We start from the raw sequence: 57,671 nt of genomic DNA, 5'->3' as shown, positions 1-57,671 counted from the left end.
CGTGCTCGGCCTCGGCCTTGCGGGCGGCGGTGAACATGCGGCCCGCGAAGCCCGTGTTGTCCACGCCGAGGAAGATCCGCCCGGCCTGCTCGTAGAACGTGGGCAGGAAGTGCGGAACGGACCCGGCCAACCGGTCGGCCAGTTTCCGGCAGGCGTCCAGCGCGGCTTTCGGCTTGGTCTTCGCACGCTGCGCGGCGCGTTCCAGCTCCGGGACGAGGTCCAGCGCGCGGTGTCCGTCCTGCGGATGGTGCACCAGCACCCACTCCGGAAAGCCCAGCGCCTGCCGCGCGCCCAGGCCGACGACCTCCGGCTGCCGGTACGGCTGCATCCCGAGGAATCCGGCGGCCAGGTCCTCGGCCGCTCCCAGGGGCCCGGGGACCAGCCGCACCACCGTGCGGTCGGCGAGCCCCGGATGCCGGTAGGCACGGGCGGTGAGCTCCACCGCCCGAGCCCCGGCGCCCTCGGTGCCGGGCGGCAGCACGGCACCCGCGGCCAGCAACTCCTCCGGGTCAAGGGCCGCTCGGGCGGTGGTGGCCGCCTGCGTCGTGGAGTGGTTGCTCATGCGTTCCCGCCTTCCTCGATGATCCGGCCGGCGTACAGTGCCGCGGCCATCCGCATGCCCTCCGACCAGGCCACGGGTCCCACCTCACGCAGCCGCAGGGTCCGGCCGTCGCCGTCGCTCCAGCTGAGCGCGCCGGTCTCGGTCTCGTCGTCCCAGTACGGCTCCCCGATCCACACCTCCGCTTCGGCGGCCCGCCCACCGTCCCGTACCGGGCAGGTGGCGTAGCCGCCGGAGACGCGGTAGCCGAGGGAGGCGGCTCGTGCGGCCAGGCCGAACCGTGAGGGGTACGCCCCTCCGGCGTACTCCCGGACCTCGGTGCGCAATTCGGCGAGGTCGTCGGGCTTGGTCCACGTCGCCCGGTGGATCTGCTCGACCTTCTGCACCACACCCAGCTCGGAGGCGAACTCCCGCAGGTCGTCGAGGTCGGGCAGCAGCACGGGGTGCGGCAGCAGCACGGTCGGCGGCGCCATCCGCACGGTCTCGCCGTCCAGGTTCACCACCCGCAGCTCACCGGAGTCGGTGACGTCCCGCAGGAAACCCGGCTCGTCCGGGTCCTCTCCCACGACCACCAGGTCGCGCAGTGCCGACTGCCACGCCTCGTCGGGCCACACCCGCGCCAGCAGTCCGGTCGGCACCGGCAGCGACGACACCATCCAGTTGTCCACCTGGACCAGGCAGCCGGCGGAGTGGCGGTCCAGCCACTCCGCCAACCGCCGCAGCCGGTCCACCTCCGGGTGGCCCTTCAGCGCCCTGGGCAGCGACTTCAACTGCCGCCCCGCGGACCGCCCCGAAGTGGGCCGTGCCGCCACCCGGCCTCCCACCAGGGCGACTTCATAGCCCTCACCCGCTGCCAGCCAACCCACCGCAGTCCCCACCCTTCATGGCCCTTCATGGCCCTTCATGGCCCTTGACGGCCCTTCATGGCCCTCACGTACGTACGCAGTGCGTGCCGCGCACAGGCACACGTGCGTCCGGAGTTCCGGCATTGCCGTTTCCGATGCACCGACGCTATCGGCCACCCCTGACAACCGCCCGTGGGGTCGGCCCGCCGGACTCTCCCGGCCGAGGCGCTCGGCACCGAACCCGGTCGCCCCGGCGGGGAACTCCACCACCGCCGGCGAGAAGCAGCACCGGACCGAGTCGTTCCGACGGCACGCTCCGCCGGGAGAGCAGAACGGGCACCGCGAGTGTCGACGAGGGTGGTCAGGGGGAATCCGGTGTCCGGCAGTGAATCAGGCGTCAGAACACCCCGGGAGGCCGGGGGTCGACACGGCCCGCACACCCCGGACGACCACGCGTCGGACCGGGCCGTCCGGCCGCTGCGGGCGAGCACCCGGGGCGCGCGCCGTCAGGACGTGAGGACTGTCGGCGTCACCGCCGGGCTGACGGCTCCGGCAGGGTCACGCGCGTCGGCCGGTCCACGGTCAGCGCTCGCCCACGAAGTCGAGATCGTCCTTTCGCTCCCCGACGGAGATCTCCGCCGGCTGTGGCCTGCGCCAGGTGGGCAGCACGGGATGGGCCACGGACCGCCACCAGCGGTCCGTCGGCAGCTTCCCGGCGGGCTCGAACGGCTCGCCGGGCTGCGGCAGCGCGACGGCCTGCCCCGCCTCCTCGGCGACGTCCTTCATCCACTCCCCCGGCTCCGCCCAGGCGTGCGGCGCGAGGTTGAAGGTGCCCCAGTGGATCGGGAGGAGCACACCGCCCGGTTCGCCGCCCTGGAGATCGAGATGGGCGCGCAGGCCCTCCTCGGGCGTCATGTGGATGTCCGGCCAGAAGTCGCTGTACGCGCCCACCTGGATCATCGTGGCGTCGAACGGTCCGTGGCCGGCACCGATGTCCTTGAAACCCTCGAAGTAGCCGGTGTCACCGCTGTGGAAGATCCGGTGCTCCTCACCGGCGACGGCCCAGGACGCCCACAGGGTGTGCTGGGTGTTGCGCAGGCCCCGGCCGCAGAAGTGGCGGGCCGGTGTGGCGGTCAGGGTGAGCCCGCCGACCCGGGTCGCCTCGTGCCAGTCCAGCTCGCGCAGGCGCGTGGCGGACACACCCCAGTGTTCGAGGTGAGCGCCGACACCGAGCGGCACGGCGAACACGGTGTCCGTGCCGGCCAGCGACTTGATCGTGGGCAGGTCGAGGTGGTCGTAGTGGTCGTGGGAGATGACCACGACGTCGACCGGACCGAGCGCGGCCAGCGGCAGCGGCGCCGGGTGCAGCCGCTTGGGACCGATGAACGGGAACGGGGAGCAGCGCTCGCCCCACACCGGGTCGAACAGCACGCGGCGCCCGTCGATCTCCGCCAGCACGCTGGAGTGGCCCATCCAGGTCACCCGCAGCCCCGTGGCAGCCGGGCGGGCCAGGTCGGCGAGGGTGGTCGCGTGGACGGGTACGGTGCCCTGCGGGGCGCGGCCCACCCGGGCGTCCTTGTCGAAGTAGACCCGGGCGAAGTCCATCGCCGAGCCGGACGGGCGGGTGCGTGCGACGCCGCCCGGGTTCTGGAACACACCGTCCTTGAAGTGCGGTGACCGGCGGATACGGGCCATGCGCTCGCCACCGGGGTCCGCGCCGAAGGCAGCGGGCCGAAGCGCGCCGAACCCAGAGCCGGGGAGACGGAAACCGGTCACGGCACCTCCAGAGGAAGTAGGGGCCTTCCATTATGGTCGGCGCCTGCGACAAAGCAGGAACAGGAGGTCCACCGCGGGAAGCGCGGGACGGATGCGGAACGCGAAGGTCCACAGGTGCCGGAGCGCACCGGGGCCGACGGCAGCAGCCCGCGGGCCGCCGCGCACGCGAACGCCGCCGCCCGCCTGCCCGTGATCACCGTGCGGTTCGGCCGCTACCGGTGGGCCCTCCCCCTGGGCCCGTGAGCGGCGCGGTCGCGGCACGACCTTGCTTTTGCGCGCCACGTGGCCGATAACTCTGTCATCGGCCCGCATCCGGGCGCGGGCCCGGCCCGCGAGGGACCGCGGGTGCCGAGCACCACCCGGGGAGCACCGCGGGCGGTGGTCCCCGGACGACGGCAGGGGAAGTGATGTCACAGCGCAGTGACCTCAGGCGACGCAGAACGACGCTGGAGAGCGAGTGGACCCGGTGGGTTCCCCGGCTGAAGGAGGCCCGTCTCGCGCCCGGCGGCGCGGCGCTGCGGCCCGAGGTGACGGAGTCCTGGCTGCGCTCCCTCAGCAGCGTGGACCCGGAACGCGACTGCGCGCCGGACGCCGACGGCGACCCGGTCGCGCGCCGCTGGGCCGCCTCCCCGCTGCGGCGGCCCGTCGACGAGCTGGCCGGGGAACTGCACAGCATCGCCGCCGACGCCGGGTTCGTCACCGGCGTCACCGACGAGTCCGGCACCCTGCTGTGGACGTGCGGCGGGCGCCGCATGAGGCAACGCGCCGAGCAGGTCAACTTCGCCCCCGGGGGCCGCTGGGACGAGGTCGCCATGGGCACCAACGCGCTCTCCCTCGCCCTGCGCACCGGTCGCCCCAGCACCGTCTTCTCCGCCGAGCACCTGGTGTCGGTCCTGCACGGCTGGGTGTGCTACTGCGCGCCTGTGCACGCCCCGGACGGCCGCGTCCTGGGCGTTCTGGACCTGTCCACCACCTGGGACCGCTCGCATCCGCTGGCCATGTCGACCGTGCGCTCGCTGGTCACCGCGATCGAGAGCAGGCTCGCCGCCGAGGCCCGCGTGCCGGGCACGGCACCGGCCGGCCCGGCCACACCGGTGCGGTTGAGCTGCCTCGGCGTGGAGCGCGCCGAGCGCGGCGGCACACTGCTGCCGGTGCGCCCGCGTCAGCTGGAGATCCTGGCCCTGCTCGCCCTGGAGCCGGACGGGTTCACCCCCGAGCAACTGCGCGCCGCCCTCTACGGCGACCGGCCGGTGACCACGTCGACGTTCAAGGCGGAGGTCTCCCACCTGCGCCGTGCCCTCGGCGGCGGCATCACCCCTCGACGCTACGCCCTGACCACCGCCGTGGCCTGCGACGCGGTGGAGGTGCTGCGGGCTCTGGAGCGCGGCGACACCGCCACGGCGCTGCACCACTACCGCGGCCCGCTGCTGCCCCGCTCCGAGGCGCCCGGCGTCGTGGAGTGGCGGGCCCGGATCGAGGTCGCGGTCCGGGAGGCCGTGCTGGCGTCCCGCTCCCCGGAGCACGCCCTGCGCTACGGGGACCGCGCCCCGTACGACGCCGAGGTGCACGAGCACGCGCTGCGGCTGCTCGCCCCGGACGACACGCGCCGCTCGATCGCCGCCGGCCGGCTCAGCACCGCGCTGGTCGACTGACGGCGGCGGGCAGGGCGCGCCAACCTCCCGCCAACCTCGCGGGGCCACAGTGGGCCACGACGCGGTGGCAGTCGGCCGCCGCAGTGCACTCACCGTCCTCCGAGGAGAGCCGCCATGGTGTACGCGCAGCCCGGAACAGAAGGCAGCATCGTCGATTTCGCCCGCCGCTACGACAACTTCATCGGTGGCGAGTGGGTCGCACCCGTCGACGGCCTGTACTTCGAGAACCCGTCGCCGGTGACCGGCCGGACCTTCACCGAGGTGGCCCGCTCCACGGCGGCCGACGTGGAACTCGCCCTGGACGCAGCCCATCTGGCCGCGGAGAAGTGGGGCCGCACCCCCGCCGCGGAACGCGCGGCCGTGCTGCTCCGCGTCGCGGACCGGATCGAGGAGCACCTGGAGAAGGTCGCGGTCGCGGAGAGCTGGGAGAACGGCAAGCCGGTGCGCGAGACGCTGGCCGCCGACATCCCCCTGGCCATCGACCACTTCCGCTACTTCGCGGGCGTGGTGCGCGCCCAGGAGGGCAGCATCGCGCAGATCGACCCGGACACGGTCGCCTACCACTTCCCCGAGCCGCTGGGCGTCGTCGGCCAGATCATCCCGTGGAACTTCCCGGTCCTGATGGCCGCCTGGAAGCTGGCTCCGGCCCTCGCCGCCGGCAACTGCGTCGTCATCAAGCCCGCCGAGCAGACCCCGGCCAGCCTGCTGTACGTCATCGACCTGATCGCCGACCTGCTCCCGCCCGGTGTCGTCAACGTGGTCAACGGCTTCGGCCTGGAGGCCGGCAAACCGCTCGCCTCCAGCCCCCGCGTCGCCAAGGTCGCCTTCACCGGCGAGACCTCGACCGGCCGCCTGATCATGCAGTACGCCAGCGAGAACATCGTCCCGGTGACGCTGGAGCTGGGCGGCAAGAGCCCGAACATCTTCCTGCCGGACGTCATGGCCGCCGACGACGACTTCCTGGACAAGGCCGTCGAGGGCTTCGTGATGTTCGCCCTCAACCAGGGCGAGGTGTGCACCTGCCCGTCCCGCGCGCTGATCCACTCGGCCGTCTACGACGATTTCATGGCCCGCTGCGTCGAGCGGACCCGCGCCATCGTCTGCGGCGACCCCCTGGACCCGGCCACCATGATCGGCGCTCAGGCCAGCACCGACCAGTACGAGAAGATCCTCTCCTACATCGACATCGGCAGGAAGGAAGGTGCCGAGGTCCTCACCGGCGGCGGACGGCGCACGGTACCGGGTCTGGAGGGCGGCTACTACATCGAGCCGACGATCTTCCGCGGCAGCAACGACATGCGGATCTTCCAGGAGGAGATCTTCGGCCCGGTGGTGTCGGTGACGACGTTCGACTCGGTCGACGAGGCCCTGAAGATCGCCAACGACTCCCAGTACGGCCTCGGCGCGGGCGTGTGGACCCGGGACGGCAACACCGCCTACCGCCTCGGCCGGGAGATCAAGGCCGGCCGCGTGTGGACCAACTGCTACCACGCCTACCCGGCCCACGCGGCCTTCGGCGGCTACAAGAAGTCCGGCATCGGCCGCGAGAACCACAAGATGATGCTCGACCACTACCAGCAGACGAAGAACGTTCTTTGCTCCTACAGCCCCAAGAAACTTGGGTTCTTCTAGAGCATAAATTCGGTTGCCTGGAGGCATCGTTGCGCTCCAGGCAACCCGAAATACCGGTTGCAATCTGTGATCAACTGGAACCTTCGCGCTACTGTCTGACACCCAAGGGAGTCTCTCCCGGACCAGCCGTGGACCAACCTGCGCCGAACGACATCACCCCACAAGCCGCCCGTTCATGAGCGCCGCGAGTCCATGAGAACGCCTCCTGGCACCGCATCAGATCGAATGGCGGGCGTGCGTCCCATCACTCGCGCACCGACTGTCGCATTGACTCGCAGCGGGTGACGTGCTTCTTCTGTGTGATCACGGGCGGGGGCCTCGCGTATCGCTGCGGCTGCGCCGCAGTCCCACGCCACCGGACGTCGTGCGGGGCTGCTCCTCGCGGTCACGGACGTCACTTTCGACTTCCCGGGACCGGCTCGAGCCGGCGAGAGAAGCTGCCTCGGGGCGCTCTCGGCCCGCTTGCTCCTGAGCGCCGACGGCACCCGCGTCTCGACCGCTTCGAGTGGACCAGTGCCGAGGCCCACCGAGAGGTGGCGAATGCCGGAAAACACGACAGGGTGCACGAGATCTTCTCCGGCACCGCGCGAAGGGTTCGGCCACGAAAGACGGTGCCGCTTTCACCCCTGCCTGTTCCGGACGCCGGCGTGATCCGATCGTGCCGAGTCACCCGCTGCGGGTATCCCGCTCCGTCGGGAAAGGGAGATCGCACAGGCAATGGACCACCCCGTCCCGCTCTCCGGGTACCGTCAGGGTATGAGTCATCCGCACCCCGAACTGAAAGCCGCCCCGCCCCTTCCCGAAGGAGGGCTGCGGGTCATCGCCCTGGGCGGCCTGGGTGAGATCGGCCGCAACATGACCGTCTTCGAGCACGCGGGCAAGCTGCTCATCGTCGACTGCGGCGTGCTGTTCCCCGAGGAGACCCAGCCCGGCGTGGACGTGATCCTGCCGGACTTCACCTCGATCCGGGACCGCCTGGACGACATCGTGGCCGTGGTCCTCACCCACGGCCACGAGGACCACATCGGCGGCGTGCCGTACCTGCTGCGCGAGCGGTCCGACATTCCCGTCGTCGGCTCCAAGCTGACGCTGGCGTTCCTGGAGGCCAAGCTCAAGGAACACGGCATCCGGCCGCGCACGGTGCGGGTACGAGAGGGCGACCGGCGTGGCTTCGGGCCCTTCGACTGCGAGTTCGTGGCGGTCAACCACTCCATCCCCGACAGCCTCGCCGTCGCTATCCGCACCCGCGCCGGGATGGTGCTGCACACCGGCGACTTCAAGATGGACCAGTTCCCTCTCGACGACCGCATCACCGATCTGCGCGCCTTCGCCCGCCTCGGCGAGGAGGGCGTGGACCTGTTCCTCACCGACTCCACCAACGCCGAAGTACCTGGCTTCACCACCTCCGAGCGTGAGCTGAATCCGGCGATCGAGCAGGTGATGCGCACCGCGCCGCGCCGGGTCATCGTCTCCAGCTTCGCCAGCCACGTGCACCGCATCCAGCAGGTCCTGGACGCCGCCCACCAGCACGGCCGCAAGGTCGCCTTCGTCGGCCGGTCGATGGTCCGCAACATGGGCATCGCCCGTGACCTGGGCTTTCTGAAGGTCCCCTCCGGTCTGGTCGTGAGCACGAAGGAGCTGGAGAAGCTCCCGGACCACAAGATCACTCTGGTGTGCACCGGCTCCCAGGGCGAACCGATGGCCGCGCTGTCACGGATGGCCAACCGCGACCACGTGATCCGCATCGGTAAGGGCGACACCGTCCTGCTCGCCAGCTCCCTCATCCCCGGCAACGAGAACGCCATCTACCGGGTGATCAACGGACTCACCCGGTGGGGCGCCCACGTGGTCCACAAGGGCAACGCCAAGGTGCACGTCTCCGGGCACGCCAGCGCCGGCGAACTCGTCTACTGCTACAACATCGTCAAACCCCGCAACGTCATGCCTGTGCACGGCGAATGGCGCCACCTGCGGGCCAACGCCGACCTCGCCATCCGCACCGGTGTCGACCCCGACCGGGTCGTCATCGCCGAGGACGGCGTCGTCGTCGACCTTGTCGACGGGCGCGCGTCCATCACCGGCAAGGTCCCCGCCGGCAACGTCTACGTGGACGGCATGGAAGTCGGCGGCGCCACCGAAGCGTCCCTCAAGGACCGCCTCACCCTCGCCGCCGAAGGCGTGGTCACGGTGGTGGCGATCGTCGACGCAGACACCGGCGCCCTCGCCGAGGCCCCCGACTTCCTGGCCCGGGGCTTCGTCCACGACGACACCACCTTCGAGCCGGTCATCCCCGTCATCGAGAAGACCCTGGCCACCGCGGCCGAGGAAGGTGTCGGGGACGCGCGCCAACTCGAACAACTCCTCGCCCGCGCCGTCGCGAACTGGGCGTTCCGCACCCACCGCCGCAAGCCCCTCATCATCCCTGTCATCATCGACGCCTGAACCACAGCCCGGCAGCACGGTCCCGGTTCCGGCCGCGGCCTCGCCGGCATCGACGCCGGGCACGGGAGTAAGCAGCCACCCCAGCAGGCCGGGGTGGCAACGCACTCCGCATGATGAGTCATCGGAAGGGTGTCGGCCTGCGCGAGCCGTGGAAAAGAGCAGACCAGCGCCACTTTCTCGGCTCGCCGCGCAGCGTGCGGGCGCACAGAGCCTCGAACGAGCGTCACGGCCGAGCGGCCCGCGCCTACTGCTCAGGAAGGAATCGGCTGTGACAGCCGGCTCGCGGCTGGGATCGCCCCCACCCACTCCAGACACAGGCTCGATTACCGCGCGCACCACTTCTGCAGCCGCCATAAGGGATTCACGCCCTCCGGCGATCGAGTCACAGCGACGTCGAGAATTCGCAGAGTGCACGCGGCATCGCGCCGACCTCCGAGCTCAGGGAAACAGATGTCGGTGACGGCGCGCCACTGCGGGATAGCGGCAAGGCCCGTGGGGAAGCGGATCATCTTCGGGTAGGTGCGCAGTGTTTCGGGGGCGTACTCGCGCCCGTAGCCGCTGTGCTTGGTGCCTCCGAAGGGGGCGCCGGGGATGCTGCGGAAGCAGTTGTTGGGCGAACACCATCCCGGCCTCCAGCCGCCTGGCCGCCCGGAACGCGGTCGCGCTGTCGCGGCTGTAGACCCCGGCCGGCAGTCCGTAGTCCGATCCGTTGGCGATCTCGACGGCCTCGTTCTCTGAGGAGAACGCGGTGACTGTGACCACCGGGCCGAAGATTTCCTCGGTCGCCATGCGCATGTTGCGGGTTTTCGGCCACCTGAGCGGGAGAGGCTGATGGACGAGCTCAACGCTCTGGGAGTGCCGGAGGCAAGGAAGTAGCCGGGGGAGGCCGCTGGCGCAAGCGATCACCCCGCCAGGGCAGAGACGACGGCACACACGGAGCGCGCGGCGTCCAGCGGCTCCTGTATGCCGACCACCAGGCAGGCGAAGCCGATGCCCCGCCAACCGGCACACCGCGTCATTCCGAAGGAATGCGAAACTCGAATTCGGGACGGTCCCACGGCACGGCGGGCGGGTTCGCGAACGCGGTCCCGGTCCGCACCGCACCAACGCGGTGGTAGAAGTCCTCTGCGGGAAGATGCGACACGACCTTGAGACGGTCGAGCCCGGCGGCACGGGCCTCGGACTGCATGTGCTCCACGAGCAGCCGTCCAATACCCCGTCCTTGCACTTCGTCGGCGACGAACAGCAGGTCGAGCTCCGGTGGAGCGAGGACGAGCGAGTAGAACCCGAGGACCCGGCCTCCATGCTCGTCGGCGCCGACGGCCACGAAGGCGCGGTGTTCCTCGATGTAATCAGGGCCGACCCGGTAGCCCGCGACTGCGGCTGCGTACTTACCCTCGTAGGCACCTGAGCCACGCACGAGCCGCGTGAGCCGTTTGGCATCCCGCGCGACGGCCCTCCGTATCGTGATCGGCTGGCTGATCGGAAAAGGGCGTGAACTCACCGGGAGAGTATTTCGCACCGGGGAATGCCTTCGTACAGCGGGTCGGCTGCTCGGGCAGGCCTTCCTGCACCGCTCCCGGGAACCGCTCGCCCAGGCCCCGATCGGCCACGTCACTGCCGCCGAATCGGCCGCCCGCAAGCAGCCGCTGGACGCCCGAACCGATGCGGAGGAGCTGGAGAACGGTGTGGTCGACGGCTGCTCTCCCTGGGCCTGCCGTGGCGAAGCCGAGCCGGTACAGGAGAATTCCGAGCCGGCCTCATGAGGCGGATCATCCTCGACCTGTTCGCCGGTCCCAGCGGCTGGAGCCACGCCCTCACCGTCCCCGGGGCCCGGGACATCGGCCTGGAGTGAGACAGCTGGGCCTGCAAGACCCGGGCTCGAGTCGTTCGGTTGACGATCCGGACCGATGTCGCCCGCTATACCGTATGGATCTTCTCCGGTCGGATTCCCGGGCTGACCGCCTCCCCGCAGTGCCAGGCATGGTCGATGGCGGGCAAGCGTCTTGGCCTGGTCGACCAGCCGCTCGTCCGCCAGGCAGCCGCGCTCGTCACGGCCGCGGCCACGATCAGCAGGGTGATCACGCGGGGCGTGCGCGAGGGTTCGGCCAGGGTGCACCGGAGAGGTTCGTCGACGCGGCCGGGATCGGCGGGAGGCTCGACCGGGACAGGCAGTGCGACGCGCGGCCGGTCAGGGGTGGCGAGAGCGAGTGTGTTGTTCGGGTTCGGGTCCGGCCCGAGCGAGCCCAGGAGTTCCTCGGGCGCGGGACGGCCGGCCGGGTCCTTGGAGAGGCAGGCGGCGACCAGCGACCGCAACTCCCCCCGGCAGCGCGGAGAGATCCGCGGGCTCGTGCAGCGACCGGTACATAAGCCCCATGGGCGTGCCGATGCCGAACGCGCTGCCTCCGGCCGCCGCGACGAGTACGGCCCCGAGTGCGAACACATCGGCGGCACAGCCGACTTCGTCGCCTTGCGCCTGCTCGGGCGCGAGGTGTCCGGGAGTGCCGAAGACCGCCCCGGCGGCCGTCAGCCGGGTGGACTCCACGGCCCGCGCGATGCCGAGATCGAGGACGCGTGGGCCGTCGTCGGCCATGATGATGTCGCCCGGCTTCAGATTCCGGTGTGCGAGCCCGCAGGCGTGGGCGGTTTGGAGCGCCTCGCCCAGTGCTGCCCCGAGAGAGGGCGCCTCCGCGTCGGGATCGTCGTCTACGACCGTAGCCGTGTGGAAACCGCCGACTCTGCGGGCGGCCTCGACCTCTGCGCGGAACCGTTCACGGAAGTGCGGGTCGGCCGCCGGTTCGGAGCGGGCCACCTTGCCCGGTGACGACCCGACCGCCCCGTCACCGGGCAAGGTAGACCATTCCCATGCCGCTCGCGCCCAGTTCTCGCTCGACGGTGCAGACGCCGATCCGCCGTGGCAGGTCCGCTCCGTTCTCCATCGCCTGCACGCCTCCCTCTGCGCACGGCCACCCGTACGTGACGCCGTCCGATGCCCCCGGCCGATCTCCGGTCCCGCGTATCCGTCCAGCAGTGTGGACGAAGACACCGCCCGGCAGTCCGGGAAGCCGGTCTCAGCCGCCGCGCCGCACCCGGGCCGCCTTGCGGGCCTCCGCGAGCTTGCGGGCCTCGCTGCTCCTGCGGGACGACGACCTGCCACCGGAACCGCTCTTCGCGTCCTTGGTGCTGCCCAGGCCGCCGAACGGAACGTTGTGGTTCTTGGGGCGCGGTACGGCCGGCCCGTCGTCGAGAGGCTTTCCGGAGGGGGCCTTGGCGCCGGTGATCCGGCTCAGCTCCGCCTCGCCGGACCGCACTTTGGTGACCTTGGGGGCGACGTCGGCATCCGCCATGACCTGGCTCGTCTCGCGGCGCTGCCCCGACAGGACGAGTGTCACGACGGTGCCGGAGCGGCCGGCCCGGGCCGTGCGGCCCGCGCGGTGCAGGTAATCCTTCGGGTCGGTGGCCGGGTCGACGTTGACCACGAGGTCGAGGTCGTCGACGTGCAGGCCGCGTGCGGCGACGTTCGTCGCTACCAGCGCGGTGATCTGCCCGTTCTTGAACTGGGCCAGGGTCCGGGTGCGCTGCGGCTGGGACTTCCCGCTGTGCAGGGCGGCGGCGGCCACGCCGCTGGCCCGCAGATGCCGCGTGAGCTGGTCGACGCCGTGCCTGGTGTCCAGGAACAGCAGGACGCGGCCGTCCCGAGCGGCGATCTCCGTGGTCACGGCGTACCGGTCCGGGCCGTGCACGACGAAGACGTGGTGCTCGATCGCGGAGACGGCGCTGGACGAAGGATCCACCGAGTGGACGGCGGGGTCGCGCAGGTAGCGCTGCACCAGCCGGTCGACGTCGCCGTCGCCGTCGCCGTCGCCGTCGCCGTCGCCGTCGAGGGTGGCGGAGAACAGCATCCGCTGCCCGTCGGGACGTACCTGGTCCAGGATCCCGGTGACCTGCGGCAGGAACCCCATGTCACACATCCGGTCGGCCTCGTCCAGGACCGCGATGCGCACCCGTCCCAGTCGGCAGCCCTTGCGCTCGATGAGGTCGTGCAGCCGACCGGGCGTGGCGACGACGATCTCGGCGCCATCCCGCAGCACGGCGGCCTGCCGTCCGATGGACACGCCGCCCACCACGGTCGCGAGCCGCAGCCGCAGCGCCTCGGCGTACGGGGCCAGCGCCTCACCGACCTGCTGCGCCAGCTCCCTGGTGGGCACCAGAACGAGCGCCAGCGGCTCTTTCGGCTGCGCGCGCTGCCCGGCCGTCCGGGCGAGCATCCCCAGGCCGAAGGCGAGCGTCTTGCCGGATCCTGTGCGGCCCCGACCCAGGACGTCCCGTCCCGCGAGCGTGTTCGGCAGCGCCGCCGCCTGGATAGGAAAGGGCACAGTCACACCCTGCTCATCGAGCGCCCGCAGAACCTCGGCCGGCAACCCCAGCTGGGCGAAGGACGCCGCCATGGGCACTGCCGAAGTAGCGCCCGACGCCTCGGACACATCGTCCTGCCGCCGGGCATCGGCACGTGTTGATTCGCTCACAGAGAGTCTTCCTCCGAAGGGACCGTACCGAGGAAGGCGCGGCAGGGACGCGGCCGCCGACCGGAGACACCCAACGGAGCACCGACACAGCGACACAGCAAAAGCGCAACGCTAGCACGGGGCACGCCGTCCGGGCCTCCCGTGCCGCGCCGCTCAGCCGAGGAACGACAGCCGGACCTGCCTGTGCGGAGCCATGTGGCGCCACAGGGACACTCCCAGCATCGACGCCCAGCGGCCCCCGCCACCAAGATCCGGACCAGGAGCGGACCAACTTCGCTTCTCCTCCGGCGATTTCACGCATTTCCTCAGGTCAGTGGCGGATTGGGCCATGTACCGCCAGCAGGGCGAGCATCCCGGCCTTGTCGGCTTCCCAGCGATCGACCGGACGGGTGCTCAGGATCCGGTGGACGCGCCGGTTGGCGACGGCCAGCCAGGCGGCAAGCCGGCGGTTGAAGTCGTCCGGGCCCGAGAAGTGCCGGCCGGGCAGGAAGCTGGAGGTCAGATAGCCGTTGGCCCGTTCCACCAGCCCCTTGGCCTCCGGATCCCGTGGCCGACACAGATGGATCTTCGTCGCGAGAAGCCCGGCGAAGGCGGCGAACTCAGAGGTCAGCTTGCCGCGGCCGACGCCGGCCTCGTTGTCCCAGACCAGCATCCTGGGGACGGCGCCCCAGGCGGACAGCAGCCGCCAGTGCCCGTCGATCAGGTCCCCGGTGGTCTTCGACGGCAGCATCCTCGCGGTGATCACTCGCGAGTAGCCCGAGACGAGTACCAGCACCGGTGGCCTGCCGGTCTGCCCATAGCCGAGGGGCACGTCCACGTCAGGGAACCACAGGTCGCACTGGGCCAGCTCGCCCGGCTGATATGTCGTCCGTGAGACCGGGTCGGCCGGCAAGTACGCCGGTCTGAGCTCGCGCACTCGTTCCTTGAGGATCGTCATCCCGCGCTGCCAGCCGATCCTCTCCGCGATCACCGTGGCGGGCATCGTCGGCGTCTCGCGAAGAAGCTCGCGGATCTGCACCTCGACCGCGTCCACGACCGAGCCCTTCGCTGCCCGCTCGTACTTCGGAGGCCGGTCCGTGGCCAGCGCCCGCTTCACCGTGTTCTTCGAGATCCCCAGGTGCCTCGCGATCGCCCGGATCGGCATCTGCTCGGCCCGGTGCAGCCTGCGGATCTCCGCCCAGTCCTCCACACAGATCACCTCTTCCCTCCTGACCTTGATCACCAAGGCCATGGTCAGAGGAAGATCACCAAGCGGGTCACTTTTGATCCGCCGTCAGAGGGTCAGGGTTCGGCCGTCGTCGAGAACCGGCCGGGGTGCGGGGGGGTGGAGCGAGGCTGGACCGAACGCGCCAGCCGTAGCCCTCACGTCGACGCGGGCACGTGAGCGATCGATGCCCGCACGTCACCACGACGGATAGAAATCCCTGACCTTGTCGTCCAGAGTCCTGCTGTTGTTTCCGTCCTCCAGAATCAGTCGCCCAGGAGCGCCTCCCACGGCTTCGTCCCTGACCTGCGCACTGCCGCCGACCTTCACTGTGCGTCCCGCCGCCCCTTTCTCCTTGACCCAGGTGTTACCGCTCGCCGGCAGACGGTAGGAGAGCGGAGGGGTATCGATGTTGCGCTCGCAGGATTGGGGACCGCCCAGCGCCGACCCCCAGTTCTCGAAGACCGCGTGGGCTGTTCCATCACTGTCGAACCACGCGGCACTCTCCTTGAGGCCGAACTGTGGCCGCGTCGCGGCCGCCGTGGTCTTCCCGGTCGTCAGATCAATGACCCGTATCTGGTGGGAGACGGTGCAGGCACTGAATGTCCCGCCGCCGAAGTGGCCCAGCCAGAACATCGCACGCTTGCCGTCTGGACTCACAGAGAGGAAACCCGGGAACTCGCGGACGAGGTCGTAGGTCTGCCCGGCCAAGCGTCGGGCTCCAAGATTCGGCGTGATCTCGTACAGGCCGACAATCCCAACGGAGATACCGGAGGCATCAGGGGGTCTTGAGTCCTCCGTCACGGTCGCGTAAGTGGCCAGGGTTCCGTCGTCACGACGGATACTGAAAGGCTGGGTGTTGGGTGCGGAGTCCTGCGCCAGCCCCGGAGGAATGCCCTGGATGTCCACCTGAGTGGGCGCGCCGCCGTCGGCGGGATAAACGGTCAGGTCCTGCCCTGACGAGACCAGCCGTTCTCCGAGGAAAGCGATCTCGCAGAACTCGCACGTCCATGCGTGCTTCGCGCCGCTGGTGAGGTCCAGCATGCCGACTCTCGCCGAGGCGTTCGGGTCTCGGGATATTTCGGTCCAGGCGACTTGACCCCGGTCGGCCGACCAGATCACAGTTCCGGGCCGGCTGTTCCCGTCGCTCATCGAGAGCGTAAGGGCCGGTTTGCCGGGATCTCGGAGGATCTTGATCTGGCTGTCCGTGGTCCAAGCCAGAGGGCGGAAGGTCTCCTGTGAGGGCATGTGGACCTGTTGGGCTTCCGGCGCGTCCGGGATGGTGAGTTCTCTGAGGATGGCGGTCAGGTCTTCCGCACTGTCCGCGAACCGCGGTTCGGGGGCCTTGCCGGCCGCGGCGATTCGCCCCAGCGTCTCCCGCTGCGCGTCGGGCACCCCAAAGCCCACGAACCGGAAATCCAGACTCAGCCCGGCCTCCGCCACACGACCACGGACCTCCTCAGCCACCGCAGCGGGATCACCAGAGCAGGCATCAACCCCACTACCGGTTACAACGACGATGCGATTGCGCTCACTCCCCCGAAACGGAAAACGGCCGGAGAAGTCGTCGATGGCCGCCAGGATCCCACTCCGCAGCGTCGCCTTCCCGGCAGGCTCCAGTTCACGCAACGCCTGCCTGATCCTCTCGCCCCGACCAGTACCGCTACCCACCAACTCCGCCGTGTTCCCCGGGTCGCCGCACGCCCCGCCGAAACGCCGCAGGGACAGCGCATCCCCGTCCCCGGCGTTCTGTGCCGCAGCCCCGACCGAATCCCTGATCGCGCCGAATCCCCCAGCAGCCTCCGAAGTCGTAGTGGCCGAGGCATCCACCAGGAGCGCCGTACGATAATCCGGAATAGCCCGCATCACCAAGAACACCACCGCCCCGGCCACCACCGCCACCACGGCGACCAGCGCAATGACCAGACGCAACCGACGGCCTCCGGACCGGGCCCCGGACCGCTCGACATCAACCCCGGTCACGACCGCGCCCCCGGGCCCTTCGCCCGTAGCCCCGCCAACGCCTCATTCATCGCCCCCACCTGAATGTTGTAGTTCTGCGCAGCCTTCTTGAAGGCCTCGTGCCCGGGTTGCAGGGGCGCTTCGGACTGTGCGGCCGCCCGGAGTCGGTCCGCGGCGGTGAGTACGCGTTCCTGCTGGTCCCGCAGTTCGGTCGCCCGGTCGTGGATGTCGCGCCCGTCGGGGCTGTTGGTCCGGCCCTCGAGGTCCTCGAACTCAGTTCCGGTGTTGGCCTTTCTGGCCCGCGCAAGGTTGCTCTCCGCCACGTCCAGGCGGCCGTCGTTGATCGCCTGAACCCCGATGTCGATGTGCTTCACCGCAAGATTGAGCGTATCGACGATCTTCGTGGCGTTCCGCAACACGGGTTCGATGTTGGTGGACCACTCCAGGGCGTCATCCAGTTCCGGCGGGGTGTCGGCGAACACCGGATCGGTCTTCGCCGAGCCGGTGCTGGCGATCCGTTTCAGGCTGTCGCGCTGGCCCTCCGGAACCTGGTAGCCGATGAGCCGGAACTGGATCTTCAGCCCCGCCGCCCGTACGCGGTCCCGGATCTCCTGCTGGACGAAGGCGGTGTCCTGGTCACAGGCGTCCTGGCCATGCCGGGTGACGACGATGATGCGGTTGACCTGCTTCGCCCGCTGGTCCGCTCCGAGAGCGAAGTCCTCGGAGAAGTCCTCCACAGCCTGGACGATGCCTCGGAGCAGGGTGGCTGCGCCTCCCGCGGAGACACCCGCAGCGGCCTCCACGATCTCCTGCCGGTTGTCGGTGCCGAAGCCGACCAGTCGGGTGGTGTTGTCCTCCACGCCGCACCTGCCGCCGAAGCTCCGTAACGCCAGGGCGTCACGGGTTCCCGAGTTCCCCACCACTTTCCCGACCGAGGCCGTGATGTCCTTCGGATCGGCCGAGGCCGTGGTGTCGATGAGCAGTTGAGTCTTGTACGTCGGCGCCGACAGCGGCAGTACCCACTTCACAACCGCCCAGCCGCCGCCGGCGATCAGCGCCAGCACGACAAGCCCCAGCAGCGCGTTGCGGATACTGCGGGGCATGGTGACGCTGATGATCCGCTGGTCACGGCCGGCCTGGTACACCCGGCCGCGCCTCGACGCAGTGGCCTCCATCTGGGGCCCGCTGTTCTCCGGCGCACCGGCGTCGCCGGGCGCTCCGCCGTCCCCGGGTGCGCCCCCGGGCTCTCGGGTGTCGGGGCTCATGCGTCGTTGACGGTCTGGTCGCGGCCGGCCTGGTACACCCGGCTCTTTCCGGATGCCCTGGCCTTCATCCGCACACGGACGGCACCACCGCTCGTCCGCTCCCCCTCCCGCGAGTCGACCCGGTGGTCGGCGTCCGGGTCACGGCCGGCCGCGGCAGCCCCGAACACCGCCATGGCCAGTCCGGCAGTACCCACCACCGCGCCGATCCACCCCAGGGTGTCGTCCAGCCGAAATCCCGTCCGACCCCAGTACCACGTCATACCCACGACGGTCGCCAACGCGACCGCGCCCCCGGACCAAATCAACACACGCCCTGTCATACTGCCATCATTGAACACACCACATGATCACTACATGCGATCACCCGAACACGGTGCGAAATACTAGGTGAGATTCCGGATATATGAGGTTCCAGGGGAAGTGGCACCGGGCGGGAAGCAAGTACACGAAGCGCTGTACGGCCGCGTTCACACGGGGCGGGGTCGCACTCGTCCCCTGTTGCCCGCAGCCCGAAGAGGCTCGGGTTCTTCCGGAGTCCGAAGTCGGGCGCCCGAAGCGAACGTTGCGCCTCGGGCACCCGGCTGATGCGGCCGCTCCCCGTGGCCGCTCGGTTCCCGGCTGGACCGATGGTGTGACAAGGCGCGTCGTGCGCTGTGGACACCACGGCGGGGCCGGGCAGGGCTGCTAGCTTCGCGTATCTGGTACGAGGGCGATGCCGGGATCACCGGCGGGTGCGGAGGCGGCCGTGGCGAAGGCGAATGGATTTCCCGAGGGAGCGGCCGGTGTTCCTGTTCGGCGTCGCAGCCTCCTGGCATCGGCTGCCTTCGCGGCGGCCACGCCGGTCTCCGCTGCCGCCTGCGCCAGGAGTCCCCAAGGTTCGGCTCCCGGGCAGTACCCCCCACCGCGGCACGGGGCGGTGGCCCGTCTGGTCGCCGTCCCCGAGGGGAACCGCGGCGTCGACTGGCTCAGATCAGCCCTCCAGGTGGCCGTGGAGATCGAGTTCTCCACCATCCCGCCCTATCTCTGCGGCTGGTGGTCCGTCAGGAACCGCACGTGCGATGCCGCCCGGCTGATCCGGCGCATCATCTCCGACGAGATGTACCACTTCGGTATCGTCTGCAACCTGCTGGCGGGGTTGGGGGGCCGACCGCGGATCAGGGAGTCGGCACCCGTCTACCCGGGGCCGTTGCCCGGCGGCGTGCATCCGGGGCTCAACGTGTACCTGTCCGGCTTGACCAGGGAACTCCTGCGGGACGTGATGATGGCCATCGAGGCGCCTGCGGCGCCACTGACCGACGGCGCGCCTGAACCCCACAGCATCGGCCACTTCTACGACGAACTGCAGAAGGCGTTCCGAGTGGTGGCACCCGATCTCTCCGTCGACCGGCAGCTGCACGAACGCATCGGTGAGGACACGCTCAGTCCCATCAAGACGCTTGAGGACGTCGAGCGCTCGATCGAGATCATCAAGGATCAGGGGGAAGGCACCTCGGCCTCCCCGACCGACGGTCTCGACGACGGCCACATGGCGCACTACTACGCCTTCGCCGAGATCTATCACGGCCGGCAACTACGTGAGGCCGCCGGCACGTGGCAGTTCACCGGACCGTCGATCCCCTTCCCCGACACGCGGCCCATGTCCATGGTCCCGGCGGGCGGATGGGACCGACCGCCCGCCGCGGCCCAGCGGCTCCTGGAGGACTTCGACAGCACGTACACCACGGTTCTGGAAGCGCTCGACACGGCGTGGGAGGAAGGCGACCCCGACAGTCTGATGACCGCGGTGCGTCGCATGCGCAGGCTGGAGGCTCCCGCCGTGGACCTGATGGAGATGCCCATCGCCGGTACCGAGGAGACCTACGGCCCTCAGTTCCGCCCCCGGTGACGACTCACCGCCGGCCGGCCCCCGGGAACCCGACCGCGTGACGACGGCGAGACGGAACGGCCCCGAGAAGCCGTAGGGCAGGCGCACGCAGGGTGCCCGCCCGCCGGATGTCCGTCAGGACGGGGAGTCGCCGCTGACGTAGAAGTCGATGGCGGCGTCTGGGTCGGAGACGAGCAGCTCGGCGACGGCGCACTCCGGCACACTCGCGCCCTGGGACGTGGTCGACCGCATCGCGCCTCCCGCACGGGTGGGGGTCTCCTGGCTTCTGCCGGGCCATTCGGTTCCCGCACGCGGCGTTTCGGCCGAAGGGGGACAGACCCCGGAGAGATCCGCGCCGGGCCGCTCGGTGTGCGCGGGCCGTCTCCCGCACGGGCTAGGCTGGCCCGGTCCTCAGCCGCGTCCGACCAGACCACCGGAGCCGCGAGATGCACATCCGCCGTGTCGTCCCCAACATCCCGTCGCGGTCGTTCGGCAAGAGCTCGGAATTCTACGGCGTCCTGGGCTTCGAGGAGGTCATGGACCACGGCTGGATCATGACCCTCGCGTCCCCCGGGAACCCCTCCGTCCAGGTCAGTGTGATGACCGAGGACCAGACGGCGCCGGTCATCCCGGACATGAGCATCGAGGTCGAGGACGTGGACGCCGCGTACGCGGCCATGAGGGAACGCGGCGCGGAGATCGTCCACCCGCTGAGCGACGAGGAGTGGGGCGTGCGCCGCTTCTTCGTCCGCGACCCCAACGGCCGTGTGGTCAACGTCCTCAGCCACCTCTGAGACACCTCCGGCCGCCGCTGGGGCACTGCCCGCGCGGTGCGCGGCCGGCCGGCGGCCGACGCCGGCCTCGCGCGGGCGTGGGCGGTGCGGGGTCACCGCCGGCTGCCGGGCCCTTCGTCCCGCTCGCACCCGGTGTGCAGCGCACCTGAGGGCGACCGGTCCTGGACGGCGTGCCCGGCTTGACGCACCTGCCCGTCAGGGGCGGCCGGCGGTTGCGGGCTCTGCCAGCTGATTCCGCCACGGCGGGTTGGGACCGGTGACGGAACAGGTCAGAGCCGAGACCTGAGCGCCGAACCGGCATGCCTCCGCGACGTCGGCGAGATCGAGACGGGCCAGTCGGCCACCGAGGTGTCCGCGGGCGTCGAGGTGGTGCAGCAGGCCGGCGGTGAAGGAGTCGCCCGCGGCGACCGTGTCGGCGACCTGCGTGGGCACTGCGGGTATCCGCAGCCGTTCGCCGTCGAGTGAGGCCAGGGCTCCCTCGGCGCCGAGCGTGATCACCACGAGCCGTACCCCCGCGGCGTGCCAGGTGTCGCAGGCCCGGTCGAGCGGGGTGCCCGGCAGGAGCAGTTCCAGGTCGTCCCCGCTCAGGCGCAGGATGTCGGCGAGACCGCACCAGTGCGTCAGCCGGCCGCGGTAGACATCCGGGTGCACCAGCAGCGGCCTCACGTTGGGATCGATGCTGATGGTGGCCTGCGGTGCCGCTGCCGCCAGGAACCCCTCCACCACCGTCCCTCCGGGCTCTCGGACCAGCGCCAGCGAGCCGGTGTGCAGACAGGCCGTTTCGGACAGATCCACTCGGGCCAGTTCCTCGGGAGTCCACTGCCAGTCGGCCGTGTCCTGGGAGTGGAACGAGAAGGTGGCCTGCCCGTCGGCGTCGAGGTCCGCCACGGCCAGTGTGCTGGGCTCGTCGGCGGTGACGGCGTACGACAGGTCGACGCCGGATGCCTCCAGGTGGGACCGGAACAAGCGGCCGAAGACGTCCCCGGACAGACGTGCGAGGAAGCGGGCCGGCGTGCCGAGCCTGGCCAGTGCCACCGCCGTGTTCGCTGGTCCACCGCCGGGCAGCACCCGCAGGGCGAGTTCGTTCGCGGCGCTCGCCGGTTCGGCGAAGGCGTCCGCGACGCACTCTCCCAGGACCGTGATCTGATGTGGGCTCAAGGACTGCTCTCCCTCGGAAAGACTCGCAGAGATCGGCACGGAGGGACCCCGTGGCTGACGGGCTGCGCGGGCCACGTCGGCTGCGGAACGCCACCGGCGTGTGATGGGGTCCGGACCCGGGCTCCGCTCGGGTCCGGACCCCGCCCCGGCGGATGCGACCGGGACGTGACCGCCGGGACGTGACGAGGGTTCCGGCCGGGACGGGGTCAGGGCAGGACGACGATCTTGCGTCCCTGGCCGGCGGCGAACCGGTCCAGTGCCTGCGGGTACTCCGACAGCGGCATCCGGTGGCTGATGAAGACCTGCGGATCGAGCACCCCGGTGGCGAAGAGTTCCGCCGCCCGTTCGTAGCTGTGCAGCACCGCCATGGAGCCGGTGATGGTGATCTCCTGGTTGTAGATGCGGTACGGAGAGATGGTGGCCGTCGTCGCGTAGTCGGAGACGCCGAACTGCAGGAACGTCCCGGCTTTGGCGACTCGTTCCAGGCCGTCCTGGATGGCGGCGGCGTTGCCGGTCGCGTCGACCACCACGTCCCAACCCGCCGGTCGCCCCAGCACGTCAGCGGACAGGGCCGTTTGCGAGCAGCCCAGCTTCTCGGCCGTCGCGAGTCGCTCCGGGTTGACGTCGACGACGTCGACCGAGGAGGCGCCGGTGCGTTTGGCCAGCTCCAGCATCATCAGGCCCATCGTCCCGCTGCCGTAGATCAGCACGTGGGAGCCGATCCTGCTGTTGAGCACGTCGTAGCCGCGCACGGCGCAGGACAGCGGCTCGATCAGGGCCGCGTCCTGGACGTCGACGTGGTCCGGCAGCCGCACGCAGTTGGCGACGGGCGCCACGGCGTACTCGGCGGCACCACCGGCCCGGGTCACGCCGATCGCCTGCCACCGGTCGCAGAGGTTGTTGCGTCCCACGCGGCAGTAGCGGCACTCGTTGCAGTACAGCGAGGGGTCGACGGCGACCCGGTCACCGATCTCCAGTTCGGTGACGTCGCTGCCGAGGCCCACCACCTGCCCGGCGAACTCATGGCCCGGTACGACCGGCAGCGTCGGGGCGAACTCGCCCTGGAGGATGTGCAGATCGGTCCCGCACAGTCCGCAGGCCGCCACCTCGACCACGACCTCGCGCGGCCCGGGTGTGGGGTCGGGCACCGTGGTGACGGTGACCTTGCCGGGGGCTTCGATGACAGCGGCTTTCACTTGACTGCTCCTAGGGACAGGCCGCGGACCAGTTTGTCCTGGGCTGCGAAACCGGCGATGAGGACCGGCAGGGAGACCAACGTGGCGGCGGCGCAGAGCCGGGCGAGGAAGAGACCCTCGCTGGTGATGAACCCGACCAGGAAGACCGGTGCCGTCGACGCCTTGGTCGCGGTGAGGTTGACCGCGAACATGAACTCGTTCCAGCTGAAGATGAAGCAGATCAGCGAGGTGGCGGCCAGTCCCGGCATGGCGACCGGTGCGACGATCCGCCACAGCACGGTGGGCAGGCCGGCGCCGTCGACCTCGGCGGCCTCCAGGATCTCCTTGGGGACCTCGGCGAGGAACGAGCGCATCATCCACACCGCGATCGGGAGGTTCATGGCGGTGTAGAGGATGCTCAGCGTCCACACGTTGTCCAGCATCCCGGCGTCCTTGACGATCAGATACACCGGGAGCAGGGCCGCGATGGCCGGGAGGAACTTGGTGGACAGGAAGAAGAACATCACGTCGGTCCACTTCTCGACCGGCTTGATGGACAGCGCGTAGGCCGTCGGCACCGCCAAGGCGAGTACCAGCAGCGTCGAGCTGACGCTCGCCATGGCCGAGTTGAGGAGGAAGGGAGTGATGTCCCGGCTGAACAGCAGCTTGTACTGGTCGAAGGTGAGGGGAGCGAACGGGGTCGGCGGGTTGGTCGCCGCGTCCGCCTCCCGGTGGAAGGACGTCAGCACCATCCACGCCACGGGCGCGAAGAACGCCAGCGTGGCGAGCCAGGCGACGAAGGTCCACGCGGGTGACAACCGGGGCGTACCGCGCTGGTCGTCGCGTCGGCGGACGAGCTTCCTGAGCTTCGCGCCCGGCGCGGTGACGGCTGCTCGGGTCATCGGGACACCTCCTCGCGGAACAGCGAGGCGATGGTGCGCAGCGCGAAGGTCGCGATCACGATCGAGCCGAGCACGACGACCACCCCGGCGGCCGCGGCCTCGCCGTACTCGTACTTGCGGAACATGGTCAGGTAGATCTCGTAGGGCAGGTTGGTCGTCCGGGAGCCCGGTCCGCCCTGGGTGATGGTGTACACCGCGTCGAAGGTCTGGACGACGTAGATCGTGCCGAGCAGGCAGCCCAGCTCGATGTACTGGCGCAGGTGCGGCAACGTGATGTGGCGGAAGGTCGCCATGGCCGAGGCTCCGTCGACGCGGGCCGCCTCCAGGACGTCGCCGGGCTGCGCCTGCAGACCGGCGAGCAGGATCAGCATCATGAACGGTGTCCACTGCCAGACCAGGGACACCACGACCGCCGGCATGGGGTAGGAGGACACCCAGTCGATCGTGGGTCCGTTGTCCGCGCCGAAGAGCCGGTAGACGGCGTTGAGGGTGCCGTTGAGCAGTCCGTAGTCGGGGTTGTAGATGGCGTGCTTCCACAGCAGCGCCGCCGCGACCGGCATGACCAGGAACGGTGCGATGAGCATCGTCCGGGCGAGACCGCGGCCGACGAAGCGGCGATCGAGCAGCATCGCCAGGCCGAGGCCGAGGACCACGCTGACGAGCACCACCGAAGAAGTGAGCACGATGGTGTTGAGCACCGCTGTGCGCAGTCGCTCGTCGGTGAAGACGAACGCGAAGTTGGACAGGCCGACGAAGTGCCTCTCGCCCGGCTTGAGGATGTTCCACTGGAAGGTGGAGATGACGAGCGTGGCCACGAAGGGCAGTTGTGTGACGGCGATGGTGAAGACCAGCGCCGGCAGCAGTGGGAAGCGGCGCTTCCACTTGCGGGCTCCCGTGGAGGTGTGACGGAAGCCGGGCGGTGGGGCTGTCTTGGGTGGAGCGCTGAGCGCGGTCATGATGGTTCCTCTGCCGATGACGGCCGGGGTGGGGGAAGCGGCACCCGGCCGGGGGCGGGCCGGCCGGGCGGTCCGGGCGGGTCACTGATAGTTCTTGGCGACGTCCTCGGCGAGCTTCTGGCCGTCGTTCAGCGCCTTGTCCACGCTGGTCTTGCCGGCGATGGCGGCGGAGATCTCCTGGGTGACCTTGGTCCCCAGGTCCTGGAACTCGGGGACGGCCACGTACTGGATGCCCACGGTCGGCCGGGGCTGGACGCCCGGGTTGGCCGGGTCGGCCTGCTCGATGGACTTCAGGGTGATGTCACCGAACGACGCGGCGGCCTTCCGGTACTGCGGGATCTCGTAGGTGCTGGCCCGCTTGCCGGCCGGCACACGTGACCATCCGAGCTTCTCGCCGACGAGGTTCTCGTACTTCTTGCTGGAGGCCCACAGCATGAACTTCGAGGCGGCGTCGGCGTTCTTCGTGGTCTTGGGCATCGCCCACGCCCAGGACCACAGCCAGCCGCTGCTCCTGGTCTCGACGGTCGGCGCGTAGGCGTAGCCGACATGCCCGGCGATCTTGCTGGAGGCCGGGTCCTCCAGCGAACCCGCCGCACTGGTCGCGTCGTACCACATCGCGACCTTCTTCTGGCTCATCGCGTTCAGGCACTCGGTGAAGCCGGCCTGTGCCGCGCCCGCCTCGCCGTGCTTCCTGACCAGGTCGACGTAGAAGTCCGTCGCCTTCTTGAACCCGGGGCCGTCGACCTGGGCCTTCCAGTCCTCGGTGAACCAGGTGCCGCCGAAGGTGTTGACCACGGTCGTCAGCGATGCCCCGAGTTCGCCCCAGCCGGCCAGACCGCGCAGGCAGATGCCCCGCATCCCCGGCTCGGCGCCGTCGACCTTGGCCGCGATGTCCGCGATCTGCTGCCAGGTGGGACGTTCGGGCACCGTGATGCCCTTCGCCTTCATGACGTCCTTGTTGTACATGAGCATCGAGGACTCGCCGTAGAACGGCAGGGCGTACAGCTTGCCGTCGGAACCGGACAGGGATATGACCATGGGCTTGAGCAGGTCGGCCTTGTCGAAGCCCGCGTCCTTGTCGGCGTAGGAGCTGAGCTCGTGCAGCCAGCCGTTCTTCTCCCAGATGGGTACCTCGTAGGCACCGATGGTGGCGACGTCGTACTGGCCGGCCTGAGTGGCGATGTCCTGGGTGACCTTGTCGCGCAGCTCGTTCTCCGGGAGGATCGTGAAGTTGACCTTGATCCCCGTGTCCTTCGTGAACGTGCTCTCGGTCAGCTTCGCGATGTCCTCCATCTGCGGGTTGCCGACCATCAGCACATTGATGCTCTTGCCCCCGCCACTGCCGTCCGAGGAGCCGCCCGCCCCGCTGCAGGCGACCAGCAGCGAGCCGGCGGCTGTGGCCGTGATGAGGACGTGGGTGATTCTTCGTGCGCGCATGACGGACTCCAGAAGGTGTTCTCGAGGGCATGGGGAACCAGGGCCCCGGACTGTCGGGGGTGGGACATGGGGAGTGAAGTGCGGCTCAGACCCGGATGACCTCCGGGCCCAGCAGTGAGTAGCGATGCGCTTCGGAGGCGGCGAGCCCGGTGTCGGTGACGATGGCCTCGAACTCCGTGACGTCTGCGAAGCGGCAGAAGCTCGCGGCACCGAACTTCGTGTGCACCCCGGAGAAGACCCGGCGGCGGGAACTCCTGATGACCTGGGCCTTCACCTCGCTGACCGCGGGGTCGGGGGTCGTGAGTCCGTACTCGCGGGAGATGCCGTTCGCGCCGACGTACGCCAGGTCGATGACGAGGCCGGAGAGCATGCGGGTGGCCCAGTGGTCGACCGTCGCCAGGGTCCCACCACGTACCCGGCCACCGAGCAGCAGCACGGTGATGCTCTCGACGGAAGCCAGGTCACCCGCGGCAGCCAGCGAGGAGGTGACCACCGTCAGCGGCCGGTCGCGGGGCAGGGCGGCGGCGATGAGCTGTGGGGTGTAGCCCTCGTCGACGAACACGGTCTCGGCGTCCCCGAGCAGTTCGGCCGCGGCGGCCGCGATACGGGACTTCTCGGGGACGTGCATGGTGGTACGGAAGGCGAGCGTGGTCTCGAAGCCCGCGCTCTCCACGGGGTGGGCGCCGCCATGGGTACGCCGGACCAGCCCGTGTTCCTCCAGCACCTTCAGATCGCGCCGCACGGTTTCCTTGGAGACCCCGAGGTCGGCGGCAAGCTTGCCGACGTCCACGGATCCGGCACGACGTGCCGTTTCCAGGATTCCGCGTCTTCGTTCCTCGGCGACCACGGTGACACCTCCGTTTCACGGCTCTGCGGTCGAGCCCGCGCCAGTGGTTTCCGCATCCGTGCCCGTTCGGGCTCCGGTGGCAAATTTCTACAACCCGTATGCCCCTATGACCAGGTTCGTCGCAAGGCGGTCCATGACCGAATCTGCCCGTTTCCCGGAGTGCGGATCCCGTGGGTCGTGTGGTGGAGGGCCATCCGGCACGGGAGCCGCTGCCCGTTTGCCGCATCACAGTGCCCGTTTGCTGCCCGCTTCCGAAGGGATCCGGACAGGCTCGGCCGAAGCTTCGCTGCCCGGGCTGCGATGGGCTCGCCTGTCCGGTTCCCGGGACGGGCTGGGGTGAGGGGGCCGCGCCGGTCGGGTGTTTCCCACGCGTCGACGAGCCCCGTTGCACCGGACAGGATCCTCCTGCACGCAAGTGATGCCGTCACTGCTCGTTCCACCTGTTCGGTCACGCCTGGGGCCGACTCGCCGATCCCTGTCCCGTCCGCCGCCGGCGCATCCTCCTGCACACGCGCGGAACCGGGGTCGAGGGTGCTTCACGGCGGGATCGGGAACCGCCGCGCACTCCACATGACTCCTCGGCGGGAACGGGGCGAGCCGCCTGCGGTCCCGACGCATACCCCTGAAGGCTGTCGACGGATCCCTCGGGTGAAGGCTGTCGACGGGTCCCTCGGGATCTCTTCCACGTGGAGGCGGAGGCTTTCCGCGGGACGCATGGCCGCCCTGATAGGGGCACCCGAAGAAAGTCACAAGACGAGAACACCGCCCCTATTGTTCGATGGCATCCGCGAGCAGGCAGCAAAGCACCTGGACCGACGAGGAATAGCTTCCGGGTCCACCTCCTGGCGTATCGCCGGACCCGTGGAGCGGCCCTGTCGGAAATCCGGGAAATTAATTCACCGACGCCGTCCCGCGCATTTCCCGTGAAAATGATGACCCGGTGGGCAGGCCCGACGGGAAACGGCCGCGGAAAAACGAGAGCGCACACGGTCCCACCTGGCCGCGGCCCCTGGGTGCGACGTCACCGGAAGGTCATTAGCATGATGTCATGGCGGACTTGGAGAGCGAGCTGGCACGGTACACGCGGCAACTCACCGACAGGCGCCTCACCGAGGAGGACCTCCACACACTCAAGCGCAGTGTCATCGACTCCTACGCGGGAATCTGCGCCTCGATGGCCGACCGGAAACTTCTGGACGAATTTCGTCGCGTGGCCATGGGACCGGGCGCCGGGTCGGGCAGCGCCGTGTGGGGCGTCGGACGGGAGTCGGACATCGCGGACGCGGTCTTCCTCAACACCATCCTGGCGCGCCGCAGCGATCTGCTGAACACGTACATCTCACCGAACGGAATGGGCGGTATCCACCCTTCCGACAATGTGGCACTCGCCTTGGTCCTGGCCGACTGGCTGAAATGGAACGGTCATCAGTTTCTGAAGTCGGTGCGTCTCCTCTTCTACCTGTCGGCGGTGTTCGCCGACCACTACGACCCCGAGGAAAGCGGATTCGACCACGATGCCGCCGCCGTTTTCTGGACCGCGCTCGCCGTCGGACAGGCGCTCGGGCTCTCCGAGACCCGGCTGGTCGAAGCCCAGCGAATAGCCGGCGGCTTCGGATTCACGAGCAACCAGGCCGCGGTCGGGGAAGTGACCGACTGGAAGCACTGCACCTACGCCTCCTGCGCGGCACGGGGCCTGGCGGCCGCCCGACTGGCACGGGCCGGATTCACGGGAGCACAACGCGTCTACCAGGGGGAGTACGGCGCCGACCGATTCTTCAGACACCGTGAGATGTCACTCGGCAGCGAACCCGATCTCACCCGGATCATCTTCAAGAGGTGGCCGGCGCTCTTCTACTGTCAGACCCCGATCGACGTCGCTCTGGACTTGTCCCCCGGGATCGACGGGGCCGAGGACATCCGTGCGGTGACGGTGGAGACCTACGGCCGGGCGATACGGAACGGCGTCACCGCTTCGGCCTCCCATCCGAGCAGCCGTGCGGGCCGTACCCATTCGCTCCCCTACTGCGTGGCCACGGCGCTCCTCAAGCCCGTCGAATACAGCGACTTCGACGCCGGGCGTGCACGCGATCCGCAGCTTCGGCAGCTGGTGGAGAGGATCGACGTGACGGAGGACTCAGCGATGACCCAGCGGTTCCCCCCGGCAACGCCGTGCCGGATCTCCGTGACGCTGAGCGACGGGGACGTCGTGCGCCGGGAGCGCGACTTCTCACGAGGCGATCCGCGTGATCCGCTGTCGGACGACGACGTCTCAGCGAAACTCCTCGGGAACCTCGGCCAGGTGGCGTCGACGACGGACCGCGGCGCGATCCTCACCGACCTGTGGAACCTGGAGAGGCTGGAAGACCTGTCGTCCCTGTCGGTGCCGTTGAAGCAGGACCTGACAAGGGGGGCAGAAGGATCCGTCCCGTAGACGGTCCACGGCGCCGCCGCCGCTGTCCCGCCGACGAGGGTCCGGTGGGCCCGGCGTCCCACGGCACGGCCTGCGGCACCTGTCCGTCCCCGGTCGGCGTGCACCACCCGCACGGGTCCGGCACAGCCTCCGCGGCACCGAAGCGGAACGCGAACACGAAGGCCCCTCGGTGTCCCGGTGCCGGGGTGCGGAATGCGATCCTGGAAGAGTGCAGAGGTACTGATCATGGGCTCAGGGACGGGTACCGGCGGTAGCGCCCGCGCACCTTCGCGCGGTCTCTCGCACCTGCGCCGGCTCGTCACCGAAGTGCGGTACGGGACATCCACCTCGGCGTACACGGGCCGACGGGCCATTCGCGTGACGCTTGCAGCCGTCACCGTCTTCTACGTCGCCCTCTACGGCCTGCACCAACCCGTCACCGCCACCTACGGCCTGTTCGGGGCGGTGGCGATGGCCGGGCTCTCCCGCATTCCCGGCACCGGGCGGCAGCGCGCCGCCGTCATCGCACGGCTCCTTCCGGTCGGGTGGCTCCTCGTCACCGCCGGGACACTGCTCGCCGTGCGCACCTGGACCGCGACGGCGGGGATCCTGGTGATCGGCTTCCTGATCGCCTACTCGGCGGTGACGGGCCCACGGCTGGCCGGGGCGGCTCCGGGCCTGCAGTTGCTGTACATCCTGCCGTGCTTCCCCCCGTACGCGCCGCAGACGCTGGACGAACGACTGGGCGGGATGACATCCGGCGTCCTGCTGCTCGTGCTCGCCGAGCGTCTGCTGCTGCCCGACCCGCCCTACACCTCCTATCAGGACCTGTCGGCGGACGCGGCCACGACCGCGGCGCGCTGCGCGACCGAACTGGCGCGGCCTCCGTGGACGCTGTCACCCGGGGCGGACGCGGCGGCGAGGGCCGCCGGTGAGGCGCTGCGGCCCTCCAACGTGCCGGAGTCGGAGCGGCCCGCCGGACCGGGACCGCGGGAGCGGGCGCTCGCTCATACCGGCATGGCCGCCCGTGTCCTGCTGGCCCGCCTGCTGGAGGTGCCGGGACCGGGTCCGCGGGGCCCCCACCCGCAGACCCTCGCACTTCTGCACGAGGTGGTGGCGTCGGCCCGGAGGACGACCGCCGCGTTGCGTAGCGGCCGCCCGGCCGGGCCGGGACGGCTGGAGGAGGCCCTGGCGGTCTACCGACGGCAGCGCACGGTGGCGATGGACGGGGAGACGCCGGACATCGTCGACAGCGTCATGAACCGTCAGGCGATGCTCATCGAAACGGCCCACGCCGGCGTGACGCTCGCCGCCGCGGCGGACCTCGTGCTGGGACGGCGCCCGGGGCCCGCCCAGCTGCGGGACGGCAGCTTCTGGTACGCGGGGCGGGGCGCGGCACGTCTGTGGGGGCATCGGCTCCGGGCGCACCTGAGCCCTCACTCGGTGTACTTCCAGAACGCCGTACGGATCAGTCTGGCGCTGGCAGCCGCTCGCACCGTGGCCGGAGTCGGCTCTCTCCCCCACGGCTTCTGGGCCATGCTGGCCGTCCTCACCCTGACCCGCACCACGGCGGCGCAGACCGGTTCGATCGTGGCCCGGGCTCTCGTCGGGACTCTGCTGGGCGCCCTCACGGCCGCCGTGATGCTGGTGCTCGTCAGCGGGGACACCGCGGCCTATGCCGTGACGCTGCCGGTGATCATGCTGGCCGCCTTCTGGGTCGGGCCGACCCACGGCGTGGGATGGGCGCAGGGCCTGTTCACCCTGGTCGTATCCCTCGTCTTCGCCCAGCTCGCGCCCTCCACATGGCGACTGGCGGAGGTCCGTTTCCTCGACGTTCTCGTCGGCAGTTCGATCGGTCTGGTCTTCGGGATGCTCGCCTGGCCCCGTGGAGCCCAGAAGGAACTCAGGCGTGACGTCGCGGCCCTTCTCCGCGCCATCGGCTCGACCATCACCTCGACCACGTCGGTCCTCACGCAGGGTGCGACGGGGAGACAGAGCGGCCTGCCGTCGCTGACGCGCGCTCTGACACTTGCGGAGTCCTCCTTCGCTCAGTACGAGGCCGAGCCGCGACAACCCGGCACCACGGCCGTGGACTGGCACGCGGCACTGATGGCCGGACACCACGCCCTGCACGGGGCCCGGCGCCTGCTGGCAGAAGGGCCCCCGGCCGGGATCCGGGCGCCCGCGCCCGCATGGCAGAGCAGGCTCGACACGGACGGTGAGATATTGGCCAAACGCTACGAACTGGTCGGCGGTCTCCTCGACAGCGCACGCCCGCCACCGACCCGGCCCTCCTCCCCGGTGCCCGGCGAGGCCGCGCACGGCCGGCCGCCGGACCGGCCGGCATCGCCGCTCTACTACGACGCCGAGGCATGGCTGACATCGCTCGCGGTCGATCTCGACCACGTCGCCGCGACCACCGCCGCGGCCGCGCCCTCCGCAGAGCAACGGCGGTGACCATCCCGGTGCCCCTCAGCGGACGGAGCGCCGGACCAGGACCCCCGCGCCACGGGCATGATCCCGCTGGTCACTGCCGGGGGCGCCATGGCGCGGCCGGAGCGCGAAACCGTACCGGGGCAGATGCCGGCTCGTGCCCCCCTCCGTGCCCGACCCGGCCCGTGGAGGGAACAGGCCCCCCGCGACGAACCCGGTTCGGCCGCACGACCCGCCCGGAGTCCGGTCCCACCCATGCGGCGAGCCGCCTCACGGTCACCGACCCGGTGACGGCCGCACCGACCGGCTGGACTGCGGGGGACGCCACGACCAGGATCGGTGCCATGACCGATGCGAAGGACGAACGCCGGGCGGCAGGGAAACCGGAGGCTGCCACCGCATGAGCCGCCGCACCGCCGCCCGGCCGCCCGGGCTGACCGGCCTCGGCGCATGGATCCTGTTCGGCGCCCTGACCGCGCTGGTCCTCGCCCGCGGGGGCACGCCGCTCGGGCCGGACGACCGCCTGCTGTCCTGGTCGGTCGGGCATCGTCCGCCCCCGGCACAGTTCCTGGCCCGCGGGGTGACGTTCACGGGGACCGGCGCCGTCCCCTACCTGCTGGCCGCGACGGCCGGGCTCGTCGCCTCAGGCCCGGGGCGGCACCGGCTGCGCGCCGTCGCCCTGTGCGTCGCCTGCCTGGCCGCGGGGCAGGCCCTGCGGTACGGCCTGATGGAACTCGTCCAGCGGGCCCGCCCGCCGCGGGCGGACTGGGCCACTCACGCCACCGGCTTCGCCTACCCCTCGGGCCACACCACCACGTCCGCCGTGACCGCCGGACTGCTGATCGCCGCGCTCACCCTGCGGGCCCCGCGCGGAGCCACGCCCCTGAGGATCGCCGTCGCCTGCTGGGGCGTGTCCGTCGGGCTCACCCGCGTCTACCTGGGCGTGCACTGGTCCACCGATGTCGTCGGCGGCTGGCTGTTCGCCACCGGCTGGCTCGGGGGGTGCCTGTGGGCGGCGGCCCGGTGGCTGCCCGAATCGTTCACGACGGACACGCCCCGGACCCCCGCCGCCCAGCGGGCGGAGGACCGTGCGCCCGATGATCCCGGACGCTGAGGGCTGCCCGGCGGCGGGCCCGCCTCGCAGTCGCGACGTAGTACCGGGGTACCACCGACGCGGCCCGCTTCCACCCCCGGTACCACCGGATCGGGGCGGTTCCGGGCCTAGCGTGGCGGGAGCGACGACGGAGGCGACCGAAGCCGACCCCGAGAGAAGGAGCGCCCATGATCGAAGCACGGCAGCTGACCAAGCGGTACGGGGAGAAGACGGCCGTGGACGGCCTGGACTTCACCGTGAAGCCCGGCACCGTCACGGGCTTCCTCGGCCCCAACGGGGCGGGAAAGTCCACGACGATGCGCATGGTGGTCGGGCTGGACGCCCCGACGAGCGGCTCCGTCACCGTCAACGGCCACCGCTACGCCCACCACCGGGCACCGCTCCAGGAGGTCGGCGCCCTCCTGGAGGCCAGGTCCGTCCACCCGGGACGCTCGGCCCACCAGCACCTCAGGGCGCTGGCGCTGACCCACGGCATCCCGCGCCGCCGCGTCGACGAGGTGGTCGAACTGGCCGGGCTGGGCGCCGTGGCCGGGAAGCGGGCAGGCTCCTTCTCGCTCGGCATGGGCCAGCGACTCGGCATCGCCGCGGCGCTCCTGGGCGACCCGCAGACGGTGATGCTCGACGAGCCCGTCAACGGGCTGGACCCCGAAGGCGTCCTCTGGATCCGCAACCTGCTGACGTCGCTCGCCGAGGAGGGACGCACGGTGTTCGTGTCGTCGCACCTGATGAGCGAGGTGGCGCTGGTGGCCGACCACCTGATCGTCGTCGGGCGTGGCCGGCTGCTGGCCGACACGACCGTGCGGGACCTGGTCCGCGAGGCGGGCGGCGACACCGTACACGTGGCCACGCAGGATCCGGCGCGGCTCCGGGATGTCCTGGCGGGGCCGGGCGTCGACGTCACCGGGCGGATCGGTTCCGAGGAACTGCAGGTGAGCGGGCTGACCGCGCGCGAGATCGGTCTGAAGGCCGCCGAGCACGGGATCGCGCTGTTCGAGCTGAGTACACGTCAGGCGTCGCTGGAGGAGGCGTTCATGGACCTGACCCGGGATGCCGTGGAGTACCACGGCTCCACCAGTGGCACCGGGGCCGCGACGCCCGCGGGGAGGCCCGCATGAACACCCTCGCCGCCCCCGCCGAATCACCTTCCACCGCTCCCGCCCGCCCCGTCCACCGGGTGACCGGACCGCGCGTGCTGGCCTCGGAGTGGGCCAAGCTCTGGTCGCTGCGCTCGACCTGGATCACCCTGGGTCTGGGCCTGCTGTTCCTGATCGCGTTCGGGCTGATCGCCGCGAGCCGGTACCGGTCCGAGCTCGGCTCCGGCCACATGCACCCGGACTTCGCACGTTCGACCGCCGTGAGCCTGTCCCTCTTCGGCACGAACTTCGCCCAGCTCGCCCTCGGTGTCCTCGGCGTGCTGGTCACGGCGGGCGAGTACTCCACGGGCCTGATCCGCTCGACCCTGGCGGCGGTGCCACGCCGGCTTCCGGTTCTGTGGGCCAAGGCCTCGGTGTTCGGGCTGGTCGCGCTGGCCGTAGCAACCGCCGGCGTGTTCGTCGCCTTCCTGTTCGGCAGCCGCATCGTCTCCGGCACGCCCGCGGCCATGGGGTTCTCCGACACGGGTGTCGTGCGCAGCCTGCTGGGCGCCGGTCTCTACCTCGGCCTCGTCGCCGTGATCGGAACCGCTCTGGGCGCACTGCTGCGGTCGGTGGCCGGCGGCATCTCCGTCCTCGTCGCCACCCTCATGCTCGTCCCCGGGCTGGTCTCCCTGCTCCCCGGCTCCTGGCAGGACGACATCAGCCCCTACCTGCCGAGCAACGCCGGCGAGTCGATGTTCGCCCTCACCCACGATGCCGCCGGCCTGTCCCCCGGGACCGGTCTGCTCGTCCTTCTGGGCTGGACCGCGCTGGCTCTGGCCGCGGCCGCCCACCGGCTGCTGCGCAGCGACGTCTGACCCTGGAGGATGTGCGGGTGAACACCGTGCCCCTGGCGGACTCCGAGAGCACCGCGCCCGCCGACGACCTCGGTGGCATGGGACCGCTGGTCGCCCGGATCTCCCGGGCCGGCCGGCGGCTGCGGCAGGCTGACCGGGCCCGTCCGTGGGTGCTGGACACCACGGTGGTGGCGCTGGTCTTCCTGACGTTCTGCCTGCCGGACCTGCTGCACTCGGCCGGCGTCGACGGCGACGGGCCTCACCGCTTCCGGCTGGTGTTCTTGCGGCTGCCGGTCGCGGGGACGGTCGCGCTGCAGGCCGGCCTCGTCCTCCCCCTGCTGTGGCGCCGCAGGCGACCGGATGTCGCCTTCGGCGCCGTCACGGCCGTCTTCGTCCTCCAGTGGTCGCTGGGAGCCGCGCTGCGCGCGGACATCGCCCTGTTCATCGCCCTGTACAGTCTCGCCCTGCACGGACGGATGAGGCAGCTGCCCTGGGCCTGCGGGGCCGTGGCGGGCGCGCTGGTGCTGGTCGCGGTGCGCGCCTCGGCGGCGGTGTCCTTCTGGGACGCGCTGTTCTTCCTGCTGAGCACGGCGACCGCGGCACTCGCACTCGGCCTCGTGGTGCGCATCCGGCGAGCCCAGCTCGCGGGGCTGCGTGACCGGGCGGCCCGGCTGGAGATAGAACGCGACCAGCGCAGCAGACTCGCCGTCGCGTCCGAACGCGCGCGGGTGGCTCGCGAGATGCACGACATCGTCGGCCACAACCTGTCCGTCATCATCACCCTCGCCGACGCCGGCGCCTACGCAGGCGCCGTCGCCCCGGAGCGGGGCACCGAAGCCCTGCACCTCATCGGGGACACCGGCCGCCGGGCTCTCGGGGAGCTCAGGCGCGTACTCGGTGTGCTGCGGGAAGCATCCGACGACCCGTGGACCGGCCCGGAGCTCAACCCGCAGCCCTGCCTCGCGGACATCGACGCGTTGTGCCGGAACATGCGTGCCGCCGGCCTGGAGGTCCACTACCGGACCACCGGTGACGTCGACGCCCTCGACAGCGGGGTCCAGCTCGCGGTCTACCGCATCGTTCAGGAAGCTCTGACGAACACCCTCAAACACGCAGGAGCCGGCAGCCGGGTGAACCTGGCGATCGCTGTACGGGACAACGGGCTGACCATCAGGGTCCAGGACACCGGCCCCGCCGTCGTCACGTCCGCCCGCCCCGGCCCGGCCGAGGAGGAAGGACACGGTCTGGTGGGTATGCGAGAACGGACGGCGCTCTACGGAGGAAGCCTCAGCGCCGGCCCCACCGGCGGTGGGTGGACGGTGGAGGCCGTCCTCGACCCCGTCTCCCCGGACGGTGCCCCGTGACCACCGTACTCGTCGTGGACGACCAGCCGCTGCAGCGCTACGGCTTCCGCATGCTCCTCGGCTCCGTCCCCGGGACGGAGGTAGTCGGCGAGGCCGCCCACGGTGCGGAAGCGGTCCGCAAGGCGGCCGAACTCCGCCCCGACGTCGTACTCATGGACGTCCGCATGCCCGGCATGGACGGCATCGAGGCCACCCGCCTCATCACCGCCACCGGCGACCGCTCCCGCGTCCTGGTGCTGACCACGTTCGACCTCGACGAATACGCCCACGCGGCCCTGCGCGCCGGGGCCAGCGGCTTCCTCCTCAAGGACGCCCGCCCCGAGGAACTCCTCGCGGGCATCCGCGCCGTCGCGAGCGGCGACGCCGTCATCGCCCCCGCGCTCACCCGCCGCCTCCTGCACGAGTTCGCCCATCTGGTGCCCCGGCCGGGCGGCCCCGCCGAGGACCCGAGGCTGAAGTCCCTCACCGACCGGGAACGCGAGATCCTCGTCGCCATCGGCAAGGGGTGGAACAACGGCGAGATCGCCGCCCACTTCGTGTTGTCCGAGTCCACGGTGAAGACCCACGTCGGCCGGGTCCTCGCCAAGATCGGCGCCCGCGACCGGGTCCGGGCCGTGATCTTCGCCTACGACCACGGTCTGGCCCACCCCCACACCGAGTAGCCCGGGCGGTCCTGCCCCGACCGCCGCGTCGGCGGACGGTGCGGGGCCGTCCCCCTGGTGGGCGCCCCGTTCACCCTGGTCCTCGGGACCGGGCGCAACGTCACCGGCGCCTCGCAGCACGTCAGGGCGAGCCCGGGGCGGGACCGGGTGCGTCCGCCGAACCCGGCCTGCCGGGGCGACACGGTCTCCTCGCGGTCGGACGTGCCGTCCGTACGCCCCCCGTGATCAGGTCAACGGGTGGTCAGGAGGCCGTCCACCAGGGCTCTGAGACCGTCCAGATAGGTGTCCTCGGCGGTCAGCGGCGCCCAGCGGTCCGCGACCTGTGCCAAGCGGGGCAGCTCGCCCGGGTCGAGAGCGGCGAAGACGCGCTCCCGGTAGGTGGGGCGGGCCTCGTCCGTTCGCCGCCGGGCCGCCGTCGTCCGGACCACCATCTCTCCGGCCGTGTAGTACCAGATCGCGCGGTACCCGTGCACGGCTTTCTCGGGGGTCAGTCCGCATGCGACCAGGCCGTCGACGATCTGCTCGACGAACCACAGGGCGGACGTGGACATCAGGTCGTCGGCGGTCAGCACCTCCACGATCCAGGGGCAGGCGACGAGCGCGTCGTGGATCGCCGCGGCGGCGGCGACGACCCGCTCGCGCGGGTGGGCCGGCAGGTCGGGGCGGTGCAGGGTCCGCGCCGCGTAGTCGTCCAGGAGCAGGACGAGCAGTTCTTCCTTGTTGCGGACGTGGTGGTACAGGGCCATCGGCGTGCTGCCGATCTCGGTGGCCAGCCGCCGCATGGTCAGACGGTCCACACCATCCGCGTCCACGATCCGGCGGGCCGTCGCGACGACCTCCTCGCGGGAGATGCGGGGAGGCCGGCCCCGGGGTTTGCGCGGTGCGGACGAGTGCGGCATGCCCTCATCATTCCCCAGGTGTCGACAGCGATGATCCCCTGGGCTATTTTCCTTACATGTATAAAAACTCGGAGGGGCGGCCTGGAGTGGTCCTGGCGGCGGTCGCCGTCGCCCAGTTCGCCGTCGCCCTGGACCTGTCGGTGGTCAACGTCGCACTGCCCGCCATGCGCACCGCGTTGGGCTTCGCACCGCTCGACCTGTCGTGGGTCGTGCACGTGTACGCGCTCACGCTCGGCGGATTCCTGCTGCTGGGGGGCCGCGCGTGCGACCTGTACGGCCGGCGGCGGCTGTTCGTGCTGGGCCTGGCCGTGTTCGGGCTGTCCTCTCTGGCGGGCGGACTGGCCCAGGCGCCCTGGCAGCTGATCGCCGCCCGCGCCGGTCAGGGCGTGGGAGCCGCCGCGGCCGCCCCGGCCACGCTGGCGATGCTCACCACCACCTTCGCCGAGGGCCCGCAGCGCGTGCGCGCGCTCGGAGTGTGGAGCGGGGTGAACGCCGCAGGCGGTGCGCTGGGCGTACTGGCGGGTGGGCTGCTCACCCAGTACGCGGGGTGGCGCTGGGTGATGCTGATCAACCTGCCCGTCGTCGCGCTGGCTCTCGCGCTGACACTCGCGGGCGTGCCCGCCGACACGCGCCCCGCCCGGCACGAGAGGCTGGACGTGCTCGGCGCCGCCCTGGCAACCGGTGGAGTCGGGCTGCTCGTGCTCGGTGTCGTCCGCACCGACGCCCACGGGTGGGGTTCACCGGCCACCTGGGCGACGCTCGTCGCCTCGGCCGCACTCCTGACCGCCTTCGTCCTTGCCGAATCCAGGGCTCCCGCCCCGCTGTTGCGCCTCGGCCTGCTGCGCAGCCGCTGGGTCGCCGGTGCCAGCGCGCTGGTCTTCTTCTCCACGGCCGGGCAGTTCGCGGCGTTCTACTTCGCGTCCCTGTACCTGCAGCAGGTTCTGGGCATGAGCCCCGCAGCGACCGGCGCCGCGTTCCTGCCCTTCTCCGCGAGCCTGGTCGCAGGCAGCCTCCTGGCTACCCGCGTCACCGCGGCACGCACCCCCCGTACGTCCCTGGTACCCGGCGCCCTGCTGGCCTCCGCGGGCCTGACCTGGTTCGCCTTCATCAGTCCTCACGGCGGCTTCCTCACCGACGTGCTCGGCCCCTGCATCGTCACCGGCACCGGCGTCGGACTGGTCATGGCCCCGGTCGCCGCCGCCGCGACCACCGGCATCGCCCCCCATGAGGCCGGCATGGCCTCCGGCCTCATGAACAGCTCCCGCCAACTCGGCGGTTGTCTGGGCCTGGCCGCCCTGGCCACCGTCGCCGCCCACCGCACGGGTACGGCCACCACCCCCTCCGCACTCAACGAGGGCTACGCCCTGGGGCTGGCCATCGCCGCCGCCCTCTTCGTACTCGCGGCAGCCGTCGCGATCGGCGTGCTGCCCCGCCGCCGTGCCGAGACACCCGGCCCGCAGCCCGCCGCCCCGGCAGAACACCGACTGGAAGGAACACCGTCATGACCCCGTCCCCTCTCTCGTCCGTCGACCTGTTCGCCTCTGCCCTGCACATCCACCCCGGAGGTGACGTCCGGGCCGGCGAACGGCGGATGACGAGCAGCGACTCCGGCGCCTGGCAGATCGCCACGTTCCACGTGGAGACCGACGCCGACGTTCACGCCGACCACTGGGAGATGCACCCGCGGGCCGAGGAGGCGGTGTGCTGCCTGACCGGCGGCGTCCGCCTGTACTTCCGTCCCGTCGCGCCCGGCAGCGCCGAGGACATGGTGCGGTTGCGGGCAGGAAGCGCCGTGATCGTCCCCCGCGGCCGCTGGCACCGCCTGGAACTGGACGCCCCCAGCGACCTGATGTCGATCACCCTTCGCCACGGCACCCGCCTCGAGAAGCGCACCGGCACTCGCTGACGGCGGACGGCATCGGTCCGGACGAGCAGCCCCGAGGAACCGCGCCCGGCACATGGGCCCCCGCCCGGGACGGACTCCCCCGGCCGGGTCACGGGGAGCGTGGGCGGGCTACGCGGCGGACGGTGGCGCCGGTTCGGTGGATTCGCCGGGTGGGTGCGGTCCCGGTGAGTCCCACCGGTTCCCACCTCGCGCCGGGGGTGAAGGGGCCCTGCGGAGTGGGGTCTTGGTGCCGGGACGGGCCGCCTCCCCGGCACCGGCGCGTCAGGCCTCGTCACGCAGCCGCGCCGCCAACGAGCGCAGTTCCTCGGCCTCCTCGGTGCGGCCCAGGGCGGTCAGGCGGGAGACCGCGCTGTCGAGGCGGGTGAGGGCGGGTGCCGGGCGTTCCAGGTAGATGCCCTCCACCGCTCCCGCGAGGCGCACGCACTCGGCCCATTCGCCGGCGCGGTCCCCGTCGTCCGGTCCCGGCTCGCCGAGCAGGGTGAGCGCCTTCTCCAAGGCGGCCAGCGCGTCTTCGTACTCGCCTGCGTAGGCGTTGACCCGCCCGTGTTCGTAGGCCAGAGCCGTGTCCAGGGAGCGGCCGTGGACCTCGTGCCCGGCGGCGCGGGCCTGCTCGGCGACCCGGCCGGCGTCGGCCAGGTAGGCGCGGGCGCCGTCCAGGCCGTCGGGGCCTTGCTGCTGGGCCTGGAGGCGGGCGAGTTCGCGCAGGCAGTTGCTGAGCTGCTCGTGGCGCGGGGCCCGGGCGTGGGCGTCGAGCGCCTGGTCCGCGGCCTCGCGGGCCGGGCCGAACTCGCCGGACTCGCCCAGGAGTACGGCCGTCTCCGCTGCGATCAGTGCGTGGCTCCCCGGGTCGTCGTCCCAGCCTGCCGACTCGGCGGCGAGCGCGACGAACTCCGCCGTGGCGGCCCGGAGGTCGTCCCCCGCGTGCAGCGCGCGGGCGCGGGTCAGGCGCAGCTGGGCGACGAGCCGGTCGTCCAGTTCTCCGGCGGGGACGTCCGGCTCCGACAGCAGGGAGTCGAGCAGAGCGATGCAGTCCTCGAACCGGCCCAGGTCGAGGGTGAGCTGGGCGGCGTTGCCGTACGTGCAGTACGCGTCCGTCCGACTGCCGCCGCGAAGGTCCAGCTCCGCGGAGCGCGTCAGGTGCCGCAGTGCTTCCTCCGGGCGGCCCAGGTGCATGCAGGCATTGGCCAGATCGCCGTGGAGGCGGGCGGTGTCCATCGTGTCGGCCGGCCAGTCGGCAGCCAGTCGCACGGCCTCGGTCAGGTCGGCGTGGGCGGCCTGCGCGTCCCTGAGTCCGAGGTGGAGCCGGCCGCGCAGTCCGAGCGTGCGGGGCAGGTGCCAGGCGGGCCCGTGCGCCTTCAGCCGGTCGAGGAGGGAGTCGGTCTCGGCGACCGCCGCGGGCAGGTCACCGGAGACGGCGTAGGTGCTGGCCCGCAGCAGCAGGGCTCCGGCGATCCCGCCCAGGAGGTCGTGCCGGGTGGCGAACGTGTGGAGCAGGTCGATCTCGGCGAGGACCGGCGCGACGTGCTCCTCGCTCCGCGAGGCCTGCAGGCGCAGGGCGAGCGCGGTCGCGCGCAGCCGCAGCAGGCGGGCCTCCTGGAACGGGGCGAGGCCGGGCGTCTCCTCGTGCAGGCGGACCGTGGCGGCGTGGGCGGCGGTCAGCGCGGAGGCCTGCGCCTCGGTTCCGTCGGCGCCCCGGACGGGGATCTCGGCGGCGGCGAGCAGGGCGCAGGCGCGGGCCAGCGCCGCGTGGCCGGGCAGTCCGGCGTCGTCGTACAGGGCTGCGGCCTCCTCGTGGAGGGCCGCGGCGTCGGCGAACCGGTCCTTCCCACCCGCCCGGTTCGCCTCGTCGGCCAGCAGGTCGGCGCGCAGCTGGGCCGGCGGGCCCACGGCCGGATCCTCGGGGTGGGTGCGGTCGCCGGCGGCGGTGAGCGTGCGCAGCCGGTCCCAGCAGGCCTGGGCGTCCGGGTGCCCCTGCTCGTCCAGCGTCCGTGCCCGGAGGACGAGTTGGGGCAGTGAGCCGGGCAGGCCGGCGGCCATGCGGGCGGCGGGCGCGGCCACCGGTGCCGCCGGGGCCGCGTCGTCGAGGCTTCGGGTGCGCAGGGTCAGTTCCAGTGCGTCCAGGAGCGGGGCACGGTTCAGGCGGGCGTTGCGGCGGTCGGTGTGGGCCGTCGTTCCGTTGCGGGCGTCGAAGCGGGCGGCGAGGTCGGCGGCCCGGCCCCGGACCTCGGCACGCAGGCCGGCCACCGTCCAGGTGCGGCCCGCGTACCCGGCGGCGGGCAGTTCGCCGTGGCCGAGCTGGTCGACGCGCTGGAGGAGGACCTCCACCCCGGTGAGGAAGCCGTACAGGTCCAGCGGCGAGTCGACGTCGTCGAACAGGTTCCGGTTCTCGGCGAGCAGTTCCATGCCGCGTCCCTCGTTTCCGGTGAGCGCGCAGAACTCCAGGTGCCGGCCGACCTCCTGGGCCTTCGACGGGTTGCGGCGGCAGGCCCGGTAGCCCGCGAGGTGCAGTGCGCGGGCCCGGTCGGTGCGGCCGGTGCGCAGCAGCGGCAGCAGCGCGTGCGAGACGGATCGGGCCGGCTCCTCCTGGCAGGATGCCGTCCCGGCCAGGACGGGCTCCCAGGTGCGCAACGCCCGCTCGTCGTCGCCCGCCGCGAGGTGGTGGAGGGCACGCTCGCAGATCTCGCAGGCCTCGCAATCGCTGAGCCGGGTGCGGGTGCGGCCCGCCCACAGCTCGTAGGCGACGGTGGTGTCCTCGCCGATGTGGGCGGCCAGCCGGTAGGCCTGTCCGTAGTAGGGCTGGAGGCCCAGGCCTGCCTTCTCGTACCGGTCGCGCATCTCCGTCAGCCACTGGCGCAGGGTGGCCAGCGGTATCTCGGGCAGGGCGCACAGGGCGTTGGCCACCCACTTGAACCGCCAGAACAGCAGGTGGCGCAGGCGCTCGTCGAAGGCGTCGGGCTGCTCGTCGAAGAGGGTCAGCAGGCGGGCGAAGACGACGGGCGACTTCCGGGGTTCGGCGCCGTAGGTGTAGGCCTCCTGGAGTGCGAGGAGCGCATGGATGAGGGGCACGGGCTCCGCGAACTGCTCCGCGGAGTCGACGAGTTCCTCGGCGGTCGCGGTGCGGGCGCGGCCGTAGGGGCGCTGGTCGTTCTCCTGGAGCGCCCGGTGCAGCTCGTCGGTGGTCCGGGGTGCGGGGGCGGTCGGCATCGTCAGCTGTCCTTGCGGAGGGCGTGGGCGAGGAGGTCGAGGAAGGAACGGTTGATGAGGCTCGATTCGGCCGGCCGGAGCGGGCGCCGGGACAGCATCGCGGCCTGCCCGTACAGGGCTTCGGCACTGGTGCGGGCCAGTTCGGGCTCGTCGATGGCGACGGCGGTGCGGACCAGCGGGTTGAGCTGGTTGAGGATCAGCTGGGCCCGCGGAGCCTCCTGGCGCAGGTGGCCGAGGATGTCGCCCCACACGCCGCCCTGCTGCTCGCGGGCGAGCTGGGAGCGGGTGCGTTCGTGCCGTGCCTCGCGGCTGTCGAGGAGGAGGGCCGGGGCGGAGGCCGGCTGGAACGTGCGCAGGGCGACGTCGCAGTCGAAGACGGCGAGGGCGTCGCGGGCCACGGCGAGGTAGGCCGCGGCGGCCAGTTCCGTCTCCCGTTCGACGGGGTCGAGGTGGGCGGTGAGCGTCGCCGGGTCGAGGTCGGCGACGCTGGCCTCGGGCCTGATCTCCGGCAGCCGGTGGACCAGTGCGCGGTCGTAGGTGTAGCCGCCGTTGACGACGCCGAGCCCGGCGGCCGAGGCGATCGCCGCGACCTGCCGGAACTCCTCGACGCTGGAGGTGACGAGCACGGTGCGGTGGGTACGCGCGAACTCGTCCAGCGTGGCGTGCCCGTCGGTGGTCTCGAACGGCAGCCAGGGCAGCAGCATCCGCAGGATCTCGTCGTCGTGCACCGCCAGTGACTTGACGGCCAGGTGGTGGACCTGGAGGAAGCGGCCGAGCAGGTCCGGGTCGCCGGCGGCGGTGCGGGCGATCCACGCACGCAGCCGCTCGGCGAGGGCGTCACGGACCGCGGCGAGGGTGTCGTCCTCGTACAGGGACTCGCGGGACGCCGTCGGGCGCAGGCTCTCGGCGTCGACGACGCAGCGGACGAAGAAGGCCCAGTCGGGAAGGATCTCCTCGGCCTGCTCGGACAGCAGCATGCCCTTGACGTGCACACGGTGGCCGTGGCGGCGCCCGGCCGGCACCGCGTCGGGCAGCACGCAGGCGATGCCCTTCAGCCCGACGGCCGGAAGGTCCAGCTCGATGGTGTCCAGCGGGGTGAACCCGAACACCTCCTCGCCGTACCCGGCCAGGGCCCGCGAGCGGGCTCCCGGCGTGGGATGCGTACGTGCCCAGGGAGCGGGCTCGGGGTTGACGGGTGCGCCCGGGCCGCCCGTGCCGTCGTCGAAGGTCACCGGGTGGCGCAGGAGCGAGCCGAAGTGCCGGGCCAGCTCGTGCACCTGCGCCGGGCGGGTCCACTCGCCCGCGTCGGCGCGCGGCGTCAGCGTGACGGTGGTGCCCGGCCGCGGGTGGGCGGAGGAGGGCAGGGTGCGGACGGTGTAGCTGCCGTCGCCGCGTCCCCGCCACTCCACGACGGGGGCGTCGGGGGTGCGGGCGGAACGGCTCAGGACGTGGATCTCGTCCGCGACCAGGAAGCAGGACAGCAGGCCGATGCCGAACTGGCCGATGAAGTCGGCGCGTTGCGCGTCGATCCGCCCCCAGCCCAGCACGGGTTCGTCCGGGGGGACGCCCATGTCGCGCTTGCTGCTGCGGCCGATCGTGGCGAGGAAGGTGTGCACGTCGGCCTCGGTGAGACCGACGCCGTCGTCCTCGACGCGCACCACCGAACCGTCGGCGAGGAGGCGGATGCCGAAGGCGCCGGCGGGGGCGGCCGGTTCGAGGCCGTGCCGGGCGGTGAGCGCGTCCACGGCGTTCTGCAGGAGCTCGCGCAGGTAGACGCGGGGGCTGGAGTAGAGGTGGTGGGAGAGGAGGTCGACGAGGCCGCGCAGGTCCACCTGGAAGGTGCGGTCGGCACCGGCGGGGCTCACGGGGGTGTCGGGCAAGGTCATCGGGCAGTCCGGGGTGGGTCGGCAGGCGAGTGGGGGGGGCGGAGCGCGGCCTCAGGCCGCGCGCCGGAAACCGGCGTACGCCTTCTCCGGCTGTGCCATGTACTTCCATGGCCACGGGGTGTAGGCGCCGGCCAGTTCGTGGAAGACCCTCGGGGCCACGATGCTCTCCTTGGACAGCGCCAGGGCCATGGCGAAGGTGTTGAAGTCCTCCTGCCAGCCCGGGCGTCGCTCGTAGCCGGGGTGGAGGATGCTGCGCCCGGCCGCGTTCCTCAGCTCCTCCTGGGTGCCGGGGGTGTCCAGGCAGTTGGAGCCGTCCGACTCCACCCACTCCTCGATGTGGGCCGCGGCGATCACACAGCCGAGGCGATGGCCCTCGGGCGCGCCGGCGAACGCCTCACGGGCGAACGCCAGGGCCTGCCCAGGCTCGCCGCCCCAGCGGGGCTGGAGCTGCATCACCCACTCGACGTGGCTGTCCAGGTCCAGCGGGTCGCGGCGCAGGGCGGCGTCGAGGCGGGTCTCGTTGACGGCGGGGCCCAGCGACATGCCGCGGCCGGAGGTCAGCAGGCGGCACCACGGCGTGACCCACTCCGGCTGCAACTCGGCGGCCTCCAGCAGCTGTTCCTCGGCTGTGTGGAGTCGCTCGCGGAAGACCCGCCACTGCTCCCGCGTGACGTCCACGGCGCGTGCGGTGGTGCGAGCCTCCCAGCCCCAGCCGATGTGTCGCGCCCCGGATACGAGCAGGGCCGTGGCCCGGTGCTCCTTGTCCTCCTCGACGGCCCGGCCGATCCAGTCCTGCACTCCGTCCAGGTTGGCCAGCTCACCCAGGATCTGGTGGTCACGGCCCAGGTCGAAGGGCTCCAGCGCCGCCTTGACGGCCTCCCACTCGCCCGCGGTGGCGGCCTCCACCAGCGCGAGCACCCGCGTGTCCCCGAGGGCGCGCAGCCGGTGCACCCCGTGCTTCTGCCGTCGCGGAACGGGAAGGGCGTGCGGATCTGCAGGCGGTCTCTCCGTGCCCCTGCCGAACAACTTGCCGAACATGCCGCGTCCTCCCCTGGTCCCGCGTGATCGTCCGGGGCAGCATAGACGGCACCGCCGACACCGCTTCCACGGGTTTTCGCCGGCGCTTCCCGGTTCTCGCCCCTCGCGGTTCCCCTCGGCCCCTGCGGGGCTCCGGCGCGCGATCGGGCACGGAGGCGGAGGGCGCCGTGCCGGGGTCCGCCGCGAGCGGGGCCGACCGGTGGTCGTCCTGGGTCGGCGACCCGCCGGCCGGTCACGCGGACGCCCGGCACCGGCGGCCGGAGTGGGCAGCGGCCCTGTCAGCCGGTGGCCGCCGGCGGGCCGCCGGCCCGGCCCGCCGCCCAGGCGACCGCGTCGTCGAGCTCGTCGTAACCGAACCGCCGTACCTCGGCGCGGGTGAAGTGGCCGGCGAGACGGGGCGCGAGATCGGCGAGCCTGCTGTCGGCCGCCAGGGCGACCTTCCTGACCTCGCGATGGTGGTCGCGGACTAAACGCACATGCCGGAACAGGCTTCCGATGTTCTCCCAGCCGGGGAACTCACGGGCGTGGATCACGACGCCCGGCAGGTCGTCGTGGGTTGCGAGCCAGGCGTCCGCGGTCTGGCCCAGTGCCTCGAAGTCCTGTACACGCAACGGCTGTTCGACTTCGACCACCAGGACCCCGGCCTCGGGCACCACATGGTGCGACACTCCTGGCCCCTCGGGCAGGGAGGCGAGCCAGCGCAGGGCCTCCTCACGCTCCCGGGCTCCGAAGACGCGTACCGGGCAGGGCATCAGGAAGCCCGCGAGCCGGGTCGGCTCGCGGATCCAGCCGATGTCGCTGACGATGGCGCAGCCCTCGAACTGCCGCATGGCGCCCAGCCCGACCTTGAAGTCCTCCCACCCCGCTCCCGGGGTGAACGAACGGAACTCGGTGCCGAACTCGTACAGGAACCGGATGCGTCGGCCTTCTCTGCGCGCGTCGTCGAGAAGGGGTTCGATCACCGCCGCGTAGTCGTCCCTCGACACCGTGCCGATCGCCTTCACCGCGTCGATGCCCGGGGGCACGTCCTGCAGTCTTTCGAGCATGTGCCGTTCCTCTCCCCGGCACCGGCGTGCTGCGGGGCCGCGGCCGAGATCGAGGAACCCGGAGCGGACGCGGGCCCTCGCGCGGCCGCCGCCCCTCCGCACCGCCGGAGGCCGACGCGCATCGGGACTCTTCCGCCCTCTCATCATGACGAGTCGCCGCGATCTCCGCGACCGCGTGCGGCGTCCCCGATGCGCGGGTACCTGCCCCCGGAGGGGGGTACGCGTGACCCGAACCCGTCCGACCTGCTCCGATGTCCGATGTCCGATGTCGGACGGGCGCCCGGAAGCGGCAGCCCCGCGGAAGGCCCTGGCGACCGGTGGCGGGGGTCCGGCGGCCTGCCACCGACCGGCCCCCGCACCCGACCGTCCCCGGTGCCGTCGAACGGCGGTCTCAGTGGTCCGGCGCCGTGTCGTGGGCCACGAACCTCAGCTCCGAGGTGTAGCGCCGGCCCTGGTCGTCGCTGAGCCAGGTCTGCTCCGGCGTCGGGAGCATCTCGGTGATCGTGACGACGGCCTCCGGGTCCTTGCGGGCCAGTCGGCGCAGGGCCTTGGCGAGGATGGTGACGTAGACGGGACTGTCGAAGTCGACGTAGAAGGGGCGGGACTCGGCCGGGGAGACGACGAACACGTAACGCGGCAGGCCCAGTCCGGTACGCCAGTGGCGGGCCCGGACGAAGCGCCGGGCCTCGTCCTTGTCGTCGGCGAACCGCGCGCCCGCCACGGACGGCCGCCAGGTCTCCCGCGCGATCACGAGCCGGTCGACCGTGACGCGGGGGGTGCGGTCCGCGGGCGGCAGGATGCGGACGAGGTCCATCGCCAGGGTGGTGAGGACGTGGGAGAAGACGTCGACCGCCGGGAACCGTGAGCCGTCCGGGAGCCGGACGACGAGGTCGCCGCCGTGCTCCTGCACCGTCGCGTCGGCGCTGCGCACGGCCCGGGGACGGGCCGGGTCGGCGGTGAAGTCGGCCAGGGCCACCTGATGGTCCTGCGGGCGTACGAGCGTGTGGCGGACCCGCGCCGACAGGCGTGCCCGGTGCTCCTTGGGAATGAGGGGCATCAGGCGCGGGCCGGGGTGGTCGCGGTCGGTCAGCCGGAACAGCTCGGCCACGTCCGGGTGCTGGTGGGTGAACAGGGAGGCGCCCAACGTGTTGGAGGCGACGTGGAGTTCGCCGAGCACGGCAGTGAAGTCGCCGCGTGCCACGGCCTCCGGCCCGTCGGCGGCGATCATCAGGTCCGGGCTCAGGTAGCGGGCTGCCGTCCAGCCGCCGGCCCTGTCGCCGAACTCCGCCCGCACGGCCGTCTCGATGTCCGCCGACCGTACGGTGACCCGGTCGGCGGCAGCCGGGGCGGCGGGCGTCGCTCCCGCCAGGATGCGCTGCCAGCGTGCGGCGAACTCCCCCTGGAGCGCGGTGGCGGTGTCGCGCGCGGTGCCGTGCAGCACCGGCAGGCACGCGAACCAGAACGACGCCAGGTCGACCGGGCCCTCGGTGGCGAGGCGGTCGTACACGCGGCGCGTCTCGGCGGTGACCGCCGCGGCGAGCGAGGAGGTGAGCCAGCCGGCACTGTCCATCAGCAGCCGGAGCGGACGCAGGGCGTCGAGCACGGCCGGGCCCAGCCGGACGGTGGCGGACCGGCGGCTGTCCGAGTACACCAGCGCCCGGCAGGGTGCCGTCGACTCGGACTTCTCGCGCACGGCGGCCGTGGCGGTGAGGTCGGTGAAGTCCCGCTCCAGCCCGGCCATCGCCTCGACCAGCGCGTCGGCGTCACGGGCCGCCGCCACCCGCGCGCGCCCCCGCTCCAGCCGGTCCAGTGCCGCCAGCCCCCGCATGCGCGGCCCGGTCTCGCCGACGGATTCCAGCCACGCCCTCAGGGCCCGGTCGGGGTGGGTGCCGGCGGGCACCTCCAGTCGCCACACGACCCAGCGGCGGGCCACCAGGTCGGCGAGCAGCGCGGGCACGTCGGTGCCGGGCAGTTCCTCCGCGATGCGCCGGGCGGGCCGGACGCCGTCGCAGCGGGCGAGGACGGCCGCCGCCTCGGCGGACACGGCCACGGGGCGTCGGCCCGGCACCCGGACCCGGGAGCCGTCCAGGGCGACGAACGGAACCCGGCGCGGGGCGATCCACACGCGCAGGTCGGGGTCGGCGTCCAGGGTCCGGGCCAGGGCGTCGAGGCCCCAGCTCGCCCAGTACACGGTCGACGCCTCGGTCAGCCCGCGGCCGGGATCGACGGCGAGGCCTCGTACGGCCGGGTCCCAGCTCCCCCAGCCGACGGGGCCGAAGAAGCCGATGGTGTCGTTCTTGACGCAGAACCGCTGCCAGTAGTGCGCGACGAGTTCCTCCCGCTGGCGGGGCATGCTGCTGCGGCTGTCGGCGCTCGGGGTCCAGCGGAGGAACGGCGCGATGCCGGAGGTGAGCACCGGCCGGTTCTGCCAGGCGACCGCCTCCCGGAAGGCCGGTGTGCGGGCGATGTCCTGGAGGGTACGCGCGGTCTCCACGGCGGCGTCCGCGAAGAGCCGGGCGAAGTCGGTCCAGCGGTCGCCGTCCAGGTCGTCGGCGGCGGCGAACTTGTCGGCCGCCTGCGCCAGTCCGCGGGGGGCGAGGCGCAGCACGCCGTCGGCGGGAAAGCCCGGCCCGCGCAGGGCGAACTGCTCCCACAGCCGCCAGCGGCCGAGGGACGGCACGAGGTCTTCGGTCATGGTGCGGCTCTCCTTGGTGAGCGCGGGTGGACGGTGCGGTGCCGGCGCCGGGACGACGGAGGCGGTACGGCCCGGGACCGGTCAGGCGGTGCCGTAGTCCGCGTCGACGACTTCGGCCAGTTCCCGCGGTGTGGGGTAGGCGAAGACCAGCGAGACCGGGACGTCCGCGCCGAGGTGCTCCTGGAGGCGGCCGGTGATCTGGAAGGCGGTGAGCGAGTCGCCGCCCGCCTCGTAGAAGTCGGTCTCGGGGGTCAGCTCGGGCAGGCGCAGCACGTCCCGGAAGATGCCGACCAGCAGCTCGACGATGTCGGTGGCGACAGTGACGGTGGCGGTGTTCGGGGTCATGTCCGTTCTCCTCTGAGAGATGTGACGTAGGGTCAGCTGGTGGGGGCGGTACCGACGGCGACGGGGTCGCCGACGGTGGGTGCGTGGGTGGGTCCGCCCCGGAGGGAGTGCAGGCGGGTGGGCGTGTTGCCGCCCGAGACGATGGCCACGGCCCGTTCACGGCGGCCGGCGCGCAGGGCTCCGGCCAGGGCGACCGCTCCGCTCGGTTCGGCGTCGACGCCGTGGCGGTGCAGCAGGGCTGCGGTGGCGAGGATCTCGCGGTCGCCGACTTCGATCAGCTCGTCGACGCGGTCCCGGATGATCGGATAGGGGACGGCACCGGGGCGCTGGCCGCGCAGGCCGTCGGCGACGGTGGCGCTGGGCGGCAGCTGGACGGGGTGGCCGGCGGCCAGGGAGCGGGCGTAGCGCGGCGTGCGGGACGGTTCGACGCCGACCACCCGGACCGGATGGTGCAGGGCGGCGAGGCAGACCCCGGCGAGGAGACCGCCGCCGCCCGTGGGCACGTAGACGGTCTCGATGTCCGGTGCGTCCGCCAGCAGTTCGCTGCCGACCGTGCCCGCCCCGGCGACCACGAGGGGGTGATCGGAGGACGGGACGAGGACGGCGTCCCGCTCGGCCGCCAGGGAGCGGGCGCGTTCCTCTCGCTCGGCCACTCCGCCGGCGACCTGGACGGTCTCGCCGCCGAGGGCCCGGATGGCGGCGGCCTTCGCCGGTGCCGCCCCCGCGGCGAGGACGACGGTGAGCCGGATGCCGAGCGAGCGGGCGAGCCGGGCCAGGGCGATCGCGTGGTTCCCGGAGGAGCCGGTGACAACCCGGTCGGCACCCAGGGCGAGGACGGCGTTGGCGGCGCCGCGCATCTTGAACGAGCCGCCGGCCTGGCGGTGTTCGGCCTTCAGCAGCAGGCCGGGGCCGAGTGCGCCGGGGGCCGGTCCGCGCAGCAGGGGTGTGCGGACGACGTACGGGGCGATGCGGGCGGCGGCGTCCGGCAGATCGGAGGGGTGGGGTCCCGGGCCGGGGCGGTCGGGTGCCGGACCGGGGCCGGCGGGTGGCGGTACCGCCCCGGTGCCCCGCAGGCCGAGGGCGGTCATGCGGTGCCCCCGGTGGCCAGGAGCCGGCGGTCGGCCTTGCCGCCGCGTGTGGTGGGCAGGGTGTCCAGCCGCAGGAACCGGCGCGGCATGAGGTGCGGCGGCAGGGTCCGGGCGAGGTGGCCACGCAGCTGGGCGTCCGTGGTGCCGGACAGGTCTCCGGTGAGGTGGGCGACGAGGTACACGCGCCCCCGGTCGTCGGTGTGCGGCGTCACCACCGCTGCGGTGACCTCGGGGTGGGCCAGCAGGGGGCCCTCGATCTCCGCAGGGTCCACCCGGTATCCGCGGATCTTGACCTGCCGGTCGGTGCGGCCGGCGTAGTGCAGTCCTCCGGGCCCCCACCAGCCGAGGTCGCCGGTGCGGTACAGGCGGGCGCCGGGCGGGCCGCAGGGGTCGGGGACGAAGCACTCGGCGGTGCGGGACGGGCGCCCGCCGTAGCCGCGGGCCACCCCGGCTCCCCCGATGTACACCTCACCGACCGTGCCGTCGGCCACCGGCGCCAGGTCCCCGTCCAGCACGCGGACCACGGCGCCGGCGCGGGGCGTGCCGACGAGGTCGGCGGAGGGGTCCGGCGGGGTGGGCACGCTGTGCCGGGTCGTGGTCATCGTGCACTCGGTCGGGCCGTACTGGTTGACGAGCCGGCCGGGGACGAGGGCGCGCCCGCCGGCGGCGAGGAAGGGCCGCAGGGACTCGCCGCTGGAGGCGACCAGGGTGACGCCGGCCAGCGGGTCGCCGGGACCGGGCTGCGCCGCGAGGTGCGACAGGAAGGAGGGGGTCGTGCTGAGGAGGGCCGTCACCCGGTGCTCGCGGACGGTGCGGGCGAACTCCTCGGGGCGCAGCAGCCGGGCTCGGTCCACGATCACCAGGCGGGCGCCGGCCAGCAGCGGTGCGAAGGTGTCCCGGATCGAGGCGTCGTAGCCCAGCGGTGCGGTCTGGAGGGCCACGGTGTCCGGGCCGAGGCCGAACGCCCGGGCGGTGTCGCGCAGATAGGCGTCGAGGGCGTGGTGCTCGACCAGGACGGCGTGGGGCCGGCCGGTGCTGCCGGAGGTGTGGCTGACGTAGGCGAGCGCCCGCGGGTCGACCGGTGCCCGCTGCAGCGTCGTGGTGGGCCCGGGCCGGTCCAGTGCGAGGACCGGGACGCCCGGGTCCAGGACCGGGGCCAGGGCCGTGTGGGTGAGCAGCAGGTGGGCGCCGGCGCTGCGGACGAAGGTGGTCAGCCGCTCGCGGGGCTGGCCGACGTCCAGGGTGAGGAAGGCGGCGCCGCAGCGCAGCACCGCGGCCATGGCGGCGACGGCGTCGGTGCCGTGCTCGACGGCGACGGCGCAGACCGTCTCCGGGCGGGCGCCGTGGGCCCGCAGCAGGCGCGCGATCTCCTCGATGCGGGCGGCGAGCCGGCCGTACGTCACCTCGCCCGCGGGTGTGGTGAGCGCGACGCGGTCGGGGTGCCGGGCGGCGTGTGCGGCGATGTCGTCGGCGATCGTGCGCATCACGCGTCCCCCTCGTCGGTGACGGTCCGGTCGACGGCGACGAAGCGGAGCTCGGAGGTGTAGCGGCGCCCCTCGTCGTCGGTGAGCCACGCCTGTTCGGGGGTGGGCAGCATCTCGCTGACCTTGAGGCGGGCGTCCGGGTCCTTGCGGGCGAGCCGGCGGGCGGCCTTGGCGAGGATGGTGACGTACACGGGGCTGTCGAAGTCGACGTAGAAGGGGCGGGGTTCGGTGGGCGAGACCACGAACACGAAGCGGGGCAGCTCGTGCCGGCGCTGCCAGTGCCGGGCGCGGACGAAGCGGGTGGCCTCCGCCTTCTCGTCGGCGAAGTCGACCTCGGCGACGGGAAGTCGCCAGGTCTCGCGGGCGACGATCATGCGGTCCACGGTGATGCGCGGGGTGTGGGTGCCCTCGGGGCGGAGGGTGAAGCGGTCCATGACGCGCTGGGTGAGGGTGTTGGCGTAGGCGTCGAGCAGGTCGTGGACGGTTCCGTCGGGCAGGACCGCGGTCAGCCGGCCGGCCCGGTCCTCGACGGTGACGTCGGCGCCGAGCACCGTGCGCGGGCGGTGTGGGTCGCCGGTCTGGTCGACGAGGGCCACGTAGTGGTCCTCGGGCCGGTCCAGGGAGGGCCTGCTGCGGGTGGACCACTTCCGGGGCAGCTCCTTGGGCAGCATGGGCAGCAGGCGTGGGCCGGGGAAGTCGCGGGTGGTCTCGGCGAGCAGGGTCTCCCGGTCGGGATGCTGGTGCACGAACAGGGAGGCGCCCATCGTGTTCAGGGCGCAGTGCATCTCGCCGAGGACGAGTTGCACGTCGCCCCGGGCGAGGGCGATCTCGTCGTCGGCGATCACCAGCACGTCGGGACTGACGTAGCGGGCCAGCGACCAGCCGTCACCCGGCTCGTCGAACTCACGGCGCACCCGTTCGGCCAGGTCGGCCGTGGCCAGCCGGACCCGGCGCACACCGGGGGGAAGGTCCAGGATCCGGGCCCACTTGGCGCGCAGCTCGGCCTGGACGGCGTCGATCAGGTCGCCGGCGTCCGGGTGCGGCGAGGGCAGGGTGTGCAGCCACAGCGTGCCCAGGTCCACCGTCTCCCCGCCGGCCCGCAGTCCGTCGTACACGCTGCGGAGGCGGACACGGACGGCGTCGGCGAACCGGTTCGTCATCCAGCGGGCGGCCGTGAGGCACAGCTGGAGGGGTTCCAGGTGGGTCAGCAGTCCGGCGCCGGCGGTGGCGGTGGCCGCCCGCCGGGCGTCGGAGTACACCAGTCCGCGGCAGGGCGCGGTGCGTTCTCCCTTGGCCCGCTGCGCCTCGCCGTCGGTGAGTGCGGCGAAGTCGGACTCCAGGGCGCCGATCGCGGCGGTCAGTGCGTCGGCGTCGGTGCCGGCGGCTCGTACGGCGTCCCGGCCGCGTTCCAGTACGGCGAGCCGGTCCAGGGCGCGGGTGCGGGCGGCCTCGTCGGGGACGCGTTCGAGGATGTCGCGCAGGGCGCGGTCGGGGTGGGTGGCGGCGGGCACCTCCAGGCGCCAGTGCACCCAGCGGCGGGCCACCAGCTCGCCCAGGACGCGCCCGACCTCGTCCGCGGCCAGGCCCAGCTCGTCGGCGATCGCGGCCGGGTGCAGGGTGCCGTCGCACCGCTTCAGCACGGCCAGTTCGGCCGCGCCGATCGGCTGGGCGGGACGTCCGGGGACCCGGACGGTGCCGTCGGCGCAGCGCACGAACGACACCCGGCGCGGCGGGATCCAGCGCATCAGCCGGGGATCCTCGGCGAGCACTTTCGCGAGGGCGTCGACGGCCCACCCGGAGAAGTAGACCTCCTGCCCGGCGAGGAAGTCCCGCCCGGGGTCCACGATCACGGCTCCCGGCGCGGAGGGTTCCCAGTGGCCCCAGCCGACGGGGCCGAAGAAGCCGATGGTGTCGTTCTTGACGCAGAACCGCTGCCAGTAGTGCGCGACGAGTTCCTCCCGCTGGCGGGGCATGCTGCTGCGGCTGTCGGTGCCCGGGGTCCAGCGAAGGAACGGCGCGATGCCGGTGCGCAGGACGGCGGGGTTCTGCCAGGCGAGGGCCGCCTGGAAGCGGGGCTGGGCGGCGATCTCCTGCAGGTGCCGGGCGGTCTTGACGGCGGCCGTGGCGAGGTCGTCGGCGAAGGCGTGCCACTCGGGTCCGGAGAACTCGGTGCCGGGGCCGAACTTGTCGGCGGCCTCGGCCAGTCCGGGCGGGGCGAGGCGCAGCACGCCGTCGGCGGGGAAGCCGGGGCCGCGCAGCGCGAACTGCTCCCACAGCCGCCAGCCTCCGCCCGGCAGCAGGACAGGTGCGTGCTCGTCCGACATCGCGTGCTCCTTCCGAAACGGGGGTGCGCGGGGGTCGCGCGGTTCGGCCGGGCGGCGGGCGCCGCCGGATGCCGGGCGCCCCGTGACCGGACAGCACGGTCCCGCGCCGCGGCACCGGCTCACCAGAGAAGATCCGGCAGCAACGCGTGCCGGGAGTTCGGCGCGTTCGTCCCTGACCGGTCGTGCCGGCGGGGGGCACGCTGGCCTCGTCGGCCCCTGCTCCGCGGGCCGGCCCCATCACCTGCGGGAGGTTCACCGTGACGCAATCCGACTCCGCGATCCGCACGGGCGGCGAGCACGCCGGCCCGGACACCGACGAGGTGTACCTCGTGGTGCGCAACGACGAGGAGCAGTACTCGATCTGGCGGGCGGACCGCGCGCTGCCGGCCGGCTGGCATCCGGGCGGGCGGCGCGGCACCCGGCAGGAGTGCCTGGACCACATCGACGCCGTCTGGACGGACATGCGCCCGCTCAGCCTGCGCCGCCGGCTGGCCGGGGCCGATGTCTGAGTCCCGCCCGGGTCCGCTGCTCGCCCTGCCGGCGCATGCCCCGCCGGTGGTGTCCCTGCCCGAACGGCTGTGCCCGGCCGTCATGGACCTGTCCGGACCGCGGTCCGGCGGACGTGTCCCGCGCCCGCTGCGCCGCCCGCTGGAGCTGTACCTGGCGGAGGTGGGGAGGCAGGACGGCCTGTCGCTGCGGCGGGCACGGGAGTTGCTGGACACCGAGGAGCGGGCGCGGGCGGCCGCCTTCCACCGTCCCCGGGACCGTGACGCCTACGTGGTGGCGCACGCGGCGCTGCGCGGCGTCCTCAGCACGCTCCTCGGCATCCCGGCCGAGGCGCTGCCGCTGGTGCGCGAGCCGTGCGCGGGCTGCGGCGGTCCACACGGCCGTCCCGCGCTGCGCTCCCGTGACGTGCACTTCTCCCTGTCGCACAGCGGGGACCTGGTGGTGGTGGCGCTCGCCCCGACCCCCGTCGGCGTGGACGTGGAGGGGCTGGCGACCACCCGGGCGGTGCTCGACGCCCGGCCCGCGCTGCACGTGGCGGAGGCGGAGGAGCTGGCGCTGCTGCCCGTGCACGAGCGCCCGGCGGCCTTCACCCGGACCTGGGTCCGCAAGGAGGCCTACCTCAAGGGCCTGGGGACGGGACTGGTGCGGGACCCGGCCCTGGACTACGTCGGCACCGGTCCGCGGCCGGCCGCTCCGGCCCCGGAGTGGACCCTGCGGGACGTGCTCGTCCCGGCGGGGTACGCGGCGGCGGTGGCCCTGCGGACGGGGTGAGGGCGCCTGACGGCGGTGAGCGGGGACCGGCCCGGTGGCCGGTCCCCGCTCCGTGCGTCCGGGCGCGCACCGGTGCGGGCCCGGACATCGCGGATTTCCCGCGACCCGGCGGACCCGGCGCGCTACGATCACCCGCGTGACCGCTCCGGAACCGACCATCCTCGCCACCTCCGGAGGGCAGCGTGTCGGCGCGCGCACCCGGATGCTCTTCGATGCCCTGGTCCACCACGCGGTCGACCTCTCCGGGGCGCACGGCAGGCGGCCGCGCGTCCTGTACGTCGGCACGGCGGCGGGGGACGCCGAGCACGTGACGGCGCGGGCGGCGGAGGCGGCCCGGGTCGCGGGCTTCGACTTCACCCCGCTGTACCTGTTCCCCATGCCGAACGTCGAGGACGTCGAGGGTACGGTCCTCGGCCATGACGTGGTCTGGGTGATGGGCGGTTCGGTGGCCAACCTGCTCGCCGTGTGGCGGGTGCACGGCCTGGACGCGATCATGCGGAGGGCGTGGCGGGCGGGCGTGGTGCTCGCCGGCGTCAGTGCGGGCTCCATCTGCTGGTTCGAGGGCGGCGCGACCGACTCCTTCGGGCCCGAACTGCACCCGGTCACCGATGGGCTGGGCCTGCTGCCGTACGGCAACGGGGTGCACTACGACTCCGACACGGGGCGACGCCCGCTGATCCACCGGATGGTCGCCGAGGGCGCCTTCCGCACGGCCCACTGCACCGACGACGGGGTGGGCCTGGTCTACCGGGGCACCGAACTGGTCGAGGCCGTCGCGGAGTTGCCGGGCAGGGCCGCCTACGAGGTCGGCCACTCGGGCACCGCTGTCGTCGAGGAGCGGATCGAACCGCGGTTGCTGCCCGCGCCCCGGTTCTGACGTGGTCGCCCGTCTGCGATCGCACGGGGGCGGTGGGCACCCGCCGCCCCCGTCGCCCGCTGCCCGTCTCCCGTCGCCCCTGTCTGCGTCGACGCGTGCCGGCGTCGGCGGCGCGGGTCAGACCAGGCCGTGACGTACCGCGCGGGCGACGGCGTGCGCGCGGTTGCGGGCCTGGAGGCGCGCCATGATCTCGTAGATGACGTTCTTCACGGTGTGCTCGGAGCAGCCCAGCAGCCGCGCGATGGCCGCGTTGGCGTGCCCCTCGGCCATGAGGCGCAGGACGGATGTCTGACGTGGCGTCAGTTCCGGTGCCCTGGTGCCGTACCGGTCCGCCTCGCCGTCCGACGGACCGTTGGCCAGCAGGTGGGACAGTTCCGGGTAGGGGATGCTCGGGTGCGGGTCCGCGGCGCGCCGGGCGGCGGCCGTCAGGCCCTGAGGTGTGAGGTCCGCGGTCCGCAGGACGACCGCGCCCGCGCGCAGCGCCCGGAGCACACCGCTACGGCTGACGGTGTCGCACACGAGCAGCAGCGGTCCGGGGTCCCTCCGGCCGCGCAGAGCCCGCCCGGTGTCCGCCGCGGCGACGACGGTGACGGTGCCCGGCGCGCCGGGATCGTCCGCGCAGCTCAGGCCGGCGCCGCCCGTAATTCCCTTGCGGACCACGGCCCCCGAAGGAGGTCATCATGGGCACCACC

The 57,671-nt window shown here is 72.2% G+C and carries 46 protein-coding genes and 2 pseudogenes (1 of these 48 running past the window's edge); 20 read left to right on the top strand and 28 right to left on the bottom strand.

All coding sequences use genetic code 11. The annotated features are described in order from the left end of the window. The 3 genes from I3F54_RS22510 to I3F54_RS22500 form a co-directional block, all read right to left on the bottom strand. Window positions 1–562, bottom strand: partial view of a DNA-binding protein gene (locus I3F54_RS22510; protein WP_240120655.1) — the beginning only. 4,415 nt of this gene lie to the left of the window's left edge; only the first 562 of its 4,977 coding nucleotides appear in the window; the start codon lies at window positions 560–562; its stop codon lies off the left edge, out of view. Next, window positions 559–1,425 (bottom strand): DUF4132 domain-containing protein, encoded by an 867-nt coding sequence (locus I3F54_RS22505; protein WP_240120654.1) that lies wholly within the window; start codon window positions 1,423–1,425, stop codon window positions 559–561. Before I3F54_RS22505 ends, I3F54_RS22510 begins: the two co-directional genes overlap by 4 nt. A gap of 561 nt (window positions 1,426–1,986) precedes the next feature. Continuing rightward, on the bottom strand, window positions 1,987–3,180 hold the full coding sequence (locus tag I3F54_RS22500) for an MBL fold metallo-hydrolase (protein ID WP_240120653.1): 1,194 nt from the start codon (window positions 3,178–3,180) through the stop codon (window positions 1,987–1,989). A 114-nt stretch (window positions 3,181–3,294) separates the two neighbouring features. On the opposite strand from I3F54_RS22500, the gene I3F54_RS32155 reads away from it, so the two are divergent. From I3F54_RS32155 to I3F54_RS22485, 4 genes are all read left to right on the top strand, one after another. Continuing rightward, entirely contained in the window at window positions 3,295–3,423 is a 129-nt protein-coding gene (locus I3F54_RS32155; protein ID WP_275676649.1) for a hypothetical protein, read from the top strand. Between the two features lie 164 nt (window positions 3,424–3,587). After that, window positions 3,588–4,832, top strand: a complete 1,245-nt coding sequence (locus tag I3F54_RS22495) for a transcriptional regulator (protein ID WP_240120652.1) — start codon at window positions 3,588–3,590, stop codon at window positions 4,830–4,832. A 114-nt stretch (window positions 4,833–4,946) separates the two neighbouring features. Beyond that, window positions 4,947–6,464 carry an aldehyde dehydrogenase gene (adh, locus tag I3F54_RS22490; protein WP_240120651.1) on the top strand — a complete coding sequence of 506 codons (1,518 nt, stop codon included), beginning with the start codon at window positions 4,947–4,949 and terminating at the stop codon, window positions 6,462–6,464. A gap of 756 nt (window positions 6,465–7,220) precedes the next feature. Next, window positions 7,221–8,906: a ribonuclease J gene (locus I3F54_RS22485; RefSeq protein ID WP_240120650.1), complete on the top strand. Its 1,686-nt coding sequence runs from the start codon at window positions 7,221–7,223 to the stop codon at window positions 8,904–8,906. Window positions 8,907–9,344: 438 nt separating this feature from the next. Here I3F54_RS22485 and I3F54_RS32555 read toward each other — a convergent pair whose 3' ends face one another. Both I3F54_RS32555 and I3F54_RS22480 read right to left on the bottom strand, forming a co-directional pair. Continuing rightward, the gene (locus I3F54_RS32555; protein ID WP_374205949.1) at window positions 9,345–9,701 is read right to left on the bottom strand and encodes an aldehyde dehydrogenase family protein; all 357 of its coding nucleotides are present in this window, start codon (window positions 9,699–9,701) and stop codon (window positions 9,345–9,347) included. Between the two features lie 220 nt (window positions 9,702–9,921). Further along, window positions 9,922–10,410: a GNAT family N-acetyltransferase gene (locus I3F54_RS22480; protein ID WP_240120649.1), complete on the bottom strand. Its 489-nt coding sequence runs from the start codon at window positions 10,408–10,410 to the stop codon at window positions 9,922–9,924. Here I3F54_RS22480 and I3F54_RS32405 point away from each other — a divergent pair. Beyond that, window positions 10,373–10,672 (top strand): hypothetical protein, encoded by a 300-nt coding sequence (locus I3F54_RS32405; RefSeq protein WP_240120648.1) that lies wholly within the window; start codon window positions 10,373–10,375, stop codon window positions 10,670–10,672. The genes I3F54_RS22480 and I3F54_RS32405 overlap by 38 nt on opposite strands. Beyond that, window positions 10,669–10,953: pseudogene (locus I3F54_RS22470) on the top strand (DNA cytosine methyltransferase); the annotation flags it as partial. The gene I3F54_RS32405 and the pseudogene I3F54_RS22470, both read left to right, overlap by 4 nt. A gap of 144 nt (window positions 10,954–11,097) precedes the next feature. Here the strand turns inward: I3F54_RS22470 and I3F54_RS22465 are convergent. The 6 genes and pseudogenes from I3F54_RS22465 to I3F54_RS22440 all read right to left on the bottom strand — a co-directional run bounded on the left by I3F54_RS22465 (window position 11,098) and on the right by I3F54_RS22440 (window position 18,123). Next, a complete protein-coding gene (locus I3F54_RS22465; protein ID WP_240120665.1) occupies window positions 11,098–11,718 on the bottom strand; it encodes a hypothetical protein in 621 nt (206 codons plus the stop codon). A 259-nt stretch (window positions 11,719–11,977) separates the two neighbouring features. After that, window positions 11,978–13,354: a DEAD/DEAH box helicase gene (locus I3F54_RS22460; protein ID WP_275676638.1), complete on the bottom strand. Its 1,377-nt coding sequence runs from the start codon at window positions 13,352–13,354 to the stop codon at window positions 11,978–11,980. 418 nt (window positions 13,355–13,772) lie between these two features. Further along, window positions 13,773–14,630: pseudogene (gene istA, locus I3F54_RS22455) on the bottom strand (IS21 family transposase); the annotation flags it as partial. A 204-nt stretch (window positions 14,631–14,834) separates the two neighbouring features. Beyond that, window positions 14,835–16,568, bottom strand: coding sequence for a hypothetical protein (locus tag I3F54_RS22450; RefSeq protein ID WP_240120646.1), 1,734 nt, complete (start codon window positions 16,566–16,568; stop codon window positions 14,835–14,837). A 47-nt stretch (window positions 16,569–16,615) separates the two neighbouring features. After that, window positions 16,616–17,863, bottom strand: coding sequence for a hypothetical protein (locus tag I3F54_RS22445; RefSeq protein ID WP_240120645.1), 1,248 nt, complete (start codon window positions 17,861–17,863; stop codon window positions 16,616–16,618). Then, on the bottom strand, window positions 17,860–18,123 hold the full coding sequence (locus tag I3F54_RS22440; RefSeq protein ID WP_240120644.1) for a hypothetical protein: 264 nt from the start codon (window positions 18,121–18,123) through the stop codon (window positions 17,860–17,862). Before I3F54_RS22440 ends, I3F54_RS22445 begins: the two co-directional genes overlap by 4 nt. Window positions 18,124–18,779: 656 nt before the next feature. Between I3F54_RS22440 and I3F54_RS22435 the strand changes: the two genes are divergently transcribed. Together I3F54_RS22435 and I3F54_RS22430 are read left to right on the top strand one after the other, a co-directional pair. Then, window positions 18,780–19,748 carry a ferritin-like protein gene (locus tag I3F54_RS22435; RefSeq protein ID WP_240120643.1) on the top strand — a complete coding sequence of 323 codons (969 nt, stop codon included), beginning with the start codon at window positions 18,780–18,782 and terminating at the stop codon, window positions 19,746–19,748. A gap of 425 nt (window positions 19,749–20,173) precedes the next feature. Continuing rightward, on the top strand, window positions 20,174–20,521 hold the full coding sequence (locus I3F54_RS22430; protein ID WP_240120642.1) for a VOC family protein: 348 nt from the start codon (window positions 20,174–20,176) through the stop codon (window positions 20,519–20,521). A 195-nt stretch (window positions 20,522–20,716) separates the two neighbouring features. Here I3F54_RS22430 and I3F54_RS22425 read toward each other — a convergent pair whose 3' ends face one another. From I3F54_RS22425 to I3F54_RS22400, 6 genes are all read right to left on the bottom strand, one after another. Continuing rightward, window positions 20,717–21,679, bottom strand: coding sequence for a carbohydrate kinase (locus tag I3F54_RS22425; RefSeq protein WP_240120641.1), 963 nt, complete (start codon window positions 21,677–21,679; stop codon window positions 20,717–20,719). A 206-nt stretch (window positions 21,680–21,885) separates the two neighbouring features. Beyond that, complete coding sequence (locus tag I3F54_RS22420) at window positions 21,886–22,875, bottom strand: zinc-dependent alcohol dehydrogenase family protein (protein ID WP_240120640.1); 990 nt, start codon at window positions 22,873–22,875, stop codon at window positions 21,886–21,888. Beyond that, window positions 22,872–23,756 (bottom strand): carbohydrate ABC transporter permease, encoded by an 885-nt coding sequence (locus I3F54_RS22415; protein ID WP_240120639.1) that lies wholly within the window; start codon window positions 23,754–23,756, stop codon window positions 22,872–22,874. Before I3F54_RS22415 ends, I3F54_RS22420 begins: the two co-directional genes overlap by 4 nt. Next, window positions 23,753–24,712 carry a carbohydrate ABC transporter permease gene (locus I3F54_RS22410; protein WP_240120638.1) on the bottom strand — a complete coding sequence of 320 codons (960 nt, stop codon included), beginning with the start codon at window positions 24,710–24,712 and terminating at the stop codon, window positions 23,753–23,755. The genes I3F54_RS22415 and I3F54_RS22410 overlap by 4 nt, the downstream gene beginning before the upstream one ends. An 81-nt stretch (window positions 24,713–24,793) precedes the next feature. After that, window positions 24,794–26,149, bottom strand: coding sequence for a sugar ABC transporter substrate-binding protein (locus I3F54_RS22405; protein WP_240120637.1), 1,356 nt, complete (start codon window positions 26,147–26,149; stop codon window positions 24,794–24,796). 85 nt (window positions 26,150–26,234) lie between these two features. Beyond that, entirely contained in the window at window positions 26,235–26,996 is a 762-nt protein-coding gene (locus tag I3F54_RS22400; protein ID WP_240120636.1) for a DeoR/GlpR family DNA-binding transcription regulator, read from the bottom strand. Window positions 26,997–28,044: 1,048 nt separating this feature from the next. Here I3F54_RS22400 and I3F54_RS22395 point away from each other — a divergent pair. The 7 genes from I3F54_RS22395 (at window position 28,045) to I3F54_RS22365 (ending at window position 36,909) form a co-directional block, all read left to right on the top strand. After that, complete coding sequence (locus I3F54_RS22395) at window positions 28,045–29,427, top strand: MmgE/PrpD family protein (protein WP_240120635.1); 1,383 nt, start codon at window positions 28,045–28,047, stop codon at window positions 29,425–29,427. A gap of 357 nt (window positions 29,428–29,784) precedes the next feature. Next, window positions 29,785–31,863 carry an FUSC family protein gene (locus I3F54_RS22390; protein ID WP_240120634.1) on the top strand — a complete coding sequence of 693 codons (2,079 nt, stop codon included), beginning with the start codon at window positions 29,785–29,787 and terminating at the stop codon, window positions 31,861–31,863. 376 nt (window positions 31,864–32,239) lie between these two features. Then, entirely contained in the window at window positions 32,240–32,953 is a 714-nt protein-coding gene (locus I3F54_RS22385) for a phosphatase PAP2 family protein (RefSeq protein ID WP_240120633.1), read from the top strand. Between the two features lie 167 nt (window positions 32,954–33,120). Then, window positions 33,121–34,068, top strand: a complete 948-nt coding sequence (locus tag I3F54_RS22380; protein WP_240120632.1) for an ATP-binding cassette domain-containing protein — start codon at window positions 33,121–33,123, stop codon at window positions 34,066–34,068. Continuing rightward, complete coding sequence (locus I3F54_RS22375; protein ID WP_240120631.1) at window positions 34,065–34,904, top strand: ABC transporter permease; 840 nt, start codon at window positions 34,065–34,067, stop codon at window positions 34,902–34,904. The genes I3F54_RS22380 and I3F54_RS22375 overlap by 4 nt, the downstream gene beginning before the upstream one ends. Window positions 34,905–34,981: 77 nt before the next feature. After that, window positions 34,982–36,247 carry a sensor histidine kinase gene (locus tag I3F54_RS22370; RefSeq protein WP_240120664.1) on the top strand — a complete coding sequence of 422 codons (1,266 nt, stop codon included), beginning with the start codon at window positions 34,982–34,984 and terminating at the stop codon, window positions 36,245–36,247. After that, window positions 36,244–36,909 carry a response regulator transcription factor gene (locus I3F54_RS22365; RefSeq protein WP_240120630.1) on the top strand — a complete coding sequence of 222 codons (666 nt, stop codon included), beginning with the start codon at window positions 36,244–36,246 and terminating at the stop codon, window positions 36,907–36,909. The genes I3F54_RS22370 and I3F54_RS22365 overlap by 4 nt, the downstream gene beginning before the upstream one ends. 230 nt (window positions 36,910–37,139) lie before the next feature. Here I3F54_RS22365 and I3F54_RS22360 read toward each other — a convergent pair whose 3' ends face one another. After that, window positions 37,140–37,808, bottom strand: coding sequence for a TetR/AcrR family transcriptional regulator (locus I3F54_RS22360; protein WP_240120629.1), 669 nt, complete (start codon window positions 37,806–37,808; stop codon window positions 37,140–37,142). A gap of 56 nt (window positions 37,809–37,864) precedes the next feature. Here I3F54_RS22360 and I3F54_RS22355 point away from each other — a divergent pair, with 56 nt between their 5' ends. Both I3F54_RS22355 and I3F54_RS22350 read left to right on the top strand, forming a co-directional pair. Further along, on the top strand, window positions 37,865–39,313 hold the full coding sequence (locus I3F54_RS22355; protein WP_240120628.1) for an MFS transporter: 1,449 nt from the start codon (window positions 37,865–37,867) through the stop codon (window positions 39,311–39,313). Further along, on the top strand, window positions 39,310–39,714 hold the full coding sequence (locus I3F54_RS22350; RefSeq protein WP_240120627.1) for a cupin domain-containing protein: 405 nt from the start codon (window positions 39,310–39,312) through the stop codon (window positions 39,712–39,714). The genes I3F54_RS22355 and I3F54_RS22350 overlap by 4 nt, the downstream gene beginning before the upstream one ends. A 261-nt stretch (window positions 39,715–39,975) precedes the next feature. Here I3F54_RS22350 and I3F54_RS22345 read toward each other — a convergent pair whose 3' ends face one another. From I3F54_RS22345 to I3F54_RS22305, 9 genes are all read right to left on the bottom strand, one after another. Further along, on the bottom strand, window positions 39,976–42,918 hold the full coding sequence (locus tag I3F54_RS22345; RefSeq protein WP_240120626.1) for a hypothetical protein: 2,943 nt from the start codon (window positions 42,916–42,918) through the stop codon (window positions 39,976–39,978). A 2-nt stretch (window positions 42,919–42,920) separates the two neighbouring features. Continuing rightward, window positions 42,921–44,804: an HSP90 family protein gene (locus I3F54_RS22340; protein ID WP_240120625.1), complete on the bottom strand. Its 1,884-nt coding sequence runs from the start codon at window positions 44,802–44,804 to the stop codon at window positions 42,921–42,923. Between the two features lie 51 nt (window positions 44,805–44,855). Then, window positions 44,856–45,842: a hypothetical protein gene (locus tag I3F54_RS22335; protein WP_240120624.1), complete on the bottom strand. Its 987-nt coding sequence runs from the start codon at window positions 45,840–45,842 to the stop codon at window positions 44,856–44,858. A 278-nt stretch (window positions 45,843–46,120) separates the two neighbouring features. Beyond that, the gene (locus I3F54_RS22330) at window positions 46,121–46,888 is read right to left on the bottom strand and encodes an STAS/SEC14 domain-containing protein (RefSeq protein WP_240120623.1); all 768 of its coding nucleotides are present in this window, start codon (window positions 46,886–46,888) and stop codon (window positions 46,121–46,123) included. A 391-nt stretch (window positions 46,889–47,279) separates the two neighbouring features. After that, the gene (locus I3F54_RS22325) at window positions 47,280–49,583 is read right to left on the bottom strand and encodes a lantibiotic dehydratase (protein WP_240120622.1); all 2,304 of its coding nucleotides are present in this window, start codon (window positions 49,581–49,583) and stop codon (window positions 47,280–47,282) included. 81 nt (window positions 49,584–49,664) lie between these two features. Beyond that, complete coding sequence (locus I3F54_RS22320) at window positions 49,665–49,928, bottom strand: acyl carrier protein (RefSeq protein ID WP_240120621.1); 264 nt, start codon at window positions 49,926–49,928, stop codon at window positions 49,665–49,667. Between the two features lie 32 nt (window positions 49,929–49,960). After that, window positions 49,961–51,016 carry a threonine/serine dehydratase gene (locus I3F54_RS22315; RefSeq protein ID WP_240120620.1) on the bottom strand — a complete coding sequence of 352 codons (1,056 nt, stop codon included), beginning with the start codon at window positions 51,014–51,016 and terminating at the stop codon, window positions 49,961–49,963. Further along, the gene (locus tag I3F54_RS22310) at window positions 51,013–52,500 is read right to left on the bottom strand and encodes an amino acid adenylation domain-containing protein (RefSeq protein ID WP_240120619.1); all 1,488 of its coding nucleotides are present in this window, start codon (window positions 52,498–52,500) and stop codon (window positions 51,013–51,015) included. The genes I3F54_RS22315 and I3F54_RS22310 overlap by 4 nt, the downstream gene beginning before the upstream one ends. Then, on the bottom strand, window positions 52,500–54,824 hold the full coding sequence (locus I3F54_RS22305; protein ID WP_240120618.1) for a lantibiotic dehydratase: 2,325 nt from the start codon (window positions 54,822–54,824) through the stop codon (window positions 52,500–52,502). The genes I3F54_RS22310 and I3F54_RS22305 overlap by 1 nt, the downstream gene beginning before the upstream one ends. Before the next feature lie 257 nt (window positions 54,825–55,081). Between I3F54_RS22305 and I3F54_RS22300 the strand changes: the two genes are divergently transcribed. The 3 genes from I3F54_RS22300 to I3F54_RS22290 all read left to right on the top strand — a co-directional run bounded on the left by I3F54_RS22300 (window position 55,082) and on the right by I3F54_RS22290 (window position 56,979). Beyond that, window positions 55,082–55,333, top strand: coding sequence for an MbtH family NRPS accessory protein (locus I3F54_RS22300; protein WP_240120617.1), 252 nt, complete (start codon window positions 55,082–55,084; stop codon window positions 55,331–55,333). Then, complete coding sequence (locus I3F54_RS22295; RefSeq protein WP_240120616.1) at window positions 55,326–56,102, top strand: 4'-phosphopantetheinyl transferase superfamily protein; 777 nt, start codon at window positions 55,326–55,328, stop codon at window positions 56,100–56,102. The genes I3F54_RS22300 and I3F54_RS22295 overlap by 8 nt, the downstream gene beginning before the upstream one ends. Window positions 56,103–56,238: 136 nt before the next feature. Further along, window positions 56,239–56,979, top strand: coding sequence for a peptidase E (locus tag I3F54_RS22290; protein WP_240120615.1), 741 nt, complete (start codon window positions 56,239–56,241; stop codon window positions 56,977–56,979). Between the two features lie 117 nt (window positions 56,980–57,096). Here the strand turns inward: I3F54_RS22290 and I3F54_RS22285 are convergent, their stop codons facing one another. After that, complete coding sequence (locus I3F54_RS22285; protein ID WP_240120614.1) at window positions 57,097–57,639, bottom strand: response regulator transcription factor; 543 nt, start codon at window positions 57,637–57,639, stop codon at window positions 57,097–57,099. Window positions 57,640–57,671 lie beyond the last annotated feature (32 nt).

Source organism: Streptomyces sp. MUM 2J (assembly GCF_022414535.1).
Lineage (GTDB): Bacteria > Actinomycetota > Actinomycetes > Streptomycetales > Streptomycetaceae > Streptomyces.
The sequence above is the reverse complement of the archived record's forward strand: the minus strand, read 5'-3'. Positions and strand labels throughout refer to the sequence as shown.

Coding starts and splice junctions, on each gene's coding strand:
- I3F54_RS22305 (WP_240120618.1), bottom strand. CDS start 54,824: ATGTCGGACGAGCACGCACCTGTCCTGCTGCCGGGCGGAGGCTGGCGG.
- I3F54_RS22350 (WP_240120627.1), top strand. CDS start 39,310: ATGACCCCGTCCCCTCTCTCGTCCGTCGACCTGTTCGCCTCTGCCCTG.
- I3F54_RS22325 (WP_240120622.1), bottom strand. CDS start 49,583: ATGACCGAAGACCTCGTGCCGTCCCTCGGCCGCTGGCGGCTGTGGGAG.
- I3F54_RS22405 (WP_240120637.1), bottom strand. CDS start 26,149: ATGCGCGCACGAAGAATCACCCACGTCCTCATCACGGCCACAGCCGCC.
- I3F54_RS22295 (WP_240120616.1), top strand. CDS start 55,326: ATGTCTGAGTCCCGCCCGGGTCCGCTGCTCGCCCTGCCGGCGCATGCC.
- I3F54_RS22385 (WP_240120633.1), top strand. CDS start 32,240: ATGAGCCGCCGCACCGCCGCCCGGCCGCCCGGGCTGACCGGCCTCGGC.
- adh (WP_240120651.1), top strand. CDS start 4,947: ATGGTGTACGCGCAGCCCGGAACAGAAGGCAGCATCGTCGATTTCGCC.
- I3F54_RS32555 (WP_374205949.1), bottom strand. CDS start 9,701: ATGCGCATGGCGACCGAGGAAATCTTCGGCCCGGTGGTCACAGTCACC.
- I3F54_RS22330 (WP_240120623.1), bottom strand. CDS start 46,888: ATGCTCGAAAGACTGCAGGACGTGCCCCCGGGCATCGACGCGGTGAAG.
- I3F54_RS22460 (WP_275676638.1), bottom strand. CDS start 13,354: ATGGCGGCGTCCTTCGCCCAGCTGGGGTTGCCGGCCGAGGTTCTGCGG.
- I3F54_RS22395 (WP_240120635.1), top strand. CDS start 28,045: ATGGCGGACTTGGAGAGCGAGCTGGCACGGTACACGCGGCAACTCACC.
- I3F54_RS22320 (WP_240120621.1), bottom strand. CDS start 49,928: ATGACCCCGAACACCGCCACCGTCACTGTCGCCACCGACATCGTCGAG.
- I3F54_RS22355 (WP_240120628.1), top strand. CDS start 37,865: ATGTATAAAAACTCGGAGGGGCGGCCTGGAGTGGTCCTGGCGGCGGTC.
- I3F54_RS22410 (WP_240120638.1), bottom strand. CDS start 24,712: ATGACCGCGCTCAGCGCTCCACCCAAGACAGCCCCACCGCCCGGCTTC.
- I3F54_RS22315 (WP_240120620.1), bottom strand. CDS start 51,016: ATGACCGCCCTCGGCCTGCGGGGCACCGGGGCGGTACCGCCACCCGCC.
- I3F54_RS22445 (WP_240120645.1), bottom strand. CDS start 17,863: ATGAGCCCCGACACCCGAGAGCCCGGGGGCGCACCCGGGGACGGCGGA.
- I3F54_RS22335 (WP_240120624.1), bottom strand. CDS start 45,842: ATGTTCGGCAAGTTGTTCGGCAGGGGCACGGAGAGACCGCCTGCAGAT.
- I3F54_RS22340 (WP_240120625.1), bottom strand. CDS start 44,804: ATGACCTTGCCCGACACCCCCGTGAGCCCCGCCGGTGCCGACCGCACC.
- I3F54_RS22440 (WP_240120644.1), bottom strand. CDS start 18,123: ATGACGTGGTACTGGGGTCGGACGGGATTTCGGCTGGACGACACCCTG.
- I3F54_RS22415 (WP_240120639.1), bottom strand. CDS start 23,756: ATGACCCGAGCAGCCGTCACCGCGCCGGGCGCGAAGCTCAGGAAGCTC.
- I3F54_RS22370 (WP_240120664.1), top strand. CDS start 34,982: ATGGGACCGCTGGTCGCCCGGATCTCCCGGGCCGGCCGGCGGCTGCGG.
- I3F54_RS22495 (WP_240120652.1), top strand. CDS start 3,588: ATGTCACAGCGCAGTGACCTCAGGCGACGCAGAACGACGCTGGAGAGC.
- I3F54_RS22485 (WP_240120650.1), top strand. CDS start 7,221: ATGAGTCATCCGCACCCCGAACTGAAAGCCGCCCCGCCCCTTCCCGAA.
- I3F54_RS22310 (WP_240120619.1), bottom strand. CDS start 52,500: ATGCGCACGATCGCCGACGACATCGCCGCACACGCCGCCCGGCACCCC.
- I3F54_RS22360 (WP_240120629.1), bottom strand. CDS start 37,808: ATGCCGCACTCGTCCGCACCGCGCAAACCCCGGGGCCGGCCTCCCCGC.
- I3F54_RS22380 (WP_240120632.1), top strand. CDS start 33,121: ATGATCGAAGCACGGCAGCTGACCAAGCGGTACGGGGAGAAGACGGCC.
- I3F54_RS22345 (WP_240120626.1), bottom strand. CDS start 42,918: ATGCCGACCGCCCCCGCACCCCGGACCACCGACGAGCTGCACCGGGCG.
- I3F54_RS22375 (WP_240120631.1), top strand. CDS start 34,065: ATGAACACCCTCGCCGCCCCCGCCGAATCACCTTCCACCGCTCCCGCC.
- I3F54_RS22430 (WP_240120642.1), top strand. CDS start 20,174: ATGCACATCCGCCGTGTCGTCCCCAACATCCCGTCGCGGTCGTTCGGC.